Below are 53615 nucleotides of genomic sequence, written 5' to 3'. Positions count from 1 at the left end.
CGTCCTAGTGTTCGCTTCTAATAAAGAAGGCCAAGATTCGGGACGCAGTTCAATTTAAGTCTGTCCCCAATCAACATTGTGGCGCTCTAGTTGGCTAAAGCGTACAATAGCGCCTATGCGAAAGGGGAACAGATGATCAACGAAACTATGTATGCTCGCGGTGCGGAAAGCTCCATCATCCGTGAGATCTTTAGCTATGGCCTTGAGCGCAAGGCACAGATCGGCGCGGAGAACGTATTCGATTTTTCGCTGGGTAACCCGAGCGTTCCGGCACCTGCCGCCGTGGCTGAGTCCATTAAGAAGGCCTTGGAGCTGCCGAGCGACCAGCTGCATGGATACACGCCTGCGCCGGGTCTGCCGCAATGTCGAGCAGCCGTCGCCGACTCGCTCAACCGTCGCTTTGGCACGAGCTATGAGGGCAAGGACGTCTTTATGACGGTGGGTGCCGCGGCTTCGCTCACCTGCACGCTCAATGCCGTTACGAACCCGGGCGATGAGGTTGTTGTTATCGCCCCGTACTTTCCGGAGTATCGCGTGTGGATTGAGAAGGCCGGCTGCACGTGTGTTGAGGCGCTCGCCGATGAAGATACGTTCCAGCTGAGCGTGGATAACGTGCTCAAGGCGATTACCGATAAGACCGCTGCCGTCATTATCGACTCACCCAACAACCCGACCGGTGCAGTGTATACGCGCGATACACTGACGCGACTGGCCAATGTTTTACGCGAGGTCAACGCCAAGCGCGATTCCGAGAACCCAATCACGCTCATCTCTGATGAGCCGTACCGCGAGATCGTGTACGGTGCCGGGGTGCCTTGGGTGCCCTCGATCTACGAGAACACCGTGGTGTGCTACTCGTATTCCAAGTCGCTTTCGCTGCCGGGCGAGCGCGTGGGCTGGATTTTGGTTCCCAATACCAATCCGCAGGCTGCTCGCCTGATGCCGGCCGTTGCCGGTGCCGCCCGCACGCTGGGCTTCGTGTGCACACCGGCCCTCTTCCAGCGTGTAATCATCGACTGCATTGATGAACCGAGCGATGTCGAGGCCTATGCGCGCAACCGCACCGCGCTTACCGATGCACTAGCGGAGTACGGCTACACCTATGTTGAGCCGGATGGTGCATTCTACTTGTGGGTGAAGGCGCTGGAGCCCGATGCGAATGCGTTCTGCGAGTGCGCGAAGAAGTACGAACTGCTCGCGGTGCCTTCGGATAGTTTTGGCATGCCGGGCTGGTTCCGCCTTGGCTACTGTGTGAGCTACGAGACAATCGTCAACTCGCTGCCTGCCTGGAAGCAGCTGGCCGACGAATATCGTCGAAAGTAAAGCGCTCTGCTTACAATGTTTTACGTGAAACGGGGTTTGGTTTTAAGCCAGACCCCGTTGTCTATGCCGTTGTGTGATTGGGATGAAGCAGTTTTACGACTGCCGAAAGCTATGCGTACAATGAATATACGCGACGGCCATACTGGACAAGGAGACCCGATGCCCTACCTTCTTTCTTGTGATATTCATACTCATACGATGTTCTCTGCGCATGCGTACTCAACCATCGAGGAGAACATCTATTGGGCGGCAGAGCGCGGCCTTCAGGTGCTCGGTTCCGCCGATCATTTAAGCTCGATGGTTACGCCTTGTCCCAATGACCTGCGCAGTTTCCAATTCTTTATTAACCAGGATATCTGGCCGCGCATTTGGAGCGGCGTGCTGGTGCTGCGTGGTGCCGAGGCCGATATCGTTTCGCTGGATGGAGGCCTGTTTGGCGAGGACATTCCCGTTTCGCTCGATATTGCCGGCGATTCGTACAGTCACCAGCATTCGCTGTTCGATTTGGTGACGCGTAATTTGGATTATTTGGTGGCAAGCGTGCATAACCCGCAGTTTGCCGAAGGCGCGACGCTCGCCCAGACAACCGAGATGTACATCAATGCCCTGGATCACCCCAAGGTGTTCATGCTGGGGCATACGGGGCGCTCGGGCGTGCCGTTCGATATCGATGAGGTGCTGCTGGCGGCCAAGGCCAAGCACAAGATTATCGAGATCAACAACCATAGTCTTGAACACGGTGTCGACACTGAGCATTGGGCCGTATGCCGCAAGATCGCCGAGCGCTGCGCCGAGCTGGGCGTGGGTATTGGCGTGTCGACCGATGCCCACATTGGCATGGCCATTGGCAAACTCGATCACGCGCGCAAGATGCTTGACGAGATTCACTTCCCGCTGGATTTGATCGTGACGCGCGACCGCGAGACGCTGCTGCGCGAGATGGCGGCAGCCGGCGTGTGCGACCTGCGCAAGGGGATGTAACGAGACTCATATGCCCAACGAAAGGGGGCGGTTCAAACGGGCCGCCCCCTTCTTGTCCCAAAAATCTACCGGTGTTGGTTAGCGGCGCTCGAGGACCGCGACGGTCTCGGTGTGGTCGGTATGGGGGAACATGTCGACGGGCGTGATCTTGAGCAGGCGATAGCCTCCGTCGAGAAGCTGGTGCAGGTCGCGCTCTTGGGTCACGGGGTTGCAGCTGATATAGGTGATGCGGCGCGGCTTGAGTGCGCAGGCGGCTTCGAGGAACTCGGGGGTGGAGCCGGCGCGCGGCGGGTCGATGGAAAGGACATCGATCCGCTCGTTGTTGTCGGCGGCGTCCAGGATGTAATCGGTGGCGTCGTCGGCCATAAACCAAGCGCTGCGGGTGAGGCCGTTGAGCTCGGCATTGCGACGTGCGTCGGCAATGCCCGCCGGGTTGCGCTCCACGCCGAGCAGCATAATGCCGATGCCCTTGTCCTGGACATCCTTCGCGGCGCACAGGCCGATGGTTCCGCTGCCGCAGTAAGCGTCCATAAGAATGTCACCCTGCTGCAGGTCCATGCCGTCAATGGCAAGTCGATAGAGCAGCTCGGTTTGCTGCGGATTGGTCTGATAGAACGCGGTAGGGGAGATGTCGAATTCACAACCGAGCAGCTGGTCGCGCATGCATTCGGCGCCATAGACGATACGGGTCTCCTCGCTCAAGATGGCATTTCCGGGGCGACCGTTGATGTTCTGAGCGACGGTGACGATATGCGGATCAAGCGCCGCGACGGCTTCAAAGAACTCCTGCGCATGCGGCAGGTCGCGTTGAGCGGTCACGAGGGTGACCATAATCTGGTCGGTGCGCCAGCCGCAGCGAACGACGACATAGCGAAGCAGCCCCAGATGCTTGTCTTCGTTAAAGGCGGGAATATGCAGACGTTCGGCCTCGCGAGCGATGCCGTTGAGAATCTGACGAGCGCCCGGCGCCTCGACAGGGCATTCAGGAACAGCAACGATTCTGTGTGTCCCACGTTCAAAAAAGCCGCAGCGGACAGCGCCCCCTTTGCCGGGAGCAAACGGAGTGGCAGCCTTATGACGAAAACCACGCGGCGCAGGATATTTGCCCGGGTCTCCCAGGGTGACTCCCATACCGCGAATGGGGTCGACGCTAATGCCCTCGCGCTCGCAGAGCTCAGCAAACAGCTCCTCCATAGCAGCCTGTTTGGCCGCCAACTGCTTCTTATAAGGACGATTGAGCGCCGTGCACCCACCGCAAGCTTTCATGATCGAACAGGGAGACTTGGAGTCCACAACCTTACGCGCAGACGAAACCGGATCTTTATGCGAGCGCTTGGAGCGAGTCTGAGATGCCTTATCCTCGCTCCGACGAGAACTGGGGCGCTTGGCCTTAGCCTTGCCCTTGGCCGACTTACCCTTCGCATCCTGAGACGACTTGGATTTCGTAGAAGATTTTTTCTCCTCCGACCCCTCAGCCGCCTCGATCAAAGCACGACGAGCCTTACGCTCCGCACGAGATTCTGCCATCAATAACTCCACTAATTCATGAATTAAAAGCTGCAAGCATTGTACCGTGCCAAGCTAGTGGACGATATGCAAGCGGCCATTTCATGTCAGCGATAAGTCCAACGACGTTTGCCCGGCGCGGGCGGGGAGCGGCGCGGAATTAAGTTTATCGCGAGTTCCGCACGCAAAGGAAAGCACTTAATGTGCTTTCCGTCTTGCGCAGGACTGTAGAGCAGGAAACTTAATTCCGCGCCGCTCCCCGCCCGCGCCGGGCAGGCACTCCCTTGTACTCTATCCCACTAAAGTGTATGATTCTGAACGTTACATGACTCACTTTACCTAACTAAAGTGCTATCGAGGGGGAATACCATGAATACCGATATGTCTCGTCGTCAGTTTGTTGGTCTAGCCGGCTCGCTCGCCACGGTGCTTGGCCTTGGTCTTGTCGGCTGCGGCGGTGGTGCTGGCAAGGGCTCCGCTGCTGGTTCTGCCGCGGCCAAGGATGTGAAGGGCGCCGCGGAGTCCAAGAAGCTCGTGGTGGGCTTTGACAAGTCCTACCCTCCGTACGGCTTTGTGGGCGATGACGGCGAGTACACGGGCTTTGACCTTGACCTTGCCAAGGCCGTTGCCGATAAGCAGGGCTGGGATGTCGATTACGAGGCCATCGATTGGGATGCCAAGGACACGCTGCTCAACTCAGGCGCCATCAACTGCATCTGGAACGGCTTTACCATGGAGGGTCGCGAGGACGACTACACGTTCTCCGAGCCGTACATGCTCAATGAGCAGGTGCTCGTGGTCAAGAAGGACGCGGGTATCAAGAGCTGGGAGGATCTTGCCGGCAAGACCGTGATTACCCAGACTGATTCCGCTGCGCAGGATGTGCTCGAGGGCGACCAGAAGGATCTGGCCGCGACGTTTGCCACGCTCGATACCATCGGTGAGTACAACACGGCGTTTATGCAGCTCGAGAGTGGTGCGGTCGATGCCGTTGCCTGTGACCTCTCGATCGCTCAGTATCAGCTGGCCGCCAAGCCCGATGCCTATACGCAGCTCGACAAGCCGCTGTCCAGCGAGCACTACGCCGTCGGCTTTAAGAAGGGCGACACCAAGTCGGCCGATGCTGTAACCGAGTCACTCAAGGCGCTCTACGAGGGCGGCACGGTCAAGGACCTGTGCGATAAGTATGCAGATTACGGTCTATCCTTCGACAACTGGGTTCTCAAATAGCCACAGCACCCAACCTTGCGGCTCCAACCCTCCTCGCGTACCAAAGTACGCTTCGTCGGGCTTGTCGCTCGCAATCTTGGGCACTGTGCCTATTTGAGAGTAAAATCCGCTGTTCCGTTACTGTGAAAGAGAGCTTGGGTTGTCTATTCAGGTCATGATGCAGATGCTTGGCCAGGGATTCTTGGTCAGCTTGCAGCTGTTTGTGCTGACGCTGTTGGGGTCGATTCCGCTGGGAATTCCCGTGGCGTTTATGCGCATGAGCAAAATTGCGCCGCTTCGCTGGATCGCGCGCATCTATATTTCGGTCATGCGCGGCACGCCGCTCATGCTACAGATGTTTGCCATCTACTTCGCCCCGTACTACGTGTTCGGCATCTCGCTCACGCCCGATTCCAAGTGGACGGCGTGCGTCGTAGCGTTCATCATCAACTACGCCGGCTACTTTGCCGAGATCTATCGCTCGGGCTTGCAGTCCATTCCGCGCGGTCAATACGAGGCAGCCGAGGTGCTGGGCTATTCGCGCGTGCAGACGTTTCTGTATATCGTGATGCCGCAAGTTGCCAAACGCATTTTGCCGGCGATGGGCAACGAGATCATCACGCTGGTCAAGGACACATCGCTGGCGTTTGCCATCGGTGTGGGGGAGATGTTCTCGACGGCCAAGGCGCTGGTTGCCTCGCAAGTGAGCATGGTGCCGTTTGCGATCGCGGCGCTGATTTACTGGGTCTTTAATTTCGTCGTCGAGATGCTGCTGGGCGCCGCCGAGAAAAAATTGGATTACTACCATGATTAATTCGGTAATGAATATATCGAACGCGCGCAAGGCGTTTGGCGGCAATGAGGTGCTCAAGGATATCTCGCTCGAGGTCAAGCGTGGCGAGGTCGTGGCGATTATCGGGCCTTCGGGTGGCGGCAAGTCCACGCTGCTGCGGTGTGCCACGCTGCTCGAGACACTCGACGGAGGCTCGCTCTCGTTTGGTGACCTTGCCGTTGCGACGGATGCGGGTTCGGGCGCGGTCTATGCGAAGGGCGATGTGCCCAAACAAGCACGCTCGCGATTCGGCCTGGTGTTCCAAAATTACAATCTGTTTCCGCACTATACGGTGATGAAAAACATCACCGACGCTCCGGTTCGCGTACTCAAGCGTCCGCGCGAGCAGGCCGAAGCGCGTGCGCGTGAGTTGATCGCGCAGATGGGGCTTACGGGCAACGAGAACAAGGTGCCATGTGAGCTTTCGGGCGGTCAGCAACAGCGTGTGAGTATCGCCCGCGCCTTGGCGCTCGACCCGGAGATCTTGTTCTTTGACGAGCCGACTTCGGCACTCGATCCCGAGCTGACGGCCGAGGTACTGCGTGTCATTAAAGACCTTGCCGCGCAGAATATGACGATGGTGATTGTAACCCACGCAATGCAGTTTGCGCGCGATGTTGCCGACCGCGTGGTCTTTATGGATGGCGGCCGCATTGTCGAGGAGGGTCCTGCCGAGCAGGTCATCGACCATCCGCGTGAGCAGCGCACCCGTGAGTTCTTGAGCCGTATCGAGGGATAGGCTCAGGTATTTACTCAACTATTAATTGAGGCGAAGCCGCCGCAGGTCTTACGGTCTGTGGCGGCTTTTTGTTTGCATCGACGGGGTTTAATAATCGCCTCACAAGCTTGTCTCTTCCTCTCGCCGCCTGTATTCATACGTGCGCCGAAAGGTATGCATGGACAGCCGCCCGTGAGGGTAGGGTGGTGGCATAGGACATTTGGAGGGTGAGTCGGCTCGGCTGCCGACCATGCTGCTCCCGGGACGGCACCGACCGCGAACTCTCCCCGTTGGTCTCGCGCATTGCGCGCGGCCCTGCAAGGAGGTCATCATGGGTGCTCCCAAGACCGGTAACGTAAGGAACGTGGTGCTCGTAGGCCAAGGCGGGGTGGGCAAGACTTCACTCGCCGAAGCCATGCTCCACCTTTCCGGCAAGACCGCCCGCCTGGGCGGCCACGACGGCACCAAGCCCACGCTCGACTATGACCCCGAAGAGGTCAAGCGTGCGTTTTCCATCTCGACGACCATTGCGCCGATCGACTGGAAGGGCGCGCGCATCAATGTGCTCGATGCCCCGTGCTACCCCGATTTTATCGGCGACGCCTTTGCCGCGATGAGCGTCTGCGAGACGGCTCTGTTTGTGGTCGACGCCGAGTCCGGCCCGCAGCCTACGACGGTTAAGCTCTGGTATGCCGCCGAGGACCTGCGCCTGGCGCGTGCGGTGTTCGTAAACCGCCTGTCGCGCTCCGAGGCCAGCTTTGCGACCACGATGGACCTGCTGCAGGAGCGCTTTGGCACGCGCTTGGGCGCCGTGACCCTGGGCTGGGGCGAGGGCGAGGACTTTAACGGCATCATCGACCTGGTGCGTATGAAGGCGCGTCACTGCAACGGCACCGAAGCCGTTGAGTCGGAGATTCCCGAGGAGTATCGTGCCCAGGCCGAGGAGGCCCATGACCATCTGTGCGAGTTGGTGGCCGAGGCCGACGATGAGCTGATGATGAAATACCTGGAAGGCGAGGAGACGCTGACGCAGGAGGAGCTTGAAGGCCTGCTGTCGAAGGCGATCGCCGAGCGCATCTTTGTGCCGGTCTTTGCGGGCGATTGCATTAAGGAGCAGGGCGTCAACTCGCTGATGGACGACATCGCGACGTACTTCCCGGCGCCGACCGACTACGGCGAGATGCCGCTTATCGACGGCGATTCGCTCAAGATTTCGAGCGACGATGATCGTCCGGTGGCGTTTGTGTTTAAGACCCTGGCCGATCCGCAGCAGGGTCGCATCAGCTTTATCAAGGTGCTGACGGGCACGCTTGAGCCGGGCCTTGAGCTGGTCAACGCCCGCACGCGCAAGAGCGACCGTCTGGCTCACCTGTATGTGATGTGCGGCCGCGACATGACCGAGGTCGGGCACGCGTATGCTGGCGACATCATCGTGGCGCCCAAGCTGGCGGCCGAGACGGGCGATACGCTCTCGATTACCGGTAAGGTCGAGGCGGCGGCGTTTAAGTTCCCCAACTCGCAGTACCGCATCGCCATTGAGGCCGAGAATCGCGGCGACGAAGAGAAGCTCTACACGTTTATCGAGAAGGCCTGCAAGGCCGATCCGACCATGAGTATCGACCGCGACGAGGAGACCGGGCAGACCATCATCTCGGCGGTGGGCGAGGCGCAGGTTTCGGTGCTGCTCAACCGTTTGGAGGACCGTACCAAGGTTGTGGCAAAGAGCGTGCCGATCCGCATTCCGTATCGCGAGACCATCCGCCGCACGGCAAGTGCCCAGGGTCGTCATAAGAAGCAGACCGGTGGTGCCGGTCAGTATGGTGACTGCTGGCTGCGTGTGGGGCCGCTTATTGGGCCCGACGGCACGAGCGACGGCTACGAGTTTGTGGATGAGGTCGTGGGCGGCCGCATTCCGCGCTCGCTGATCCCCGCCGTGGACAAGGGCGTCCAGGAGACCATGAAGGACGGCATTATTGCCGGCTATCCGCTCACGGGCATTCGCGTCGCGGTGTACGACGGCTCGTATCACAGCGTCGACTCCAACGAGATGGCGTTCCGCGCGGCGGCCCGCATCGGCCTGCGCAAGGCGTGCGCCGATGCCGACCCGGTGGTGCTGGAGCCCATCGAGGAAATTACGGTGACGATCCCCGAGAGCTATGCCGGCGCCGTGATGGGCGACATCTCGGCCTCGCGCGGTCGCGTGACAGGCATGGAGACCGACGAGCGCGGAGACACCGTGGTCATTGCCCAGGCGCCGCTGGCCGAGCTGACGGATTATTCGACGCGCCTGCGCTCTATCACGCGCGGCACGGGCGACTTTACCATGAAGCCCGCAGGCTATGAGCAGGTGCCTTATGACGTTCAGGCCAAGCTGGTCGAGCGCTATGAGGAGGGCCGCGCCAAGTAGCGTGTGGCTTTGTCTGCAACATGCATGCCGATGCAAGGGCCGCTCTGGGTAATCCGGAGCGGCCCTTTTTGATCCCTGGGGGATGCAAATCGGTTCTTGTCGTGGTTAGGGCTAGTCCCCCGAGGCCTGGTTGCGGCCGGTGGCGTAGTCAATCTGCACATGCGGTTGCAGGTTGTAGCAGTACACGTGGAAGCACAGCGTTTTGCCGTGGTCCTCGACCGACTGTGCCTCAAGGCGCACGCCACGGCAGACAAGTTCCTCTTCGTTATACATGGGTGTGACGCGATAGAGCACGTGGTTGCCCGTGTCGTGGATGTAGCCGAGAATCTGCTCTTCGAAGGGCAACATGCCTGTCTCGTTGAGATAGCGAGTACCGGTGAGGAGATTTTTGCGGTTGGCGTTTTCGCCGCAGAGCGACCAGGCGATAAGGTGACAGCGGTTGTAGAGGCTCTGGCCTGGAATAAAGTCGTAGCGCTGCTGGTGCCAACCGGCGGGATGGATGCGCGAGATGTCGCCGCGCTTGCCTTGGCCGAGCGATTCGGGTCCTATGCAGGCGAGCGCTTTGCGGGTACGGCCCAGGCTGTCGAGTTTAGAGAACTTCTTAAAGCAGCCCTCTTCGGTGGCCCGTTCGTATTCATCGAGCGTGAACGACGGCGTGCCGAGCGGATGCGTGCCGTCGGCGCGGAGGGCAACGTAGGGGTTGCCGGCGTAGTCGGGAATGCTGCTGAGATATACGCCGCGGGCGCGGTTGAGGTCGGGGTTTTCCACTTCGTCGACGGGGGTGGCGTTCGAAGAGGCATCGTCAGCGGTGCCGGTCGTGGCGGATTCGGAGCCATCGCCGGAGTCCTCGGAGCTCGCTGTTCCCGATTCGAGCCGGGCGACCAAGTCCGCTTCGTCGTCGGTGCGGTTGGGGCTCTCGCTTTGCTTCTCGGCTAGAGCCGCCGCCTGCTCATCGCTTTGCGGCGAGAGCAGCTTGGGCGCCCCGTCGAGCGATCCCGTAAACAGCGCAAAGCCCAGCACCACGGCGGTGCCGATGGAAAGTACTTGCTTGTAGGCGGACTTGCGCGACATTGCGGCTCCTGGCTAGATGGTTGGGAATCTACCAGTCTAGCAGGTGCCGGCAGGGGCCGTTCTATCGAACAAATACTCAAGATTTGGGATAGACGTTACTGATTCATTTGCCTCATATGGAGCTGCGACGGTTGTGCATATGGAGCTATTCGGCGTTTCCCCAGATAAAACCTGCCAAAATAAACCTGGCCCTTTTCAGCAGGTTGTCGCGATATGATATATACGTTATATACAAGTTGCAAAGTGGGATGGGGTTGCGGTAACGCAAGCCGGCGAAGGGGGCCGATATGATCAAGGCTGTCATTTTTGACATGGACGGAACGCTGGTCGACACCGAGCGTTTGGACATGAGGGCATGGAAGGTGGGCGCTGCCGAGCTGGGGATCGCGATTGACGATGCGCTGGTCCATCAGTTTATCGGTCGCTCGATGCCCGATGTCAGGGACATCCTTGAGGAGCATTATGGCAGCCGCGAAATCGTCGAGACGGTCGAAGCCCGCTACAGGGATGCTCTCGACGAGATGGTCAAGACCGATCTTGAGCTTAAGGCTGGCGCTGCCGAGTGCCTGGACGAACTGCTGGCTGCGGGCTATCACGTGGGCCTTGCGACGTCGTCGCGTCGCGTTGCGGCCGAGCGCAACCTTAAGACGGTCGGCCTCTTTGACAAGTTTGAAACGGTGACCTGCAACGAGGATACTCTGAACGGCAAGCCCAATCCCGAGATCTACCTGCTCGCCTGCGAGCGCGCGGGCTTTGCTCCCGAGGAATGTGCCGTGGTCGAGGACTCACGCAATGGCTGCGTCTCAGGCATCACGGCCGGCTGCCATGTCTTTGCCGCGCCCGATATCTTGCCGCTGCCGCAGGACGTGGTAGATGGCTGCGAGGCCGTGCTCGACACGCTGTTCGATCTGCCGGCCGCGGTCAAGGCCGTGCGCTAAAGGTATGTGCCGAGGTCGATGACGGTAGCTTTGGCGTGGCTGCTTGCCCGGGTGCTGACGCGCTCGGCAATCTGGCTGCCGATGCCGTAGCCGTCGGATGCGGTATTCTACTCTCCGGCGCCAATGAACTCAATTTTAATATCGGGATACGGGGCGAGGGTCTTGTGGATGTCAGGTATGCGCAGAGCGAGCTGCATGAATGCCGCTCTGCCCACAACGGTGATATGGCGTGTCCCTCTTCGCGTTTTCCCCGATAAAAATCTGCCAAAATAAACCTGTCCCTTTTTTAGTAGGTTGCGGGGGCTCGGGTTTGCTTGTTTCGCGTGACGTTGCGTGGAATAATCGAGGCGAACCATCTTAACTAGAATTCATTGCGCTTGCCCTTCGGCTGCGCCTATTTTCGGAGGCATCATGAGGGTCGTTAAGCGCATTAATCACAATGCCGCCTTGCTTGTCAACGATAAGGGAACCGAGCTTGTGGCACTGGGGAAAGGCATTGGTTTTCCTGACGGCCCCGATGAGGTTTCGCTTGCGCAGATTGAGCGCACGTTTTACAACGTTGATGCGCGCTATCTGCCACTTCTTAACGAGATCGATCCCAAGGTAATGGAGTTTAGTGCGCAGATTGCCGATGTCGCGCGCACCAACATTTCGCGCGAGCTGTCGGCGAACCTTCCTTTTACGCTCGCCGACCACATTAGTTTTGCCATCAAGCGCTGCCGTGAGCACATGTTTGTTCAGATGCCGCTTTCTTGTGACGTTCAACAGCAATATCCCATTGAATTTAAGATCGCGATGCTTGCCCATGCTGGCATAGAGCGCGAATTCGGCATATCTATGCCACGCGGGGAGAGGGCGGGCATCGCACTCTGCATCGTTAACAGCGTTATGGCAAGTTCTAGTAAGGCGAAGTCAAACGACGTCCGCCGCGAGGAACGCCTGATCGAAAAGCTCGTAGCGATCATCGAGAAAGATCTTGCTATCGCCGTTGACCGCGATGCTTTTGACTATGCACGCTATGACACTCATGTACGCTACTTGTTAGAGCGCGTCCGCACCGGGGAGCCGCTTAATACCGATAATGCGGCGCTCTATCGTCCTCTCTGTGAGGAGCACCCGGCTATAGCGGCTTGTGTTGACAAAATGGCAGAAGTTATCGAGGAAACGTATCATGCCTCCATCGTGCCCGAGGAGAAGGTGTATCTCATGCTCCATGTTAATCGGGTCTATGCCGGCAACGTAACGGGCAAGGTGCCAGCCGACAAATAGGCGCTTTCTATGCCGTTCATCAAAGAAAGCGTACCGTTCGCAGACTTTTGGGCATCATGAGGCCGCCGTTCGCATGGTGAAGCTGATACCCTTAGCGCGACATAAGGTGTTATTCGAGAGCTGAGCTTCCGAAGCGTGACGTAAAGACAGAGCGACCTGTCGATGTCTCGTTTTGGAGCTTTTGTCTTTACGCCGTTTCCCTCAACAATCGAATACTTCCGTGCGGGCGACGGGCCACCGTCCGCTTTGTCTCCTCGCGCGCGCAGCGAGGGAGGAACCGGATCGTTCGAAAGGGAAGATGATATGGCTGACAATAAGAAGATCGCAGCCGATGTGCTCGAGGCGCTGGGTGGCAAAGACAACATCACCTTTGCAGCCCACTGCATGACGCGTCTGCGTTTTAACCTTAAGGATATGGAGTTGCCCGACATTAACGCTGTTAAAAAAATTAACGGCGTCATCGGCGCTCAAATATCTGGCGGGCAGTTCCAGGTGATTATTGGGCAAAACGTGCCTAAGGTATATGACGAGCTCATCAAGATGAGCGGCTTGGCCAAGCAGGAGAGCATCGACGAGAACCTCGACGCAAGTGGAGTCAAAACACCGCTTACCCCGGCAGCCGTTGGCAATGCGATTCTTAACTACCTCTCGGGCTCCATGGTTCCGATGATTCCATTGCTGCTCGCGTCGGGCATGTTCAAAACCGTTGCCGTCGTACTCGGGCCAACGATGCTCAATCTCATTGCGGATACGAGCGATCTTTATGTCCTGCTCAATATGCTCTACAACGTGACGTTCTATTTCATTCCGATCTTCTTGGGCTTTACGGCTGCCAAGAACATTGGCGCCACGCCCATGTACGGCGCTTTTATGGGCGGTGTGCTTATCGAACCGACGTTTATGCAAATGGCAGCCGAGGGAAAAGCCTTTAGCGTTTATGGCATCCCTTGCGTGCCTGCAAACTATGCGCAGACGGTTATTCCCATTCTGCTCACGGTTGCGTTGATGTCCGTGTTCGAGAAGTTCTTGCGCAAGCACATGCCCGATTCGCTCACCACGGTCTTTACGCCGCTTTGCACGCTTGCCCTGACTGTCCCCTTTGCGCTTTGCCTGCTTGCTCCTCTTGGTTCTTGGTGCGGTAACGGTTTGGCGGTTGTCTTTGAGTTCCTCGGTGCCGAGGGAGGTATCGTGGCGATTATTGGTGGCGGCTTGCTTGCAGCAATTTGGTTGCCCATGGTCATTACGGGCATGCATGTTGCGGTCATCATGATTGCCATTGCAAACTTTATGTTGACGGGCTCTGACAGCTTTATTCTGGTCGCCCCTACGGTTGCGCTGTGGGCTGCCTATGGAGCGGAGATTGCGACATGGCTCAAACTCCGTAACAAGGAGGAAAAGAGCCAATGTGCCGGGTATGTTGTCGCCCAGCTCATCGGAGGCGTCGGCGAGCCGTTCATCTATGGCATGATGTTCCGCTATCGTAAACTGTTCGTTGCCTGCATGGCGGGTTCGTTTGTCGCCGGTGCCGTGGCGCTCGCCTTGCATGTCAATGCTTACCTCGCCGGTGCTGCCTCCAACGTGCTCAATAATATGACGTTTGTTGGCGGCGGCAACGAGAACCTGATCAGTGCCGTCATCGCTTCGGCGGCTGGCTTTGTCGTAAGCTTTGCTGTGGCTTGGTTCTTTGGCTTTAGTGAGGATGAGCTCGAGAACGGTCCGATTTCCGAGCGCTAGAAAAGCGGTCGTAGACAGGCGGTCTAGTTCAAAATGTGCCGTCTAAAGATGATTCTGCAGGGCGGTATGTATGTTGCCCCCCGCACATTATGTCGAAGGGATTATTGTTACATATGCTTATCAGCGAGGCTATTCAAGCTATCCAGGACTACTGTGACGGCATTGATGCTTTTGCCGGGAAGCCCATCGAGCTTGCGACGACGCGCGATCAGGTGCTTTACGGCGACATCGATCAGCAATGTACCGGAATAGTTACATGCATTTGGGCTACGGCGGAGGTGATTCGTCGTGCCAAGGAGCTTGGCGCTAACCTGATTGTTCCTCACGAGGCACTGTTCTGGAACCACGGAGACCGCCGTGAAGTGGTTGCGGGGAACAAGACCTTTGAGGCAAAGTGCGCTTTGCTTGACGAATGGGGTGGCGCGGTCTGGCGTTGCCATGACTATATCCACTCGGGTGTGCCGCTCGCCTCGGACGGTTCGATGGTCGACGGCATCTTTTACGGATTCGCGGTCAAGATGGACTGGCTTGGCTCCGCGGTAGACGAGACATTCATGAGGTACCGCATTGAGCCAACGCCGGCCCGCGATCTTGCGCAGGCGCTCGTACACAAGCTTGGATTAAACGGGACGCGCTTGATCGGCGACGGTGACGCGCTCGTCCGCAATGTCGAGATTCCAATGCACATCATGGGGCGAGATAACGACGAGATTGCCCATATCGACTCCGAAGGCATCGATTGCATTTTGACCATGGAGTTTATCGACTTTACGGTGAGCGAGTACATCCGCGACGCCGCAATGCTCGGTCAGGGAAAATGCGCAATCCATATGGGTCACTTTAATGGCGAGGAGCCGGGCATGGAGTATATGGCGAAATGGCTGCCCGCCGCGCTCGGGGACGCTGGCGCAGGTCTGCTGGTTACTTTTGTCCCCATGGGAGATACGTATCAGTACGTGCTGGCATAAATAGAACAGGGCCGCGACGCCATATAGGTGTCGCGGCCTTGTCTGCGTTTCCCCAGATAAAACCTGCCAAAATAAACCTGTCCCTTTTTGGCAGGTTGGCGACAATTTATGTAGTTCAGGTTGAGCATAAGCGAGCGAGCAGGTTCCGGGTGCGGCAAGGTGGCGTGAAACAAGCGGGCGCTGACCTTTTGGTCGCGCCCGTGAAGTTGAACGTCAGTTTGCCGTGCCCGGGGCCTGCGCAGCGCCGAGCGGTTACGCCGTTTGTAAAACGGCGTAACCTAAAGGTTCATGTTGCCGTGGATGTAGGGGGTGACCTCGGGGGAGATATGGCCGCAGCCTAGGTTGTGCAGGGCAGATTCGATGGCGGCGGGAAGCGGGGCCTTGCCCCCGTCGTTGACCGCGGTGTTGCCGAGGGCGGCAATCTTGGCAACGTCTGCCGGCGCGGCCTCGATATGCATGCAGCCGCCGACCAAGCGCGCGCGGACCTGGTCCAGGCCAAGGTCGTGCAGGTAGTCCTCGCAGGCGCGAATCACATCGACCTTCTCGCGTGTGAGCTCCTCGCCCGTGGGGACGCGCGTGGCCAGACAGGCTCCTGCCGGCAGGTTCCAGACGGGATAGCCCCAGGCGCGCAGCAGCTCGCGCTCTTCGTCCTTGGTAAAGCCGACCTCCATAAGCGGCGAGCGCACGCCGAGCTCCTGGGCGGCGCGCATGCCGGGGCGGTAGTCGCTGCGGTCGCTTGCGTTGCTGCCGTCGATGACGGTGGGAAAGCCCAGCGACCTGGCGTGGTTGACGATGGCGGTAAAGCCGGCGCGCTTGCAGTGGTAGCAGCGGTCGGCGTCGTTGCAGGCTACCTGGGGGAGCTGCAGTTGATCGACCGAGAGGTTGAGCACGGGGAGCTTAAAATGCGGCCCCTCATCGGCCTGCCCGTCAATCGCCCGCTCAAACGAAGCCTGCTCGGGCGTGCCGATGAGCGGCGTGGTGAGGTGAACGAGAAGCGTGCTGGCGGGCATGATGCGGGCGCAGACTGCGGCCAAAAAGCTGCTGTCGACGCCACCGGAAAAGCCGATGGCGACGCGTCCGTATGCCAAAAGCAGCTGCTCGAGCGCTGTGAGTTTGTCCTGAAGCCCCTCTGCAGGTGCGGTGGTGTCTGAAAGCATGAATCGATCCTTGCCGTTGAGTACTCGGTCGAAAACTATAATCCTACCGAGCCGCTTGTCATAAGACTTCTATCTATGTAACGAAAGTGCAATATGCTATATACGTTATATACAAGTTTACAGGTGCGGTAAAGTTGCGGGAGTACAGCAGCGCGAAGAGATGGGGGACCGATATGATCAAGGCCGTTATTTTTGACATGGACGGAACGCTGGTCGACACCGAGCGTTTGGGTATCAAGGCGTGGAAGGCGGGCGCGGCCGAGCTGGGATTCGCGATTGATGATGCGCTGATCCATCAGTTTATCGGTCGTACGCTGCCCGATGTCATGCGCATCCTTGAGGAGCATTACGACAGCAGCGAAACCGCTGAGGCAATCTATCGTCGCCATAAGGAGATTCGCGACGAGATGGTCAAGACCGATCTGGAGCTTAAGGCTGGCGCTGCCGAGTGCCTAGGCGAGCTGCTGGCTGCGGGCTATCACGTGGGCCTCGCGACGTCGTCGCGCCACGTTACCGCCGAGCGCAACCTTAAGACGGTCGGCCTCTTTGACAAGTTTGAGACGGTGACCTGCGGCGAGGACGTCGCGCACGGCAAGCCCGACCCCGAGATGTACCTGCTCGCCTGCGAGCGCGCGGGCTTTGCTCCCGAGGAGTGCGCCGTGGTCGAGGATTCGCGCAACGGCTGCGTCTCGGGTATCACGGCCGGCTGCCACGTCTTTGCCGTTCCCGACATCGTGCCGCTGCCGCAGGACGTGGTGGATGGCTGCGAGGCTGTGCTCGATACGCTGTTCGATCTGACGGCGGCGGTCAAGGCCGTGTGTTAGCGTTCGCATGTGAATCATTTCAATAGCATTTTAAGGATGCGGCCAACCGCTAAGTGTGGGTGGCCGCATCCTTTTGTTTAGAAGAGTTTTTAACCCAAAAACTACCGCTTACCGATTGATAACAACCGCTCGCCGGACTAAAGTTGACTCATATTGAAATTGAAACGGTTCAAATAATAATGAAAACTGTAAATGAAGCGCTTCAATAAGGGGAGAGCACATGGAGAGTCGCATCGAGTCCAAGCAGTACGCAGCGGTCGATATCGGTGCCTCGAGCGGTCGCGTTCTTGCCGGCTGGATCGAGGACGGCAAGATGTCCTACCAGGAGGTCTACCGCTTCGATAACGAGCAAAAGCGCGTAGACGGCCACGACTGCTGGGACGTTGAGGCTCTGTTCGACCATGTTGTCGCAGGCCTGCGCGCCGTCAAGGATCAGACCGGACAGGCTCCGGCCACCATCGGAATCGATACCTGGGGTGTTGATTTCGTGCTGCTCGATGAGCACAACAAGATCGTCGGTGATACGGTCGCCTACCGCGATGCCCGCACTGACGGCATCTACGAAGTTGCCGACCAAATTATGGATCCGGCCGAGGTCTATGCCCGCACCGGCATTCAGCGTCAGCCTTTCAACACGCTCTATCAGCTGCTCGCCCTCAAGAACGAGCATCCCGAGCAGCTCGAGGCAGCTCGTACCTTCTTGATGATCCCCGACTATCTCAACTGGCGTCTGACCGGCATCAAGGCCAACGAGTACACCAACGCGAGCACTACCGGCATGCTCGACGCCGAGAAGTGCACGTGGGACACCGAGATCCTTTCGCGCTTTGGTATTCCCCAGAGCATCTTCCTGGATCCGACCATGCCCGGCGCCGTGCTCGGCGAGCTCACGGCCGACATCTCCGAGAAGATCGGTTACTCCGCGACCGTGGTGCTGCCTGCCACGCACGACACTGGCTCTGCCTTCCTGGCCGTTCCCGCCAAGGATGACAACGCCGTCTACATCTCGAGCGGAACGTGGAGCCTGCTGGGCGTTGAGAACCAGCACGCTATCACCAGCGAGTTCGCCCGCAAGCAGAACTTTACCAATGAGGGCGGCTACCTCAAGCGCTATCGCTTCCTCAAGAACATCATGGGCTTGTGGATGAACCAGTCCGTCCGTCGCGAGATCAACGGCGTAGACTATGTCGAGGGCAAGACCTCGCACAAGGCTCTCATGGATCATAAGGTTGGCTTTGACGAGCTCCGTACGCTCTGCCGCGAGGCTGAGCCCTTCGAGGCGTATGTCGATGTCGACGACGACCGTTTCCTGGCCCCCGACTCCATGATCCAGGAGATTAAGCAGGCCTGTGCCGAGGGCGGCGAGCCGATCCCGCACACCGTGGGCGAGATCATGCGTACCAACTACTGCAGCCTTTCGCGCTCGTATGCCAAGGCCATCGAGGGCTTGCGTGAGCTTTCGGGCCACGACTACACGAGCATCAACATCGTGGGCGGCGGCTGCCAGGATTACTACCTCAACCAGATGACGGCCGATACCTGCGGGCTCCCCGTGTTCGCCGGCCCCATCGAAGGTACCTGCATCGGCAACTTTATCGTTCAGATGATCGCCGGCGGCGATTTTGCCGACCTGGCCGATGCCCGTGCCTGCGTTGCCCGCTCCTTCAATGTCAAGCGCATCGACCCCAAGGGCACCCAGGCCTAAACGAGGGCAGGGCCTGCCCCGACTCACCTTTCAACTACCCCCAGCCCCGCGTGCGGCAAACGACTCCTGCCGGGCGCGAGCGGCTCTCTCCGATGACATACGGCGCGGAGGCCCTACACGAAACCATACTCCGCGCCGACGTCAATCGGCTTGCTACGTTTTTCAATTGGACCTGCGGGTCCCGGAGAGGAGACAAACAATGGCAATGGAAGATCTGGCGTTTATCAAGGGCTTCTGCCGCTTGTGCGATGACGGCTTTAAGCAGGGCTGGCATGAGCGCAACGGCGGCAACCTCACTTACCGTATGACCGACAAGGAGGTCGCCGAGGCCAAGCCGTTCTTTGAGGAGCCTCGCGAGTGGGTCAAGATGGGCGTGCGCGGTGAGAATCTTGCTGGCCAGTACTTTGTGAGCACCGGCTCGGGTAAGTACATGCGCAATGTTCTCGAGAGTCCGCATGCCAACATCGGCATCGTCGAGATCAACGAGACCGGTGACGCCTTCCGCATTGTGTGGGGCCTTGCCAACGGCGCCCGTCCGACCAGCGAGTTCGAGAGCCACTACATGAACCACTGTGTCGCCGCCGCCCGTACCGATGGCGCCGACCGCGTGATTTACCATGCCCACACCCCCGGCATCATCGAGATGTCCTTTGTGGTGCCGCTGGAGGACCGTGCCTTCACCCGCATCCTGTGGCAGATGATGACCGAGTGCGTCGTCGTCTTCCCGACCGGCGTGGGCGTGGTGCCCTGGATGGTCCCGGGTGGCCCGGCCATCGCCGAGGCGAGCTCCGAGCTCATGAAGACCTACGACACCATCGTCTGGGCCCACCACGGTCTGTTTGCCGCCGGCCCTGACTTCGATACGACCTTTGGCCTGGCGCACACCGTCGAGAAGGCCGCCGAGATTTACCTGGCCGCACGTGCTGCCAACGGTGGTTCGGATGACTTCCTCAACAAGATTTGCGACGAGGGCCTCAAGAACACCTGCCGCGACTTTGGTATCAAGATCAACGAAGCATTTGTTGACTAGCGCAAGAAAGGTGGATATAGATGCTCGTTAACACCAAGGCCAAGGTTGGCGTCTTTTCTATCACCCTCGGTGCCTATCTTCCGCAGTTTCCGCAGCTCGTTCCCAACTTCGAGCAGCAGTACGAGGACTTTAAGGCCACGCTGCCCACGACAGTCGAGCTTGTTGACGGCGGCATGGTGACCACCAAGGAGCAGGCCCAGGTCGCTGGCGACAAGTTCCGCGCCGAGGACGTCGACCTGGTCATCCTGCAGATGCTCACCTATGCCACGAGCTACAACGTGTTGCCGGTCGTGCGCGACCTGGATGTGCCCGTCGTCGTGGTCAATGTGCAGAAGAAGGCCCAGCCCGACTACGCTAACACCGACATCCCCACGTGGCTGGGCGACCTGTACGCCTGCGGCGCCCCCGGCGAGGTCGTGGCCGACCTTAACCGTGCCGGCAAGCGTCATGCTGTTGTGACCGGCGTTGTCGAGGGCGGCGACCCGGCTGTGGCCGAGCAGCTCGAGCAGTGGTGCCGCGCCGCCCAGGTGCGTCGTCGCCTGCGTCGCACCACCATCGCCCAGATCGGCCGTCCGTACCCGGGCATGATGGACCTCTACATCGACGAAACCAACCTCTACAACCGTCTGGGTCTCTACACCAAGCAGTTTGACTGGGAGAAGATGTGGGCCATCGCCGACAACATCGATGACCAGGCCGCCGTGGACGCCAAGGCTGCCGAGATTCTCGACACCTTCGACGTCGAGGGCGGCGCCAAGGTGAGCGACGAGCCCATCCAGGAGATGGCCAAGTACGTCGTTGCCTTTGAGCAGTGGGTCAAGGACGAGGAGATCGGTCTGGTCGCCAGCCACTACGATGGCTATGCCAAGGGTCAGGCCGGCGTGCTCGACTCCATGCTCATTCCGGCGTTCTCCATGCTCATCAAGCAGGGCACGAGCTGCGCGGTCGAGGGCGATATGAAGGTCGCCATCGCCATGAGCATCCTTAAGACCATCTCTGGCACCGGCCAGCTTTCCGAGATGTACTCCATCGACTTCCCCGAGGACATCGTCATCATCGGCCACTCCGGCTCTGGCGATGCCGACATCTCGACCGCCAAGAAGCCGACGCTCAAGGTCGTCCCCGTGTTCCACGGCAAGACCGGCGGCGGCTACCTCACCCAGTTCTATCCCGGCCACGGCACCATCACCTTCCTGGGCATCACGCAGGACGGCGACGGCAACTTCAAGTTTGTGGTTGCCGAGGGCGAGAACGTCGACGGCCCGATCTTTACCTTCGGTGACACCAACATGCGTATGAAGTTCTCGATCGGCGCCCGTGAGTTCATGGATCGCTGGAACGAGACGGGCCCGACTCACCACATGGCCGCCTGCCTGGGCAGCCAGACCGACACGATTCTTAAGGTCGCCAAGATTTTGAATGTGCCCGTCGAGATCGTCTGCCGCTAGATTAATAGCCACAGCTGGGTGGACCTCCCGCCTGTTTTGATGCGGGAGGTCCACTTGCGCACAGCAGCCTTAGCTGCCCAGCCAACAAAAATGGCCATTTTTGTCGTTAAGTAGGCCCAAAATGGCCTCTTATCAACAGAAATGGCCATTTTTTTTGAAGGGGAACGACGGGTTTCAACCGTTTGCCGCGTAAAAGCCACCGTTTGCCGGTACGTCATTTGAAACGTTTCATCGCAATGGCTATAGTGTAGCCAGAAAGAAAAGCTGCGCCGGAGACAAGGTGTCAGTGGGATTGTTATTCCATTTGGAAGCATGACCGGGTCAGAGGCTCTAGGAGTCCTCTGGCTCGGTCTTTTTTGTGCAGCTATTCTTGAGGTCGATGCAGTGCACGGCAGCGGCCCTATGGATTGGGACCTAAGGAGAGGCGGTTTGCGATGGATGTTCTCGAGACCATCAAAGCCCTGGTCGGCGGCGACACGAACGTGAGCTCGGTGATCGAGCTTGACGGCGGCGTGCAGATCAGGGTCAAAGACGCAAGCGCCGTGAAGCTCAGCGAGATCTGCGCCCTAGCGGGCGTGGAGAGCGCCAAGCTCACGTCCTCGGTCCTCAAATGTACGTTTATCCACGGAAAGGGTAAGCACATGGGTCAGTACCATGAACTCGCCGGCGAGATCCTCAAAGGGGTCGGCGGTATCGAAAATATCAAGAACGTGCGCCGCTGCATCACGAGGCTGCGTTTTACGCTCAAAGACGAGAAGATCGCCCAGGACGAGACGATCAGCAACCTTGACGGCGTCATCCAGGTCATGAAGGCCGGCGGCCAGTACCAGGTCGTTATCGGCGCTGCCGTGGACGATGTCTACGAGGAGCTCGTGAGCGAGTACAAGGTCCCGGGCGTGGGCACGGTCGCTGAGGACGATGCGGCCGAGGACGAGGACGAGAAGAGCCGCAACGTCTTTAACATGCTGATGGACACGGTGTCGGGCTGTATGGCGCCTACGCTTATGCCCCTCGCTGCCGCAGGTATGATCAAGGGCCTGCTCGCCCTCTGCATTGCCATGGGCTGGCTCACCGCCGATAGCGGTGCCTACATGATCTGGTACTCCATTGCCGACGGCTTCTTCTACTTCCTGCCCATCATCTTGGGCTACACTGCGGCCAAGAAGTTCGGCTGCAACGAGTTTCTGGGCATGGCGCTCGGCGCGGCGCTCGTGTATCCGGCCATGGTCAACCTGAGCTCCACGGCCGAGGTCGCAGGCACCATCCTCGAGGGCACCGCCTTCCAGATGAGCTACTACAACACCTTCTTCGGCATTCCCGTCATCTTCCCGGCGGCCGGCTACACTTCGAGCGCTATCCCCATCCTTATCGCCGTGTGGGCCGCCTCTAAGCTCGAGGGCGCGCTCAACAAGGCCGTCCCGCAGCTCATCCGCTCCATGGCCGTGCCGTTCCTCTGCTTTGCCATCATGGCTCCCGCGACCTACCTTGTGATCGGCCCCGTGGCCTCCATGATTTCGGGCGTCCTCACCCTCATCACCGAGACCCTCATCAACATCCCCGTCGTGGGCGGCGCTGTGGTCGGTCTCGTCGTGGGTGGTGCGTTCTCCACGCTCGTTATGTTCGGTCTGCACTGGGCCATCATCCCCATCATGCTCAACAACATCGCTATGCTCGGTTACGACCCGCTCATGGCAGCCGGTTCCATCGGCGGCTTCGTGGGCGTCTCCCAGGGCCTGGCCGTGATCCTGCGCACCAAGAGCGACAAGACCCGCAACGTTGCCATCCCGGCCACCATCTCGCAGTTCTTTGGCGTAGGCGAGCCGCTGCTCTACGGTATCCAGCTCCCCAGCAAGTTCCTCTTTATTCAGAACATCGTCTTCAGCGCAGCAGCCGGCCTGGTTATGGGTGCGCTTAACGTCCACGCCTTCAGCATGGGCAGCGCCGGTCTCTTCGGTATCCCCACCTTTATGGATCCCTCGGGCGCCGACACGAGCAATATCGTGTTCTACCTGGGCACCCTTGCCGTGATCATGGTCGTTGCCTTTGTCTTTACCATGGCGACCTATCACGACGACGGTAGCTACCTGGGCAAGAAGCGCGCCGACAAATAATCGTCGGTACAGATTACACCCCAGCCAGAATGGCGGTTCCACGTGGCGGGCCGCCATTCTGTTTATCTCTTGAGAGGTCAGGATGGAGCATACGTTATTGGACGGGGCGCGCTGGATCGCAGGCGCGCCGTTTTGCTACGAGCCCGAGTCGGCTTTTTTTGGCGAAACATATCGAAACCATGTGGTCATGGGGTCGTTTGAGCTTGAAAGCGTGCCCGCACGGGCCGAGCTCGAGCTGGCGGTGCTGGGCTATGCGCGCGTGCGCATCAACGGTAAGCGCGCGGATGGCTCCGAGCTTCTCGGATGGTGGACCAACTTTACCAAAAAGGTCTATGCGCACAAGGTCGACGTGGCGGGCCTTTTGCATGAGGGTGAAAACGAGATCCAGATCGAGCTCGGCAACGGATTTTTTAACCCCTCGCCCTTACGCCTGTTTGGCAAGTACAACCTGCGCGAGCGCCTGACCGAGGTCGGCACGCCCCGCGTGGCCGCACGGCTCGTCGACGGCGAGGGCAAGGTGCTCGTTGCCACCGATGCCTCGTGGAGTGTGCGCGAGGGCGACCTCCTGTTCAATAACGTGTATCTGGGCGAGGTGTTTGACCTGCGCGGGGGTGCTCCCGCGGCAGGCCCGTGCCCTGTGACGGTATATGACGATACTCGCTCGGTCGAGCTCACGCCGGTCGCCCCGTGCGTGCGCGCGGGAAGCATTGCGCCCGTGCGGATCTTTGAGCACGAGGGGGCGACGGTTGTCGACTTTGGCGAGGTCGTCGCCGGATTTTTGCGTATGCGCGTGGCGGCTCACGCGGGTGCGCGCATCGAGCTTCTCTATTCCGAGACCTGGCGCGATGGCGGCCCTTATACAGGGACGGCGGTTGCGGGCTATGCCGGCATGGAGACTCCGCGCGGCGTGTGTCCCGGCGGTCCCGACGCTCCCGAGCCGGCCGAGCAGCACGACTCGGTGCTCTGCCACGAGGGCGTCAACGAGTTTGAGAACCGCTTCTGCTGGCATTCGTTCCGATACGTGAGCGTGACGGGCGCGTCTGCTGCCGACATCGTCGAGGCGGTGGCGACCTATGTGCATACGGACCTTGCGCAGGTGGGTAAGCTTGAGCTGGGCTGCGAGCGCTTTGAGCGGCTGCACGAGGCTGCGATCCGCACCAAGCTCAACAACAACCACGGCCTGTTTGAGGACTGCGCGCGCGAGCGCTTTGGCTACGGCGGCGATATGGTGGCCCTCGCCGCGTCCCAGACGTTCTCGTTTAACGTCGCGGGCCTCATCGACAAGACGCTTGCGGATTTTGCACGCGATCAGACGGAGCGAGGCGGCCTTCCCGAGACGGCGCCGTTCATGGGTATCGGCTCCAACGGGCCCGCCTATGGCGAGGGGCCGCTTATATGGCAGATCGCCTACCCGTATCTGGCGCTTGTTGCAGATCGTGTCTGCGGGCGACGCGACCTGCTCGAGCGGGAGTGGGCGGGCATCGAGCGCTTTGGCGACTACCTGCTCGGCTTTGATGCGGCAGAGCTCGCTCCGCACTGCCTGGGCGACCACGGCAGCCTGATTGCGCAGGGCTTCTCGAGCGGCAGCCCCGACAAGGAGTTTGTGGGCTGGTGCGCAATCCTTTGGGCGCTCGGCCTTGTGTGCGAGGCGGGGGAGCGCTTAGGCTGCGATGTCGAGCGCTTTGCTGCGGCCGCCGCAGAGCTGCGGCCCCGGATCATCGATCGCTTTAAGCACGAGAACGGATCGTTTGGCGACGGGACCCAGACGTCTTGGGCGTTTGCCGCGGAGCTCGGCCTGGGCGACCAGTCGGAGCTGGTGGGCGCACTGGTGCGTGCGATCAAGGCCGAAGGTGGCGTGCTCACCACGGGCATCTTCGGTACCTCGTTTGCCTTTAGGCTGCTTGCGGAGTATGGCTACAGCGAGCTTCTTGAGCGCTGGCTGCTGCGCGAGGAGAACCCGAGCCTACTCGGAATGCTCGCCGACGGCAACGGGGCGCTTATCGAGATGTTCGACGATCCTTTGGCCTCGTGCGACCATGCCATGTTCTCGAGCTACGACCAGTGGTTCTACGAGGGTCTGGGTGGCCTTTTAGTTGCGCGCGACGCGCAGGGCTGCGACAAGCTCACGGTCAAGCCCTACCTTTCGCACGCCACGGACAGTTTTGCCTGTACGTGGAAGACCTGCAAGGGCGCGGCACGCGTGGAGTGGAAGCGCGCGGACGGCGCGGTCACGGTTGCCGTCGAGGTGCCCGAGGGCGTCGAGACGGCCATCGAGTCCCCCTGGGGCTCGGAGGTCCTCTCGTCAAAGACAGAGGGCACGCTTACCGTCATGGTCGTTTCTGAAGAGAAAGGGGGCTGCTAGATGAGCTACCCACATCTGTTTTCTCCCATTAAGCTGGGCGACACGCTTGTGCAGAACCGTATCGTCGCAAACCCCATGAGCGAGCATTACGAGGATCGCTGCCGCGGTGGCGCCGGTGTCGTGATCTGCGGGCACACCATTGTGGAGCCCGGGCGCTCGTCGTGGATGAGCGCCGATGAGCCGTATGCATTCTCCAAGTACGAGCGCGAGTCCACGGTGGCCCGCGCCCGCATGGCGCGCGCGGGTGGTGCGGCGGCAAGTATCGAGCTTGCGCATGCGGGTCAGTATGCGCGCACCGTGGACTACGCCATGGGACCAGACGGCTTTGTGCGCGCCGATGGCATCGAGGTGCGCGCCATGACGCCCGCCATGATGGAGCATACGGCCGCATGTTGGGTGCAGGCGTGCGTTGATGCGCGCCGCGCGGGCTTTGACATGGTGTTTTTGCACTTTGGGCACGGCTGGCTCATGGGGCAGTTTTTAAGCCCGCTGTTCAACCACCGCACGGATGGGTACGGCGGCTCCATCGAAAATCGCATGCGCTTTCCCTTGCAGGTGCTGAGCGCCTGCCGCGAGGCCGTGGGGCCGCGCTTCGCCATGGAGATGCGCATCTCGGCTGACGAGTGGATGCCGGGCGGCATAGAGCTTGACGACGTCATCGCGTTTTGCCGCGAGGCCCAGCGCTACGTGACAAGCATTCAGGTCTCCTGCGGGCTCGATATCGAGCACGAGGCCAACGTGCACACTTCGGCAACTAACCTCGACCCGCATCTGCTCAACCTGGAGCTCGCCCGTGCCGTCAAGGCGGCAGTCGATGTCCCCGTGACGCTCGTGGGCTCCGTCGAGACGCCCGAGGAGGCGGAGCGCGCCATCGCCGAGGGCGCCTGCGACATGGTGGCGCTCGCGCGCGCCCTGGCCGCCGACCCCCTGTGGCCCGCCAAGGCACGCGACGACCGTGCCGAGGATATCGTGCCGTGCCTGCGCTGTCTGCAGTGCTACCACATTTCGACGGACCGCTGGAACGTGGGCTGCAGCGTGAACCCGCGCTTTGCCAACGAGGATTTTGTTCCGCGCACGGTGGAGCCCGCGGAGGTTTCGAAGCGCGTACTCGTGGTGGGTGCCGGCCCTGCCGGCTGCATGGCGGCGATCACAGCCTGCGCGCGCGGTCACAAGGTGGTGCTCGCGGAGCGCGCCGATCGCGTGGGCGGCAATGTGAGGCTTATCGCCCAGGAATCCCACAAGGAGGATATCGCTCGCTACTTGCACTATCTCGAGCACAAGATTGCCGGGCTCGAGCGCGCGGGTGAGCTTGACGTGCGCTTTGGGTGCGAGGTGGACCGTGTCTTTGTGGAGGAGATGGCGCCCGATGCGCTCATCGTCGCCGTGGGCGCCGAGTCGTTTGTGCCTTCCGTTCCGGGTGTCGATGCGCCCGTCGTTATGGGGTTTGCCCAGGCTATCGAGCATGTGGAGGACCTCGGCTCGCGCGTGGTGGTCGTCGGCGGCGGCACGATCGGTGCCGAGCTGGCGCTCGAGCTTGCCGAGCAAGGGCACGAGGTCAAGGTGGTCGAGATGGGGTCTGCGCTCGCGGCGCAGGGCAACTCACTCTTTAGGATTGCGCTCCGCCAGATGTTTGACAGGCAGGGCAAGGCCATCGAGGTGCTGCTCAACACTTCTTGCACCTCGATCGGCGATGAGGGCGTGTGCGTGAGCGGGCCCGATGGGGCCGAGTGCGTGCTCGCCTGCGACAACGTGGTGATCGCTGCGGGCGTGCGGCCGCGCACCGCGCTTGCCGAGGGCCTTGCGGGCGTGGTGCCCCAAACGTATCTTGTGGGTGACTGCCGCCGGGCGCGCGTCATCAAGGATGCCGTGTTTGAAGGCTACTCTGCGGCGGCATCCATCTAGCACATGTGCTAGGTTGTACAGTGGGTCAGAAAGGAAGGATAGGCGATGTGGATCCTCAAGAAGATCAACAACAACTGCGCGCTTGCCCGCGATGACGACGGGCAGGACCTTGTTGTCTTTGGCAAGGGCATCGCCTACCGCAGGCCCCCTTATGAGCTTAAGGACCTTTCGATCGTCGAGCGCACGTTCTACGGCGTGGGCGGGGCGTCGGTTGCCGCGCTCAAGGATATTCCGTCCGATGTGCTGCTGCTTGCGGCCGATATCGTCGATTACGCGAGCGCCAAGCTCGACACGGAGTTCAACCCCAACGCGCCCGTGACGCTCGCCGACCATATCAATTTTGCCTGCCAGCGCGTGAGCCAGGGCGTGGTGATCGAGACGCCGCTTTCGTTTGACGTGATGCGTCTGTATCCGCGCGAGGTCGCCGTCGCCCGCCGTGCGCTCACGCTCGCAAAGAGCCGCCTGGGGGTTGCGCTTCCCGAGGCCGAGGTCACCAACATTGCTCTGCACCTGATCGACGGCGAGTCCGAGCAGAGCAACATGGAGGCTACGATCGAGGCGACGCGCGTGCTTGAGGACCTGACAGAGATCGTGGTGCGGCACATCGGAGCTCTCGATACCTCGTCTTTTACCTATGCGCGCTTTGCGATGCATGTGAGATTTTTGCTCGACCGTATCAAGCTGGGGGAGGACGCGGATGCCGGCTTTGGAACGATGCTTCCCGTTATGAAGGAGACGTATCCGGAGTCGTATGCCTGTACGGCAGATATTCTCGCCTACTTTATTTCCGAGCACGGCTGGGAATGCAGCGAGAACGAGACGCTCTACCTGCTGATGCATGTTCAGCGACTTAAGGCGAGTATCGAAGGATAAGGTCGTTTTATTTGGATGGGCCCCTCCCGGAAGGGACCCGGAGGGTGGCTAGGGTGGAATAAAAGGGGCTTTTTTGCTTTAAACGATCGAGGGTGCAGCCTTGGCAAGGGGTCGGCGGAGGGCTTTGGGCGCTATGAGTTACTCCAGGAGCCAGTCGATCACGTTGCGCTTGCGGACTCCTTCGTAGTTCGCGTCCGCAAACAGCGTGTCGAGCGTAAGAAGCGTCTTGGGGTAGTTGTCTCGGACTTTCTTAAAGGGGGCCAACTCTCGATTGAGGGTAGTTTCGTCGAGCGTTGTGGCTGAAACCTGAAAATAGGCTGTCTCGTCTGACTTTAGGGCAACAAAATCGATTTCCCCGCCGTCGATATCGCCCACGTAGACGTCGTATCCACGGCGTAGGAGCTCGAGATAAACAACATTTTCGAGGATATGACCGATATCGCTGCTTTGGGTTTTGACGAGAGCACCTCTAAGTCCAAGGTCAACGGCGTAGTATTTGCCGTTTGTTGAAAGAAGCTGCCGACCGCGCACGTTATAGCGCGGAGCAAAGTACAGCACAAGGCTGTCTGTTAAGCCTTTGAGGTATTTGGCTACGGTTTTCTGGTCGGTTTTGTTGCCGTTGGACGAGAGCGTGTCGGAGATTTTTTTAATCGAGATCCGGTTTCCAATGCTATGGAGTAGGAACTTGGTGATATCGCGCAGGGTCGGGACGTCCGAGACCTTCAGGCGTTCGATAACGTCGCGTATGACGATGGTATCGTAGAGGCTCATAAGATAATCGCGCGCCTGGGGTCCCTGAATACCCGTCTCGGCGATAAAGGGAAAAGAGCCCCGGGTGATGTACTCGTCAAACAACTGCGCGGGAGCCTTTCCGTCATTGGTTTTTGCCGAGCAAAACTCTTTAAAGGATAGGGGCAGCATCTTGAGCTCTACGTAGCGGCCGGAGAGCAAAGTTGCCAGCTCGCTCGAGAGCAGATAAGCGTTGGAACCGGTTATGTAGAGGTCGACATTGTCCTTGATAAAAAGACTGTCGACGGCTTTTTCGAAATGCTCGACGTGCTGTATCTCGTCCAGAAAAACGTAGTTCATCTTATCGGGGACGAGTCTGGCGGAAATGTAGTCGTAGAGTGCTCTATACGACGTAAGCGACTCGAACTCCAGGTCTTCAAAGTTGAGGGATATAACCTGGTCGCCTGTGATTCCATGATCGCGCAGGTAGCTACGGTAGATTTCGAATAGCTTTGATTTGCCGGACCTTCGCACGCCCGAAACGACCTTGATGACGTGCGAGTCTTTCCACGAAATGAGCCAGTCGAGGTACTGTTTGCGATCAATCAGATTCATGAAACCCCTTTCTTGGCGAGAAAAAACTGGAGCAAAATCAATACTTATAGGAAATATCTAAAAATATGGAATTGAGTCTATTTTAACAAAAAAGTTAATGAAAAATGGATTACATTCCGTAAATATCCGTAGCCGCAGGTCCGGCTAAACGGGGAGGGCACATGGGGCCAGTAAAAAACGCCGCAGCGGGCCTGTTTCCGTTGCGGCGTTTTTTTGTCACAAGTAGGCGCCTAGGTTGATGTCGGTTGTTGGGACCATGGGTTGGCCCGTCGGGTGCGGCTTGGCATTTTGGGTGCTTACGCGCTCGAGCAAGAAGGGACGCACGAGCTCCTGACGGTTAATGTCCTCGCTGGCCGTGACCGTGGTGACGGTGCGCGCGGCGGAGCCGATGCGGACTCGTTTGGTCTTGGCGGCAGGTTTATCCTCGATTTGCTCTATGAGCAATTGAACGCCCTTGCGGCCAATCTCGTAGCCCGGGGGCGCTACCGTAGTGAGCGGGACCGATCCGCTCCATGCAAGGGGGTTGCCGTCGCAGCCGGCCACGCGGACCTGCTCGGGGACGGAGATGCCTTTGTCGGTCAGCGCTGCGATAACGCCCGAGGCCAATACGTCGGTCAGGCCGATGACAAAATCGGGGCGCTTGTCATCAGGGCGCTCGGCAAGCTGGGCACCGATGCTGTAGCCGTCGGCAGCGGTATTCCATTCGCCGGCGTCGATGACTTCGATCTTGATATCGGGATGCAGGGCGAGGGCCTTGTGGATGCCAAGTACGCGCAAGGTGAGCTGCATAAATGCCGCTCTGCCCACAACGGTGATATGGCGTGCGCCACGGGCAACGGCGAGCTCGGCGATAATGCGGCCTTGTGCCTCGTTGTCGGCAGCCACGTAATAACCGGGCTCGGAGCAGTGGATGTCCAGATGGACGATCGGCACGGGCATCTTGGCCATGGCGGGGTGCCAGTCGGGGGACGCCATGGGCTGAACCATGACGCCGGACATCTGCGTGCCCATAAAATAGCGCAGGTAATGATCCTCGAGAATGTCGTCGTTATCGGCATTGGCGATGAGCAAGTCATAGCCGTGCTTGCGTGCCTCGTTGTGGGCACCGCTGGCAATCTGGAGCGAAAAGCCGTGGTCGAGACGGGGGAGGACAAGGCCAAAGGACTTAGTGGTGCCGCCGGCCAGCTGGCGAGCGCTTTGGTTGGGCAGGTAGCCAAGGCGATTGATGGTCTCGTTGATGAGCTTGAGGGTCTCGGGGCGCAGCTTTTCGGGGTGGTTGAGCGCGTTGGATACCGTGCCCAGCGAGACCCCCGCCTCGCGCGCGACGTCGCTGATTTTTACCTTTGCCATAGCGGCCCCTTTGATGCGTTTCAAGTACAAGGCAGATTGTAGCATCGCCCACCCCTAGGGTGTCAAAACCTGCCAATTAGGGACAGGTTTATTTTGGTAGGTTTTATCTGGGCAAACGCTGGAGCCCAAACCACCACAAAGGTGCCTGTCCCCATCGTGGTGGTTTGGGCATGTGTGCATCGAGTGGTATCTAAGTTGAGATACCACTTCTGGTATATCAGCTTGCGCTTGCGTGAGTACAATACTCGAACGTTATACGTCTCAGCGCCCCCTGTGCGTGGACGTCTTGCAGTCACGCGAACGAAGGGATTTATCCTATGTGCGGAATTGTCGGCTACACCGGCTCTGATATTGCAAAGAACATACTGGTCACAGGCCTTAAGCGCATGGAGTATCGCGGCTATGACTCCTCGGGCGTTGCGCTCGAGGTGGGCGAGGGCGCCGCGGCACACCTCGACGTCATCCGCCGCGTGGGCAAGGTTGCGGGCCTGGAGAGCGAGCTTTCCAACATCGACAGCGACGCTACCTGCGGTATCGGTCACACCCGTTGGGCCACCCACGGCAAGCCCTCCGTCGTTAACGCTCACCCCCACACCAGCTGCGACGGTCGTATCGCCATCGTCCACAACGGCATCATCGAGAACTTCGCCGAGCTGCGCGAAGAGCTGGAGGGCCGCGGCCACCACTTTAAGAGCGAGACCGATACCGAGGTCTTCGCGCATCTGATCGAAGAGGCTTATGCTGAGACGCACGACCTGATGGCCTCCGTGCGCGAGGCTTGCACCCACGTGGTCGGTGCCTATGGTCTGGCCGCCGTGTGCGCTGACGAGCCCGGCGTGATCGCCGTGGCCCGCAAGGATTCCCCGATCGTAGTCGGCGTGGGCGAAACCGGCTCCTATGTTGCTTCCGATGTCATCGCGCTCATCGACGCCACCCGCGATGTCGTGGTGCTCGAAGACGGTCAGTTTGCCAAGCTCACGCCCGCGGGCGTCGAGTACACCGACGAGGCCGGCAACGTTATCGAGCCCAAGGTCACCCACATCGACTGGGACCTAGACATGGCCGAAAAGGGTGGCTACCCCGACTTTATGCTCAAGGAGATCCACGAGCAGCCTCGCGTTGTGCGCGACACGCTGGTCGGTCGTATGACGCCGGCCGGCGAGCTCGACATCGACGAGCTGGGCCTTTCGCTCGAGGAGCTCAACGACATCGACCGCGTCTACGTGATCGCCTGCGGCACCAGCTACCACGCCGGACTCATCGCCAAGAACCTTATCGAGGGTTGGGCTCGCATCCCCACCGAGGTTGAGGCGGCCAGCGAGTTCCGTTACCGCAATCCCATCATTACGCCGACGACGCTCGTCGTTGCCGTGTCCCAGTCGGGCGAGACGGCCGATACCCTTGCCGCCATTCGCGACGCGCGCATCAAGGGCGCCAAGGTCTTCGGCATCACCAACGTGGTGGGCAGCCCGGTGGCGCGTGAGAGCGACGGCGTCATCTACACCAAGGCCAACAAGGAGATCGCGGTCGCCTCGACCAAGAGCTTTATCGGTCAGGTCGTGAGCCTTACGCTGCTGGCTCTGCTGCTGGCGCAGGTTAAGTACCGTCTGACCACCAAGCAGGCGCGCATGCTGTTCCGCGAGCTTTCCGATACGGCCGAGCAGATCCAGTGGATTTTGGATACCCAGACCGAGGCCGTTCATGAGGCCGCCCTGCTGTGCAAGGACGCGCAGTCGGCGCTGTTCGTGGGCCGTGGCATGGGTGCCGCTATTTCCTACGAGGGCGCACTCAAGCTCAAGGAGGTCAGCTACCTGCATGCCGAGGCCTACGCCGCTGGCGAGATGAAGCACGGCCCCATTGCCCTGATCGACCCGGGCTTCCCTGTCATCGCTGTGGCCACCAAGAGTGCCACCTACGACAAGACCGTGTCGAACCTCATGGAGTGCAAGGCGCGTGGCGCCAAGGTCATCGTCGTTGCCACCGAGGGTGACGAGGAGATCAACAAGATTGCCGATTGCATCATCCGCGTGCCGGCCGTCCGCGACGTGTTCAGCCCCATCACCGCGAGCGTCCCGCTGCAGCTGCTCGCCCGCGAGGTCGCCATCCTGCGCGGTTGCGACGTTGACCAACCTCGTAACCTGGCGAAAAGCGTTACTGTCGAGTAGTTGGTTCCGCCGTTCTAACGACCAAGGCCCGGCTCCGCGTCATCAGACGGAGCCGGGCCTTTTTGTACGGAGAAACCAGCACAAAGGTGCCTGTCCCCTTTGTGGTGGTTTTGGCAGGTTAGCGGAGCTTACTGGTCTCGAAGTACTCGGGGAACTGGTCCAGAACCTCGGTTTGGTTGCGGAACATCATGTGCAGGTGCTTGCTGACCAAAAAGCTCGCTTCGATGGGGTCGCGACCGGCGATAGCGCGGCGAATCTGCTTGTGCTCGTTCACGATGTCCTGATTGTCGAGAACCTGCGTGGCGGCGCGCAGCCAGCGGAAGCGCTCCAGGTCGGCATTGGTCTCTTCGAGCCACGACCACACGGTGCTGCGACATGCGATGCTAAAAATCATGTGATGCATGAGGTTGTCGCTCAAAAAGAAGCCGATGCGATCCTCTTCGGCCATGGCCTTTTCCTGCAGCACGATGGCGCGGTCGAGCTGCTCGATGCCGGCCGACGTGGCGCGCGCACAGCACTCCACAATCACCTGCTTTTCCAGATGCTCGCGGATGTAACAGGCACTCTCGGCAAGGGTGAGGTTGATGGGTGAGACGTAGGTGCCGCTCTGGGGCACGGTGCGCACCAGGCCTTCCTGCGCCAAGCGAACCAAAGCCTCGCGCACGGGCGTGCGCCCCATATCCAGGTCGTCGCAAAGTTGCTTGACGCCCAGCTTTTCGCCCGGCTTGTAGTCCAGGTAGACGATTTTGCGTCGAATGGTGTGGTAGGACTGGTCCTGTAGGCTCGTTTCCTGCTCGCCGACGTGCATCGATTCTTCCATAGCGCCTCGCAACTGTTCTATCAAACTCATATGTCAGTTGTTAATTATGCCGCGAATCAGCTTTCCGCGGTGGGTAATTCGGCTGTTGCCCAAGAACTATTGCGGCATCTTAGTCTTTGTTTACGCAAGGCTGCGCTCAATGTTGCCGTATCATAAGCCGTCGCAAACGTGAAAGAGAAAGAAGGAATCCCATATGCAACTGGCGAATATCGTACGCGAGCGCTGGAAGGGTGTCTTGTTCTGCCTGATCATCGCTATCCCCGCAACGCTGCTCGGCAAACAGATTGAGGTGGTCGGTGGGCCGGTATTCGCCATCCTCTTCGGCATGGTTCTGGCGCTCGTCTTTCCCAAGAATCGCCGCGAACAGCTCGCCGTCGGTGTCACCTATACGTCTAAAAAAGTCTTGCAGTACGCGGTTATCCTGCTTGGCTTTGGCATGAACCTCTCCCAGATTCTGTCCAAGGGCGCCCAGTCGCTACCGATTATCGTGGCGACAATCTCGACCTCGCTTGTCATCGCCTTTGTGCTCTGCCGCGTTATGAACGTGCCGAGCAAGATCGCGACGCTTGTGGGCGTGGGCTCGTCAATTTGCGGCGGTTCTGCCATCGCCGCGACCGCGCCCGTCATCGATGCCGACGATCGCGAGATTGCCCAGGCTATTTCGGTCATCTTCCTGTTTAACGTTATCGCGGCGCTCGTGTTTCCGACGCTCGGCGGTATGCTCGGGCTGACCAACGAGGGCTTTGGCCTGTTTGCCGGCACCGCCATCAACGACACCTCGTCCGTAACGGCTGCAGCGAGCGCTTGGGACAGCATGCATCCCGGCGCCAATGTGCTCGAGAGCGCCACGGTGGTCAAGCTCACCAGGACGCTGGCCATTATTCCCATCACGTTGGTCCTCGCATGCTGGCAGATGCATCTGGCGCGCAAGGCCGGCGGCGACGCCAAAAGCACGTTCTCGCTTAAACGCGCGTTTCCCATGTTTGTGCTGTTCTTTGTGCTGGCGAGCGTAATCACCACGGTGCTTCAGCTTCCCGTGTCCATCACGGCGCCCATCAAGGAGCTGTCGAAGTTCTTTATCGTGATGGCCATGGCGGCTATTGGCTTTAATACCGATATCGTCGAGCTGGTCAAAAAGGGCGGCAAGCCCATCGCGCTGGGCTTTTGCTGCTGGATTGGCATTGCGTGCATGAGTTTGGGAATGCAGCACGTGCTGGGAATCTGGTAGAGAAGTAGCTTATTCGCGTGCTGGTTGCTGGTTGCTGGTGAGCGCAAGCCTGCGGTGGAGCGATAGGAGCTCTTGCGGGTATGGCTTGTCCGCAGGTTTATAAGTCCCGAAGAGCTCTTATCGCCCCGCCAGGATGGCGATGCGGGGCAACACCTATACTCGCAGGACGGCGCTTTCTGCCCTATAGTGTTTGGTGAGCAATATCGTTCAATTTTGAAACACTCGGTCGTGCGACCGTCGGCGGTTGCACGTCGCCGCGGACAGGGGCAAATCATGGATAGCGATGCCAAGCTGAACATCTTGACCGAGGCCCTGGCTGCTGCCGGGGCCTCGGCATTGGCAATCGATGCGCGTGGGGATGTCGCGATTTCGACCATGAATGACGCGGCGCTTGAGCGGGATGTGGCGGCTTTTGTCGCTGAGCGCCTCGACCGTATAGGAGACGGCGCGCGTCTGGTTATGGGGCGTGCGGGTACGCGCCTGAGCCTGACCGTTCGCCCCACCGACAAAGAAGGCGGGGGCCTTTGGGTCGTCGTGGTCCGCGAGGTACGCGGCGCCGCGGCACATGCGGGCATCGAGTGGCTCAACGCCGACGAAGTTGAGGCCCGCTACGAATCGAGCGCGTACGGCATCGTTGAGGGGGCGGCCTCGGTAGCTGCGCCGGTCGCCGAGAGCTACGCGCGCGGTGTGCCCCTTATGCTCGAGGGCGAGCTGGGAGCGGGTCAGGTCGAGATAGCCAAGCGCCTCTATCTGGACGGTCCTTTTGCCGATCAACCCTTTGTTGCCGTTGCGCTCGATGAGCTTACCGATCGCGGTTGGCGCCACGTGCTCAAAAGCGCCGAATCGCCGTTGTTCCAAACGGGGCTGACACTTTGCATTGCGGGCTGGAATGCGGTTGGCCCCCAGCGCCTTCGCGAGCTCGTTTCCACGATGGCCGACACCGCGTTGGCGACGCGCTGCCATGTGGTGCTGACGGCGAATGACATGCCGGGCGGCAGCGAAAGTGATCAAGCCGCCTTTGTGACCGAGCGCTTCGCCTGTGCGGTGAGCGTGGCGCCGGCAATCGTCGAGCAGGGAGCCGCGTCGACGAAGGTTGCGCGCTATTTGGAATATCTCGCTGGTGCATTTGGGACGGCAGCGCCCACGCTGTCTGCCGCGGCGACGAAGGCGCTCGATGCTTACCGCTGGCCGCGCAACTATCTGCAGCTCCGCGAGGTCTCGGAACGACTGTATATATTGGTGGGGACGGGCACGGTGGATCGCGCTGTGGCGGAGGAAGTGCTAGCCCAAGAGGACGTGATTAAGACCGCAACCTTTGGCGCCCCGACACTCGAAAGCGACCTGTTTATCCTGCGACCGTTGGCCGATACCGAGCGAGATATCGCGCATCTGGTTGTAGATCATCTCCACGGCAACCGAACCCGTGCGGCGGAGGTGCTGGGCATAAGCCGAACAACGCTGTGGCGCTTGCTGAAGGACGATGACCGTTGAGCGAGGCGCCCGTGACCGCGCGCGACGCGTGTGCTACAGTCCAAAGCGTTATTGTTTCGATTTGGTTACGGCGTGCGGGGGCGTATGGCTGAGACTACAAAACCGAGCCGCAGAAGGCGGAGCGCCGCACCGGTCAACCGACGCACGACATCGGTGACGTGGGGCAAACACGCCTCGGGGTTTGATGGTTCGTTCAAGCGCACTAAATACGGCTATCCTTCGACAGGTGCCCGCTTGGCAATGCAGGCAGAGTCCTCGCTGTGGGACCGCAAACGCGTGGTGGGCTCAAAGCTCAAGCACGACGGCACGCTCGGCTACATCAGCCGCGGGGCGGCTCGTCGCAGCGGACTCAATCCGGCTGGTTGGCATCGTTATGTTCCGATCGCGGTCGTCGTTGCAGTGATCGTCATCGCACTCGCTGCGCTTGGCTACGCCGGCGGCGGCGCCAACTTGGACGCAGTGTTTAAATCGCCCGAGCTCGCGCATGCAGGCACAGAAATTGTCGAGGGCGCTCAGACCCAGACGAGCGTCGCGCCCCAGCGCGGTATCGTTGCGGCAGCCTCCACCATCGCCGACGCTCAAAAGGACGACGGCGAACAGGGCGACGGCGCCGAAACGACCCACACGAACGAAACGACGACAACTCCACCGGCAAGATAAGTTGCGAGCGGGTCCGCCGTTCGTTAGAACGGCGGGACTAATTACTTTACATACACCACGTTGTCGCGGCGGGGTTTGGGCTCGGGTAGCGTGTCTTCGGCATAGCCCAGAATGCAGTGACCGACACCGCGCAGGCTGCCGTCGGCGGGCAGGCCCCAGCTGGCCAGCAGCTCCAGGCCCTCGGGCGAGTCAAAGACCTCATGCGCGCGGTGAATCCAGCACGAATCGACATCCAGTGCATAGGCGGCGTTGAGCAAGTTGCCCATGGCGAGCGAGCCGTCTTCCAGATACGTGGGCACGCTGCGGTCAACCAGCACCACCACAACGGTCTTGGCGCCATAGAAGGGGTCGCTGTTGCTGCCCATGACCTGGGCGTTGAGCTGTGAGAGACGCTCGACGGTCGCGGGGTCGGTGACGGCGACAAACGTCACCGGTTGGCGGCCCATGCCGCTCGGTGCATATTGGCCGGCTTCGATAATACGTGCAAGCTTTTCGGCCTCGACGGGACGATCGCTGTATTTGCGGCAGCTGCGGCGATGGATGAGTGCTTCGATAGTCTCCATGGTGTCTCCTTGCGGTGGCGTTGCAGATGCCCCGTTCATACCCGTCGGGCTCAAACGATAGACGGTCAATTGCCCGGCCAAAAGGATAGATTCCAATTGGGAAAGTAGGTTTGCATAAAAGTACCTTCAGAATGTGACAAACAAATGGGATGGTTAAACGTTTTATCCCGTCTACCCTGCGGTTTTTTACCACTTGCCTAAATGACGAACGCATAACCTCTGATAAAGGTTTTACTAAAGGAGTACCAACGTTTATCAATGCGCCGTGGTGGCGCCGGGCCAGGAGGTAACATCATGTTCCAGGCTGGAGATGTCGTCGAGACCGACTTCGAAGGATTTCTGAAGCTGCTGCGTTCCAAGACGCGCGCTTTTGTGACGATTGACGATCACGAGTACTACATCACGCACACCGATGGCTATTGGCGTGTTCAGGATTGCGAGGCCCTCAACGACAAGGGCCACTTTACTGACTGCTCCGAGCTGGTCAACACGGTCTGCGAGGTCGTCGAGCTGCCGTGGATTGCCGGCAAGAGCCTGCATGACAGCTTCTCGGGCGCTACGGTCTATGAGGCCGTCGCCGCCTAGCAGCAAATAATCGATTTCCTCTCATGACCGCCGGCGCTGCCCCTGCGCCGGCGGTCTTTTTTGTCGATATGTTGTATAGCCTGTGCGCTGCGAACGAAGTCCTTGACGATAGTCAAAACTCGGACTAATCTGAAACTTCAATTAGTCAAAATTCGGACTATCGAATGGTGGGAGAGATGGATAGCGCGGTTACGTCGGTCGATTTTGACCGAATGCTCAACGGGCTCGACCGTATTTATTCAGAGTTCGCGCGTGCCTGCGGCCTTTCGGATTGCGCCCATTGGATGCTCGTCGATATCAGCACGGCGGACGAAGACGTTGCCGTGAGCCAGCTCACGAGCGAATGGTTCTATAGCAAGCAGACCATTAACTCGGCAATTAAAACCCTAACGGCGCGAGGGCTTGCGACGCTGGAATTTGCCGAAGGCAGTCGTAAGAACAAGGTCGTTTGTTTGACCGATGAAGGCCGGCGGTTCGCCGAGCAGTATGCGTTGCCGGCGGTTAAAGCCGAGCAGCGTGCCTTTGGCGCGCTCGAGCCCTGGGAACAGCGTGAGATTATGCGTTTGGTCGGCAAGTTTTCCCATGTGCTCAACGAGGAGTGCGAGGCGTTTAAACAGCAGATGGCCGCCGAGAGCCAAGCGGAAAATCAAGAAGAGGGGGAGACGTGCGACTCTTAATGAGGTTTATGAGGCCGTATCGCGGGCTGATTGCAGTGACACTGTTTGTGCTGCTGATAGATAACGTCGGCACACTGCTGGTACCTACGATGTTGGCGAATATGGTCAATACCGGCATCACGACGGGTGATGTCGACTACATCCTGCGCAACGGCCTGTACATGCTTATCGCGACCGGCATGGCCAGCGGTGGCGCGGTGCTGGGCTGTTATCTTTCGGCTCGCCTGGCGGCCAACGTGGCCTGTGACATTCGCAACGCCGTCTACGACAAGTCGCTCGAGCTGTCTGCCAGCGACTTTGAGCGCTTTGGCACCGGATCGATGATCACGCGCTCGCTCAACGACATCAACGTGATTCAGCAGGCGATTCTGCAGACCATTCAGCTGGTGCTGCCCGTGCCGTTTTTGGCCGTGGCGGGCATCATCTTCGCCTGGTTTATCGATCCTGCCATGGGCACGCTTCTGGGCGTCGTGGTTGCGATTGTGCTGGTGGCGGCGGTCTTTACGGTTGCCAACGCGGCTCCGATCTTTATGCGCTTGCAGAGCTTTATCGACCGCATGAACGTGGTGCTGCGCGAAAACATCGTGGGCGTGCGCGTCATCCGTGCGTTTAACAAGGAGCGTCACGAGGAGCGGCGCCTGGACGAGGTGTTCAGCGACTACGCCGCCAACGCCATCAAAGTCAACCACCTGTTTGTGGGCCTCGACAGCTCAAGCTTCTTTTTGATGAACATCGCCGAGGTAGCGGTGCTGTGGGTTGGCGGCAACCGCGTGGGCGCCCACGCCATGCAGATCGCGAGCATCTCGGCGGTGCTGGAATATGCGCTCCTGATCCTGTTCTTTGTGATGATGGCGCAGATGGTAGTGCTGACGCTGCCGCGCGCCGCGGCGTGCCTGAACCGTGCGCAGCAGGTGTTGGAGATTGAGCCGAGCATCGTGGACGGCGAGCGTACGCTGGGTGACGGGGCGCCTGCCTCCGGGGGCGATGCGGATGCGGTCGCTGAGTTCGATCACATGTCGTTTCGCTTTGACGATGCCGACGAGGACACCCTGTGCGACCTGAGCTTTGCCTGTCGTCGCGGTCAGACGACCGCGATTGTGGGCTCGACGGGCTCGGGCAAGTCGACGGTGGCAAAGCTTCTGCTGCGTTTTCACGATGCCACCAAGGGTGCCATTCGCCTGGACGGCGTCGACCTGCGCGAGCTTTCGCAAGACGAGATTCGCAGGCGCATTGCCTATGTGCCGCAGAAGGCGTGGCTGTTCTCGGGCACCGTGGCAAGCAATCTGCGCTTTGGCAACGAAGACGCGACCGAGGCCGATATGCTCCACGCGCTCCAGGTTGCCCAGAGCACCTTTGTGCTCGATCAGCCGCAGGGGCTCGATACCCCGGTGGCGCAGGGTGGCACGAACTTTTCGGGCGGTCAGCGCCAGCGCCTGGCCATTGCCCGCGCGCTCATGAAGCATGCCGATCTGTATATCTTCGATGACAGTTTTTCGGCCTTGGACTTTAAGACCGATGCAGCGCTGCGCCATGCGCTGCAGGAGGAGACGCGCGACGCTGCGGTGCTCATCATCGCGCAGCGCATCTCGACGATCTTGCATGCCGACCAGATCGTGGTGCTCAAGGACGGCGAGGTCGTGGGCCTGGGCACGCACGACGAGCTCATGGAAACCTGCGAGGTGTACCGCGCTATCGCGGAATCGCAGATGAAGGGAGGTGAGTAGCATGACCGAGGAGCTCAAGAAGTGCAGCGATGCTATCGATTCGAACGATTCGGACGCCGCTGAGAAAACGGTCGACCAGGCTGCCGCGGTGCTCGAGCTGGATGTCGCCATCAAGGCGGCCGAGCGCGAGGCTCGTCGCCAGGCGCTGTACGAGGAAAACGAGCGTGCCGAGGACGAACGTGCCCGTGCCGAGGCAGAACGTATGCGCGACGTGGACGACGAAGACGAGGACGAGACGCCCCGGGATACCTGGGCGACGGTGCGCCGCTTGTGGGGCGAGGCCGCCGGCGACCATTGGCGCTTTTACATCGTGTTTGCGAGCATCGTGTTCTACGTCATCTTTAACACCGCCGCGCCGGCGTACAGCGCTCACGTCATCGACGAGCTGTGGGGGCATATGCAGGTGGCGTTTGCCAACGGAACCACCTTCAACATCACCTGGGAGAACTGCGGCAAGACCATCTTCGTCTACTTTATGATCTGGACTGCCGCTGCCTCGTTCTATGCGCTCCAGAGCTTTTTGATGTCGAGCGTGGCCGAACGCCTCAACCTGCGTCTACGCAACCGCATCGCACAAAAGCTCAATCGTCTGCCGCTTGCCTTCTTTGACGCGCATCGTCCCGGTGAGGTCGTCAGCCGTGCGACCAACGACTTGGACAAGATGTCCGAGAGCATGCAGCGCGGATTGCTGCAGCTGCTTGTGTCGATCGGCACCGTGACGGGTGCCATCATCATGATGTTCGTCTATAGCGTTAAGCTCACGCTCGTCTTTTTGGGCTTCACGGCCCTGTCGCTGCTGGTGACCAAAGTGGTTTCGCGCCGCACGCATGATGTAACGGGCGAACGCCAGGAGTGGGTGTCCAAGATTACGAGCGCGGTCGAGGAGGGCTACTCGGGCCGTCTGGTGATTCGCGCGTTCAACCGCGAGCGCCAGAGTTCTGCCGAGGTACACGAGGCCTCGGGCGAGCTGGCGCGTGTGAGCGTCAAGGCCGACTTTATGATTAACGCTGTGGGCCCCGCGGTTCGCTTTATCGGTCGTCTGGCGCAGATCGTGATCGCGCTCGTGGGCTGCAACATGCTGGTGGCCGGTCAGATGACTGTCGGCGTGTTCCAGGCGTTCTTCCAGTTTATCTACGAGGCGTCCGAGCCCATGACGCAGCTCTCGTTTACCTTCAACTCGCTGCAGAGCGCGCTGGCGAGTGCGGAGCGCGTGTTCGACCTGCTCGATGAGCCCGAGATGGAGGCCGATCCGCAGCCGGGCGAGGCCGCCAAGCTGCCGGGTCGCGTGGAGGGCCGCGTCTCCTTTGAGCACGTGCGCTTTGGTTATTCGCCCGACAAGCCGCTCATGCGCGACGTGTCGTTTACCGCCGAGCCGGGCCAGAAGATTGCCGTGGTGGGAACCACGGGCGCAGGCAAGACGACGCTCATCAACCTGCTCATGCGCTTTTACGAGATCGACGGCGGCCGCATTACGCTTGACGGTGTGGATACGCGCCTCATGGATCGCGGCGAGCTACGGCAGCAGTTTGGCATGGTGCTACAGGACGCCTGGCTGTTCGACGGCACGATTGCCGAGAACATCGCCTACGGCTGCCCCGAGGCAACGCGCGAGGAGATTGTTGCGGCCGCTCGCGCCGCCCAGGTCGACTTCTTTGTGCGCACCATGCCTCAGGGCTACGACACGCGCGTAGCCAACGATGCCGAAAGCATCAGCCAGGGCCAGCGTCAGCTGCTAACCATCGCGCGCGTGCTGCTCAACAACCCGGCGATTCTCATCCTGGACGAGGCGACGTCGAGCGTGGATACGCGCACCGAGCTTGCCATCGGCCGCGCCATGGACGCACTTATGCGTGGGCGCACAAGTTTTGTGATCGCGCATCGCCTGTCGACGATCGTGGATGCCGACCTGATTCTGGTCATGGATCACGGCAATATCATCGAGCAGGGCACGCATAAGGAGCTGCTGGCAGTCGAGGGCGCCTACGCCGACCTCTATCTGAGCCAGTTCGCATAATGTGACAAAGGGACAGTCCCGCATGTCACATTGGAAACAAGGCGCGCCGGGGATTGATTCCCTGGCGCGCCTTTTGCGTCGGTGCCGATGTTGTTTTGTGCCGCTCGCGTTCCTAGTGCTCGTCCACGAGTTTGGCGACGAGGGCCTTAAGCTCGGCCACTTCTCGCTCGAGTTCCTTGACGCGACGGGCGTTTTCGGTGATGCCCTGGCGGTTGAGGGCGCTCTGCTCGGCGGCATCGTCGGGCATGTACTCGCGATGCTGCTTGGCGTCGAAGCTTTCCTCGAATACGCGGCAGCCGTTGCGCTTGATGATGCGGCCGGGCACGCCCACGACGGTGCAGTTGTCGGGCACGTCTTTGACGACAACCGAGTTGCCGCCGATTTTGACGTTGTTGCCGATGCGAATGTTGCCGAGCACCTTGGCGCCTGTGCCCACGGTGACGTTGTTGCCCAGGGTGGGGTGGCGCTTGCCGGTCTCGTTGCCGGTGCCGCCGAGCGTGACGCCCTGGTAGAGCACGCAGTTGTCGCCCACAATGGTGGTCTCGCCAATGACGACGCCCATGGCGTGGTCGATAAAGAAATGCTTGCCGATCTGTGCGGCAGGATGAATCTCGACGCCAGTGATATGGCGGGTGATTTGCGAGAGCACGCGGGCGAGCGAGCGATGTCCATGTTCCCACAGCCAGTGCTCGGGCACGTGGTTCCACTTGGCGTGCAGGCCGGGGTAAGAAAGGAAGATGACTAGGCCGTTTTGCGCGGCGGGGTCCTGTGCCTGGACGGTCTTGATGTCCTCGCGAATGGTATTGATAAAGCTCACCGGCCGCCCTCCCTTAGCGCCGCGACAATGCAATTCAATAAAGTATAGCGATTCGCTAGGGATTAGGAAGAGCAATCTTGCTCGGCTTTGCGCGACAGGTGTCAATTATGCAAACTTGCTGGTAATGAAGTCACGCTTTTGTAAGGTCGTGTGCGTTGCCGCGTCACAACCGTATACTGGTCAACTTGGACGTATCCGCGCCCACAACTGAGAGGTTTTACTTCATGGGTTTCATCAATTTTATCGCCGAGCTGCTCAAAGACCCGCGCACCGCGATCGCCAGCTGGATTGCCGCCGGCCCGCTTATGGCCTACGGCTGCGTGTTCCTCATTATCTTCATTGAGACAGGCGTGGTGTTCTTCCCGTTTCTCCCGGGCGATTCGCTGCTGTTTGCTTCGGGCTTCTTTGCTCATAACGGTGGCTTTAACATCGTGGCCCTGCTGGCCGTCGCATGGGCTGCTGCCATCCTGGGCGACCAGTGCAACTTTATGATCGGTCACTTCTTTGGCAAAAAGATCATCGCCTCGGGCAAGGTCAAGGCCATGACGCCCGAGCGCATCAAAAAGTCCGAGGACTTCTTGGACAAGTGGGGCCACCTGGCCATCTTCCTGGGCCGCTTCTTCCCGTTTATCCGCACCTTTGTGCCCTTTATCGCCGGCATGGGCGGCATGCATTGGCGCAACTTTGTCATCTTTAACGTGCTGGGCGGCATTACCTGGTCGACGGTCTTTACGCTGCTGGGCTACTTCTTTGGCGGCATTCCCTTTGTGCAGGAGCACTTTGAGCTGCTGATTATCGGCATCGTTGCCGTGTCGATCATCCCGACCGTGGTCGGTCTGGTTAAGGCTAAGCTGGGCAAATAGAACGCGTAGATCGAGCCGGCGCGCAAACCGTGCAGTTGAGGCCCGTCACCGCTTACGGTGGCGGGCCTTTTTGCTTCGGTCAAATGAAAATACTTTAGTTAGTTAAAGAAAAACGTTTTATCCGACGCGCGTGCGGAGTACAATCTCGTGCATGCGAATCGACGTGCCATCGGCTTCGATGCCGTTCGCGTGTCCCGTCCGGCTCTACGCTCCGGGCGTGCGACGTTGCGACGCGGTCGGCCCCGGTCCTTGCGTGCAGGTTCGCGAGTTTGCAACTGTGTATGTAAGGAGCGACACATGACTGTCGAGAAGAAGGATATCGATTGGGGTAGCCTCGGCTTTGGCTACATGAAGACCGATTACAGCTATGAGGCTCATTGGAAGGATGGCGAGTGGGACGAGGGCGGCCTGACCACCGACCACACCCTGCACGTCTCCGAGTGCGGCGGTATCTTCCACTACTGCCAGGAGGTCTTTGAGGGCCTGAAGGCCTACACCGCCGAGGACGGCAGCATCGTCTGCTTCCGTCCCGACATGAACGCCGAGCGCATGTATAACTCTGCCCAGCGCCTCGAGATGCCCCCGTTCCCCAAGGACAAGTTCGTTGAGGCCGTCAAGCAGGTCGTTTCTGCCAACGCTGCTTGGGTTCCGCCCTTCGGTTCCGGCGCGACCCTGTACGTGCGTCCGTTTATGATCGGTTCCGGTGACGTGATCGGCGTGGCTCCCGCTCCTGAGTACACGTTCCGCATTCTCGTGACCCCGGTCGGTCCGTACTTTAAGGGCGGCCTTAAGCCCGTCAAGCTGCGCGTTTCCGAGTACGACCGCGCCGCACCGCACGGCACCGGCAACATCAAGGCCGGCCTCAACTACGCCATGTCCCTGAAGCCCACGATGGAGGCTCACCGCGAGGGCTATGCCGAGAACCTGTATCTCGACTCCGAGTCCCGCACCTATGTCGAGGAGACCGGTGGCGCCAACGTCCTGTTCGTGAAGGAGGACGGCACCCTCGTCGTTCCCCAGTCGCACACCGACTCCATCCTGCCCTCCATCACCCGTCGTTCGCTCGTTCAGGTTGCTCAGGACCTGGGCATGACCGTCGACCAGCGTCCCGTCGAGTGGGCCGAGGTCAAGGCCGGCACCTTTGTTGAGTGCGGCCTGTGCGGCACCGCTGCCGTTATCTCCCCGGTCGGCGAGATCGACAACAAGGTCTACGGTGCCGACGAGACTGTGACCTTCCCGGCTGGCTACACCGAGATCGGCCCTGTGATGAAGAAGCTCCGCGAGACCCTGACGGGCATCCAGTCTGGTGCTGTTGAGGATAAGCACAACTGGGTTTACACCGTGGCGTAAGCTGCCATAGCTGTTCGGCCCGAGGGCAACCTTCCTTTCCGGCGCGTCCTCGGACATGAAAGAACCTCCGCTGCGCACTTCGTGCGGCGGAGGTTCTTTCGTCCTGCGGAATGCGCCGGAAAGGAAGGTCGCCCTCGGGCCTGCGTGAGCCCGGCACTTACGAGACGGGTAATGATGGGTCTGAATAAAAGATGGTGCGCGGCCTTTTGGCCGCGCTTTTTGTATATATGGGCCGTGCGCCCCGTTTTCTTTGCTGCTAAGGCTTTGCCGTAGTTGCGGCCGAAGATGAGGCCGGCTAGGAGTAGGGAGACTCCCAGGCCCATGTGGAAAACGGCGATGAAGCGGTCGGGGCGATGCCGCTCGAGCGCAGGGCGATGCCGCTGTCCATTATGAGTTCACTATAAGGCACTGGGTTTACCGCCGCTGCGTTAGCGCGCAACCCCGCGACCATGGCTCGTGCGGTAAATACAGTGCCATTTTGCGCATTACTACGTCTGATAAAATTGAGCCCACATACTGTATTGCATCATGCAAGCAAGGAGGAGCCGTGCGCTACGCAGACCTCATCGACGGGAACGTTACGGAAAGCGAGCTTAAGGCTTATTTGGTCGAGGGCGAAAACGTGGCGGTTACGGTTCGCATATCCAAGAACATGCGCGACGTGGCCAAACAGGCCGCCGAGCTTACGGGCGTGAGCTTCACCAAACTCATGTCCGGCGAGATCGAGGTCTAGCCATGCTGATGAACAACGAAGAGTACAAGGACGCTTTTAATCACATCGTCCTTATCGTCAATCAGGCACGCGCCAACGCTGTGCAAAAAGCATCCTCCGAAATGGTGCGTATGTACTGGCTTATCGGCAATGAGGTTGTCGCGCGTTCCGAATGGGGCAACAAATTCATCGACACTCTTTCGCAAGACATCCGCTCCGCTTTCCCCGGAATCAAGGGCTTTTCTGTCCGCAGCCTCAAGTACATGGCAAAGTTTGCGCGCGAGGTTGACTCAGAATTGTGCAATAGCTATTGCACAATTCCCTGGGGACACATCGTGAAGCTCCTGGACAAGACTGAACCGGGCGCCCGTCGCGAATGGTATAGGAATGCCATTGTCGAAAATGGATGGTCGCAAGCCGTTCTCGACCATCAGATCGATCTAAAGCTCTATGAGCGTCAGGCGCTCGCGGGCAAGGCCACCAATTTTACGCGCACTCTGCCCGCGCCTGAAAGTGAGCTTGCTCAACAAGTGCTCAAAGATCCGTACGTTTTTGACTTCATCACTGCTAAACAAGGGCTAAAGGAACACGACATCGAAGAGCAGATGGTTTCCAATGTGACCAAGCTCTTGTTGGAGTTGGGAACAGGCTTTGCGTTTATGGGGAGGCAGTATCACCTAACGGTCGGCCAAGAGGACTTCTACATAGACTTATTGTTCTACAACGTCAAACTGCGAAGCTATGTAGTCATTGAGTTAAAGAACGAGAAGTTCAAACCGGAGTTTACCGGACAATTGAGCTTCTATGTTGCTGCCGTGGATGGTGAGCTTGCTAACGAAGGGGACAACCCCACGATTGGCCTTTTGCTTTGTAAGGAAAAAGATAACGTGGTGGCTGAATACTCGCTCAGGGACATTGCGGCGCCCATAGGCGTGAGCGAGTATCGGCTTGGGGATGTGCTGCCGGAGCAATACCTCGAATACCTACCGACGCCAGAAGATCTGCAGACAAGAATCTAGGAACTTGTCATGTCCAAGAACCGTTATTCCGAAGAAGAGGCTGTGCAGAAACCAGCAGGCGAGCTGCTCGCGAAACTTGGATGGGACGTCCAGTACTGCTTCGATGAGGAAAAGCTTGGGCTGTATGGCACACTTGGGCGCGAGAGCTACCATGACGTGCTGCTTAGGCGCGATTTGGAAAGCGCACTGACCGAACTTAATGAATGGATGGATGAAGCCGACGTCGCTGAAGCGATCAAAACGCTCGAGCACACGTTTGTGGGCGATTCCCTGCTTCAGATCAACGAGGCCAAGTACAACATGCTGCGCGACGGCATTCCCGTACGCAAGCTAAACGCGGACGGCACACCCCGCACCGAGCTTGCGCAAATATTTCACTTCACAATCCCCTTCGTATCGTGTTCGTGTGTGCCATGTGGCTCACCGGCTTTGACGTGAAGCCCCTGTCGGTGATGTATTTCGACAAGCCCATGAAGGCACACGGCCTTATGCAGGCCATCGCGCGCCAATCGCGTGGCCGAGGGCAAGAGCAACGGCCTTATCGTGGACTACATGGGCGTGGTGAAGGCGCTGCGGCAGGCACTGGCCGACTACACGCGCGATTTAGGTGACGACCGCGATCCGGTCGATGTGGTGGTGGGCAAGGACGAACTTATCAGGCGTATTGGGGAGCTGACGGGGCAGATCACTTCTTTTATGAGCGATCGGGGCTTTGAGTTGGAAACACTTCTCGCCGCAGACGGCTTTGGAAAGCTCGAGGCAATACAAGACGCCGCCGATGCCATGTTCCCTCCCGGCGCGTCCTCGGACATGCAAGAAGCCCTCGCTGCGCACTTCGTGCGGCGAGGGCTTCTTGCGTCCTGCGGAGTGCGCCGGGAGGGATGGTGCGCGGCCTTTTGGCCGCGCGTTGTGCGGGGATACGAAAAGGGCCCAAGGTTTACGCCTTGGGCCCCAAAGGGTTGATGAACTGGCTTAAGACTCTGCCTTGTTGTTTAGAACTTGACGGTCGGGGCCTGACGGGCTGCTTCGGCGGCCTCGAAGCCCTGGCGCTCCTTAAACTGGAAGATGCCGGCAAAGATGACAGCCGGGAACGTCTGAATGGCGTTGTTGTAGCTGAGCACGCAATCGTTGTAGCTCTGGCGTGCATAGCTAATCTTGTTCTCGGTATCCTCGAGCGATGCCTGCAGCTGCGTAAAGTTGGTGTTTGCCTTAAGATCGGGGTAGGCCTCGGCCACGGCAAAGAGTTGGCGTAGCGCACCGGTCAGCACGTTGTCGGCTTCCATCTTGGCCTCGGGCGTGGTGGCCTTGACGGCGGTGTTGCGCGCGCTGATCACGGCGGAGAGCGTCTCTTGCTCGTGCTTGGCGTAGCCCTTGACGGTCTCGACCAGGTTGGGGATCAGGTCGTTGCGGCGCTGCAACTGCGTATCGATGTTCTGCCAGGCGTTATCGATGCGGTTACGCTTGGTGACCATGTTGTTGTAGATGCCGGCGATGGCGCAGACAATCACAATGACAACAACGATGCCGATGATGACGGTAATCATGATGTCTCCGTTTCGAATGGCCGCGGCGGCATGCGCCAGCTGCCGTTGGTATAACGCTACTAGTATACCCGCAACGTTTTGCCGTGCCGAACTTTCCGGTAAGCGTTATGTTTTCGGTGGGGTTGGCACTGGGGCAAAGCGCGCGAGGTACAGGTGTAAGATATGCGACAGATTGACGAGTGTTGTCTTTGCCCTGAGGATGGCGATACCAGTGGACCTTCGCATCAAGAAAACCTACCGTGCCCTGTTCGATGCCTTTACCGAGCTTCTCGAGGAGCATCGTTTTGAGGACCTGACGGTTGCCATGCTGTGCGACCGCGCCATGATTCGCCGCACGACGTTCTACAAGCACTTTCGCGACAAGAACGATTACTTTGCCTTTTATATCGATGAGCTTATGTCGGGTTTGCCGCAAAAGCGGGTTGGCGAGGCCGGCGCAGTGTCTGCCGAGGACGTGCGCGCGCTTCGACACGCGATTTTGGACGATGCCATGGATTTGATTTTGGCGCACGAGCAGCTCATGGATAACATTTTGGCAAGCAGCATGTCGGGCATGCTGACAAACGTTATTTGCGACCGCATTGCCCGCTCCATCCGCGAGCGTGTGATGAACGTGCTTGCCGAGGATGCCCTGGCCCCCGTGTCACTCGAGACGACGTCTGAGTTTGTCGCCGGCGGTATTATTCGACTTTTCACGATATGGTGGGAATCGGGCCACGATCTTGAGCGTCGACCTGAGATAGCCGACGTGGTCGATGCGCTGTTCGAGCGAACCATGACGCCGGTGCATCACTAAAAGTGGCGGAGAGAGGGGGATTCGAACCCCCGGAACGCTCTCGCGCTCAACGGTTTTCAAGACCGCCGCATTCAACCGCTCTGCCATCTCTCCGTGAGTCGTAATGATAGCATCGTTTTGAATTTGCAACAGGGAAGGCGAACGATGACGATCACCGAAATCGACGAGAAGTTCATGCGCGAGGCGTTGGCGGAGGCGCGAGCCGCCGCGGCGGTGGGCGAGGTGCCTATCGGAGCCGTAGTGGTGCGCGACGGCGAGATCGTCGCGAGGGCGCATAATCGTCGCGAGCTCGACCAGGACCCTTCGGCGCATGCAGAGTTCGCGGCCCTGTGCGCCGCTGCCCAGACGCTTGGCCGCTGGCGCCTTTCCGACTGTACGGTCTACGTGACGCTCGAACCCTGCTGCATGTGCGCGGGGCTTATGGTCAACGCGCGCGTGGGGCGCTGCGTGTATGGCGCGAGCGACGCCAAGGCGGGTGCGTTGGGATCCCTATACGATTTGAATGCCGACTCGCGCCTGAATCATCGGTTTAACGTGACGGCTGGCGTGCTGGCAGACGAGTGTCGTGAGGTGTTGAGCGGCTATTTTAGTGGGTTGCGTGGCACCGATGGTACTGGCTGCGGTTGCGGGGCCGATCTTGAGGCACATGCCGCCCATGCCGAGGCGCTTGCGTGTGCCGAAGAAATCGCCGTTGAGGTGGTCGATTTTGGTGCCGCGTGCCGCCGGCCCCGCCGTGTGCTGTTGGCGATCGACTCCTTTAAGGGTAGCGTTTCGAGCGCGCAGGCGGAGGCGGCGGTTGCCGAAGGCGTGCGCCGTGTGTGGTCCGATGCCCAGGTGGCCACGTTGCCGCTGGCAGATGGTGGTGAGGGAACGCTCGATGCCGTTGCCGCGTGCGGCGGTGAGATTGTGACCTGCGAGGTGGCAGGCCCCTTTGGCGACCGCGTGTCCGCCCGGATACTGGTGGACGGCGAGCACGAGTCGGCTGTTATTGAGATGGCCGAAGCCGCAGGCATCGGGTACTCGCCTTGCACGGAGTCGTCGGCGCTGGCCGCTACAACCTATGGCGTGGGCGAGCTCATGCTTCGCGCGGTTCGCACGGGCGCAAAGACTATCTATATTGGCTTGGGCGGCAGCGCCACCAACGACGGTGGCGCCGGCATGCTGCAGGCGCTGGGCGCGCGTGTGGTCGATGAGCACGGCCGCGATATCGCTCCCGGTCTCGCGGGTCTCGAACACGTGGTGAGTATCGATTTGGCGCCAGCGCTTCGGGCGCTGAACGGCGTGCGTGTCGTGGTGCTTTCCGATGTCGAGAACCCACTCGTGGGACGCCGAGGTGCCCTAGCGGTGTTCGGTGGGCAGAAGGGCCTGCCGACAGATGATACCGAGGCGCTACGCAGGTACGACAGTTGGATGGTCGGCTACGGTCGTTTGCTCGATGCGGCGATTGCCGGAGCTCGAGCCCAGGGGTTGATGCGCACACCCGAGGGCGCACGGACATTTGGCTCGGTGCTCGGCGTGCCCGGTGCCGGTGCTGCGGGCGGCCTAGGTGCTGCGCTGCTGGCGCTCGGTGCGGAGCTGCGCTCTGGCGTGGAGACGGTGCTCGATCTCGTGGGATTTGACGAGCGCGTGCGCGATGTCGACCTGGTCATAACGGGCGAGGGCAATATGGATGAGCAATCCGCTGCCGGCAAGGCGCCGGTGGGTGTGGCTCGTCGTGCGAAGCGATATGGCAAGCCGGTGGTCGCCGTCGTGGGCGGTCGCGCCGTCAACCTGGATGCGGTGTATGGGCAGGGCATCGACCTTGTACTGCCGATCTGTCGCAAGCCCATGCCCCTCGACCAGGCGCTCGGTGTGCAAGAGGCCACAACCAACCTCATCTGCGCCGGCGAGGCAGCCGCCCAAGCCTACGACCTCGCCCGCCTCTAAAACCCATCCCCTCGATAAGTTGCGGTGAAATACGGAGTGTTTTTGCCTTTAAGGCGCCAATTCAGTCCGTATTCCACCGCAACTTCGTGAATGGTCATCCGAGGCTGGCCGCCTTGGGCCTTGGGTCGGACCGTTTGCCACGAAATGCGGCCATCTACTACGTTTGACCGAGCTACCTCGACCATCCCGGATTTTGTGAAATTAAAACCGCAGGTAGAGAGCTTGCCGATTTCCGAAAAAGCCGGCTATGGTTGACCCCTGTGACCAAAACGTAGTAGATAGGCCCTTTTCGTGGTGCAGCGTCAGACCGGTCTTTTTGGGTCGGGGCTTTCTTGACTACTTTCGCCACTCTGATGCCCCCAGTCAAAAAGTAGTCAAAAAAGCCCCGTCCCAAATTAGCTGTCTTGCCCCATCGGGCGGGAGCAGGTAAGATATACCGAGCGCCTAGCGCGTTCGATGGGTTCGGATGACGACATGTTCCGAATCTGGTCAGGTCCGGAAGGAAGCAGCCATAAGGAGCCTCTGTCGGGCATCCGAATCCATCGAGTGCGCAGGCGCTTTTTGGTGCCGCGGCTACCCGCGAGTGCCGGCAGGGCGCTTGGTGTCTCGCTGGTCCTCGGCTTTGCCTGCGGGATCGCTCGACTACCAAGCGCCCTGCCGGCACTCGCGGGTAGCCGACCAAAACCACCTGAAGGGTCACATTTATCTGAATAATTTAATCCCGTGTCTTTTGCTGCTCGTTGGCGTTGTTTGGGCATTGATGGCTACGTGGTTCAAGAGGCGGCGGTGCTGTTGCTTGAATTTTTGTAGTTAAAGAGGCCCGTTTCCCTAGGTGGGGAAACAGGCCTCTTTTTGTCTCTGGGCTTGTGGATTGGCGAAGACAATAACCGCTGGCGGCTATTTTGAGTTCCTGATGCGGCGTGTGGCTGTGGCGGTTATTCCGAGGCCTGCGGCGGCGATTGCCGCGAGTGCGATTGCACTCGGCGCTGCATCTCCCGTGTTCGCGAGCTTGCCGGCGGTCGTATCTGCTTGCTTGGTGGAGCTCGATGGAGCGTATTTGCCGGTCGCGGGCGAGCCGGTGGGCTGCGTCGTCTCGGTCGGTTGCGTCGAGTTGGAGGGAGGCGTCGTCTCGGTCGGTTGCGTTATCTCGGGCGAGGCGGTCTTGTCCGCCGCGGCCTTTGCCTCTTCGTATGCCTTGCAGGCGTCGTCATAGGCCGTTTGCGCTCTTTTCAAATCGTCGAGGAGCACATCCCGCTTGGCTGTTTCTCCGTCGAGATGGGTTTTATTAAACTCCACTTCGCTTTCAAAGAAATAAATCAGGCTTTTATGACTTTCGAGGCGCATTCGGCAGTGCTCAAGCTCATCTTCACAGGAATTTTCTTGCATTATTGCCTCTGTGATCGCCTCTTGCAACTGCCGAATAGTTTCGGCAGGAGTCGTGTAGTCGATTTTATTTAATTCTGCCTCAAGGGCTCTTGTCCGGTTGTGGGCCTTATCGCATTCGGCTTGAGCTGCATCGACGTTCGCTTGCATGGTAGGAAGGGATTGGTAGCGCGCAGAGATGTGGTGTAAGAGGCGGGGCATGCCCCGCCTCCGCCC

General features: G+C 59.6%; 44 protein-coding genes, 1 tRNA gene and 1 other RNA gene. 35 read left to right on the top strand and 11 right to left on the bottom strand.

Going from position 1 to position 53615, the window contains the following annotated elements; translation table 11 throughout:
• Nucleotides 1–132 precede the first annotated feature (132 nt).
• A complete protein-coding gene (locus DW754_RS07635) occupies nucleotides 133–1323 on the top strand; it encodes a pyridoxal phosphate-dependent aminotransferase (protein WP_117759914.1) in 1191 nt (396 codons plus the stop codon).
• 159 nt (nucleotides 1324–1482) lie between these two features.
• Nucleotides 1483–2304: a phosphatase gene (locus DW754_RS07630; protein WP_117646330.1), complete on the top strand. Its 822-nt coding sequence runs from the start codon at nucleotides 1483–1485 to the stop codon at nucleotides 2302–2304.
• Between the two features lie 78 nt (nucleotides 2305–2382).
• Here DW754_RS07630 and rlmD read toward each other — a convergent pair whose 3' ends face one another.
• Nucleotides 2383–3831 carry a 23S rRNA (uracil(1939)-C(5))-methyltransferase RlmD gene (rlmD, locus tag DW754_RS07625; protein WP_117759912.1) on the bottom strand — a complete coding sequence of 483 codons (1449 nt, stop codon included), beginning with the start codon at nucleotides 3829–3831 and terminating at the stop codon, nucleotides 2383–2385.
• 348 nt (nucleotides 3832–4179) lie between these two features.
• Here rlmD and DW754_RS07620 point away from each other — a divergent pair, with 348 nt between their 5' ends.
• The 4 genes from DW754_RS07620 to DW754_RS07605 all read left to right on the top strand — a co-directional run bounded on the left by DW754_RS07620 (nucleotide 4180) and on the right by DW754_RS07605 (nucleotide 8976).
• Complete coding sequence (locus DW754_RS07620) at nucleotides 4180–5040, top strand: transporter substrate-binding domain-containing protein (protein WP_117759219.1); 861 nt, start codon at nucleotides 4180–4182, stop codon at nucleotides 5038–5040.
• A gap of 139 nt (nucleotides 5041–5179) precedes the next feature.
• Nucleotides 5180–5833 carry an amino acid ABC transporter permease gene (locus DW754_RS07615; protein ID WP_006235606.1) on the top strand — a complete coding sequence of 218 codons (654 nt, stop codon included), beginning with the start codon at nucleotides 5180–5182 and terminating at the stop codon, nucleotides 5831–5833.
• The gene (locus tag DW754_RS07610) at nucleotides 5826–6590 is read left to right on the top strand and encodes an amino acid ABC transporter ATP-binding protein (protein WP_117759221.1); all 765 of its coding nucleotides are present in this window, start codon (nucleotides 5826–5828) and stop codon (nucleotides 6588–6590) included. The genes DW754_RS07615 and DW754_RS07610 overlap by 8 nt, the downstream gene beginning before the upstream one ends.
• Before the next feature lie 310 nt (nucleotides 6591–6900).
• The gene (locus DW754_RS07605) at nucleotides 6901–8976 is read left to right on the top strand and encodes a translation factor GTPase family protein (RefSeq protein ID WP_117759223.1); all 2076 of its coding nucleotides are present in this window, start codon (nucleotides 6901–6903) and stop codon (nucleotides 8974–8976) included.
• Between the two features lie 111 nt (nucleotides 8977–9087).
• Here DW754_RS07605 and DW754_RS07600 read toward each other — a convergent pair whose 3' ends face one another.
• Nucleotides 9088–10047 carry a DNA/RNA non-specific endonuclease gene (locus DW754_RS07600; RefSeq protein ID WP_117759225.1) on the bottom strand — a complete coding sequence of 320 codons (960 nt, stop codon included), beginning with the start codon at nucleotides 10045–10047 and terminating at the stop codon, nucleotides 9088–9090.
• A gap of 287 nt (nucleotides 10048–10334) precedes the next feature.
• Between DW754_RS07600 and DW754_RS07595 the strand changes: the two genes are divergently transcribed.
• From DW754_RS07595 to DW754_RS07575, 4 genes are all read left to right on the top strand, one after another.
• Nucleotides 10335–10985: an HAD family phosphatase gene (locus tag DW754_RS07595; RefSeq protein ID WP_117759226.1), complete on the top strand. Its 651-nt coding sequence runs from the start codon at nucleotides 10335–10337 to the stop codon at nucleotides 10983–10985.
• A 411-nt stretch (nucleotides 10986–11396) separates the two neighbouring features.
• A complete protein-coding gene (locus DW754_RS07585; RefSeq protein WP_117759227.1) occupies nucleotides 11397–12254 on the top strand; it encodes a PRD domain-containing protein in 858 nt (285 codons plus the stop codon).
• A gap of 303 nt (nucleotides 12255–12557) precedes the next feature.
• Nucleotides 12558–13988 (top strand): PTS transporter subunit EIIC, encoded by a 1431-nt coding sequence (locus tag DW754_RS07580; RefSeq protein ID WP_158561642.1) that lies wholly within the window; start codon nucleotides 12558–12560, stop codon nucleotides 13986–13988.
• A 113-nt stretch (nucleotides 13989–14101) separates the two neighbouring features.
• The gene (locus tag DW754_RS07575; RefSeq protein ID WP_117759229.1) at nucleotides 14102–14956 is read left to right on the top strand and encodes a Nif3-like dinuclear metal center hexameric protein; all 855 of its coding nucleotides are present in this window, start codon (nucleotides 14102–14104) and stop codon (nucleotides 14954–14956) included.
• Between the two features lie 278 nt (nucleotides 14957–15234).
• Here the strand turns inward: DW754_RS07575 and DW754_RS07570 are convergent, their stop codons facing one another.
• The gene (locus tag DW754_RS07570) at nucleotides 15235–16113 is read right to left on the bottom strand and encodes an ATP-dependent sacrificial sulfur transferase LarE (RefSeq protein ID WP_117759231.1); all 879 of its coding nucleotides are present in this window, start codon (nucleotides 16111–16113) and stop codon (nucleotides 15235–15237) included.
• A 173-nt stretch (nucleotides 16114–16286) separates the two neighbouring features.
• Between DW754_RS07570 and DW754_RS07565 the strand changes: the two genes are divergently transcribed.
• From DW754_RS07565 to DW754_RS07525, 8 genes are all read left to right on the top strand, one after another.
• Nucleotides 16287–16937: an HAD family phosphatase gene (locus tag DW754_RS07565; RefSeq protein WP_117759233.1), complete on the top strand. Its 651-nt coding sequence runs from the start codon at nucleotides 16287–16289 to the stop codon at nucleotides 16935–16937.
• 220 nt (nucleotides 16938–17157) lie between these two features.
• On the top strand, nucleotides 17158–18642 hold the full coding sequence (locus tag DW754_RS07560; RefSeq protein WP_117759235.1) for a rhamnulokinase family protein: 1485 nt from the start codon (nucleotides 17158–17160) through the stop codon (nucleotides 18640–18642).
• Between the two features lie 199 nt (nucleotides 18643–18841).
• Nucleotides 18842–19672: a rhamnulose-1-phosphate aldolase gene (rhaD, locus tag DW754_RS07555; RefSeq protein ID WP_117759237.1), complete on the top strand. Its 831-nt coding sequence runs from the start codon at nucleotides 18842–18844 to the stop codon at nucleotides 19670–19672.
• 20 nt (nucleotides 19673–19692) lie between these two features.
• Nucleotides 19693–21120 (top strand): arabinose isomerase, encoded by a 1428-nt coding sequence (locus tag DW754_RS07550; protein ID WP_117759238.1) that lies wholly within the window; start codon nucleotides 19693–19695, stop codon nucleotides 21118–21120.
• Between the two features lie 434 nt (nucleotides 21121–21554).
• Entirely contained in the window at nucleotides 21555–23231 is a 1677-nt protein-coding gene (locus DW754_RS07540; protein WP_118072020.1) for a PTS transporter subunit EIIC, read from the top strand.
• A gap of 82 nt (nucleotides 23232–23313) precedes the next feature.
• A complete protein-coding gene (locus DW754_RS07535) occupies nucleotides 23314–25593 on the top strand; it encodes a family 78 glycoside hydrolase catalytic domain (RefSeq protein ID WP_117759242.1) in 2280 nt (759 codons plus the stop codon).
• Entirely contained in the window at nucleotides 25594–27495 is a 1902-nt protein-coding gene (locus DW754_RS07530; RefSeq protein ID WP_117759244.1) for an FAD-dependent oxidoreductase, read from the top strand.
• Between the two features lie 45 nt (nucleotides 27496–27540).
• Nucleotides 27541–28368 carry a PRD domain-containing protein gene (locus DW754_RS07525; RefSeq protein ID WP_117759246.1) on the top strand — a complete coding sequence of 276 codons (828 nt, stop codon included), beginning with the start codon at nucleotides 27541–27543 and terminating at the stop codon, nucleotides 28366–28368.
• A 138-nt stretch (nucleotides 28369–28506) separates the two neighbouring features.
• Here the strand turns inward: DW754_RS07525 and DW754_RS07520 are convergent, their stop codons facing one another.
• Together DW754_RS07520 and DW754_RS07515 are read right to left on the bottom strand one after the other, a co-directional pair.
• Nucleotides 28507–29712, bottom strand: coding sequence for an ATP-binding protein (locus DW754_RS07520; protein WP_117759248.1), 1206 nt, complete (start codon nucleotides 29710–29712; stop codon nucleotides 28507–28509).
• Between the two features lie 216 nt (nucleotides 29713–29928).
• Nucleotides 29929–31062, bottom strand: a complete 1134-nt coding sequence (locus DW754_RS07515; protein ID WP_233508907.1) for a LacI family DNA-binding transcriptional regulator — start codon at nucleotides 31060–31062, stop codon at nucleotides 29929–29931.
• A 317-nt stretch (nucleotides 31063–31379) separates the two neighbouring features.
• Between DW754_RS07515 and glmS the strand changes: the two genes are divergently transcribed.
• Nucleotides 31380–33227, top strand: a complete 1848-nt coding sequence (glmS, locus tag DW754_RS07510) for a glutamine--fructose-6-phosphate transaminase (isomerizing) (RefSeq protein WP_117582939.1) — start codon at nucleotides 31380–31382, stop codon at nucleotides 33225–33227.
• A gap of 118 nt (nucleotides 33228–33345) precedes the next feature.
• Here the strand turns inward: glmS and DW754_RS07505 are convergent, their stop codons facing one another.
• Complete coding sequence (locus DW754_RS07505) at nucleotides 33346–34047, bottom strand: GntR family transcriptional regulator (RefSeq protein WP_050766156.1); 702 nt, start codon at nucleotides 34045–34047, stop codon at nucleotides 33346–33348.
• Between the two features lie 193 nt (nucleotides 34048–34240).
• Here DW754_RS07505 and DW754_RS07500 point away from each other — a divergent pair, with 193 nt between their 5' ends.
• The 3 genes from DW754_RS07500 (at nucleotide 34241) to DW754_RS07490 (ending at nucleotide 37426) form a co-directional block, all read left to right on the top strand.
• Nucleotides 34241–35275, top strand: a complete 1035-nt coding sequence (locus DW754_RS07500; RefSeq protein ID WP_117759250.1) for a YeiH family protein — start codon at nucleotides 34241–34243, stop codon at nucleotides 35273–35275.
• A gap of 273 nt (nucleotides 35276–35548) precedes the next feature.
• Entirely contained in the window at nucleotides 35549–36766 is a 1218-nt protein-coding gene (locus DW754_RS07495; protein WP_117759252.1) for a helix-turn-helix domain-containing protein, read from the top strand.
• An 84-nt stretch (nucleotides 36767–36850) separates the two neighbouring features.
• Nucleotides 36851–37426, top strand: a complete 576-nt coding sequence (locus tag DW754_RS07490) for a hypothetical protein (protein WP_147336389.1) — start codon at nucleotides 36851–36853, stop codon at nucleotides 37424–37426.
• Nucleotides 37427–37467: 41 nt separating this feature from the next.
• Here the strand turns inward: DW754_RS07490 and DW754_RS07485 are convergent, their stop codons facing one another.
• A complete protein-coding gene (locus tag DW754_RS07485; protein WP_117759256.1) occupies nucleotides 37468–37989 on the bottom strand; it encodes a nitroreductase in 522 nt (173 codons plus the stop codon).
• Between the two features lie 294 nt (nucleotides 37990–38283).
• Between DW754_RS07485 and DW754_RS07480 the strand changes: the two genes are divergently transcribed.
• The 4 genes from DW754_RS07480 (at nucleotide 38284) to DW754_RS07465 (ending at nucleotide 42989) form a co-directional block, all read left to right on the top strand.
• Nucleotides 38284–38574, top strand: a complete 291-nt coding sequence (locus DW754_RS07480; protein WP_055251737.1) for a hypothetical protein — start codon at nucleotides 38284–38286, stop codon at nucleotides 38572–38574.
• Nucleotides 38575–38750: 176 nt separating this feature from the next.
• On the top strand, nucleotides 38751–39251 hold the full coding sequence (locus tag DW754_RS07475; RefSeq protein WP_117759258.1) for a MarR family winged helix-turn-helix transcriptional regulator: 501 nt from the start codon (nucleotides 38751–38753) through the stop codon (nucleotides 39249–39251).
• Nucleotides 39251–40975: an ABC transporter ATP-binding protein gene (locus DW754_RS07470; RefSeq protein WP_117759260.1), complete on the top strand. Its 1725-nt coding sequence runs from the start codon at nucleotides 39251–39253 to the stop codon at nucleotides 40973–40975. The genes DW754_RS07475 and DW754_RS07470 overlap by 1 nt, the downstream gene beginning before the upstream one ends.
• Before the next feature lies 1 nt (nucleotide 40976).
• A complete protein-coding gene (locus DW754_RS07465) occupies nucleotides 40977–42989 on the top strand; it encodes an ABC transporter ATP-binding protein (RefSeq protein WP_199411471.1) in 2013 nt (670 codons plus the stop codon).
• Nucleotides 42990–43101: 112 nt separating this feature from the next.
• On the opposite strand, the gene cysE is transcribed toward DW754_RS07465, so the two are convergent.
• Nucleotides 43102–43806 carry a serine O-acetyltransferase gene (gene cysE / locus DW754_RS07460; protein ID WP_117759262.1) on the bottom strand — a complete coding sequence of 235 codons (705 nt, stop codon included), beginning with the start codon at nucleotides 43804–43806 and terminating at the stop codon, nucleotides 43102–43104.
• Between the two features lie 224 nt (nucleotides 43807–44030).
• Between cysE and DW754_RS07455 the strand changes: the two genes are divergently transcribed.
• The 6 genes from DW754_RS07455 to DW754_RS11080 all read left to right on the top strand — a co-directional run bounded on the left by DW754_RS07455 (nucleotide 44031) and on the right by DW754_RS11080 (nucleotide 48713).
• A complete protein-coding gene (locus tag DW754_RS07455; protein WP_117759264.1) occupies nucleotides 44031–44669 on the top strand; it encodes a VTT domain-containing protein in 639 nt (212 codons plus the stop codon).
• Nucleotides 44670–44966: 297 nt separating this feature from the next.
• A complete protein-coding gene (locus DW754_RS07450) occupies nucleotides 44967–46019 on the top strand; it encodes a branched-chain amino acid aminotransferase (RefSeq protein WP_035138743.1) in 1053 nt (350 codons plus the stop codon).
• Nucleotides 46020–46566: 547 nt separating this feature from the next.
• Entirely contained in the window at nucleotides 46567–46752 is a 186-nt protein-coding gene (locus tag DW754_RS07445; protein WP_117759266.1) for a hypothetical protein, read from the top strand.
• A 2-nt stretch (nucleotides 46753–46754) separates the two neighbouring features.
• Nucleotides 46755–47750, top strand: coding sequence for a YhcG family protein (locus DW754_RS07440; RefSeq protein ID WP_117759268.1), 996 nt, complete (start codon nucleotides 46755–46757; stop codon nucleotides 47748–47750).
• Between the two features lie 9 nt (nucleotides 47751–47759).
• Nucleotides 47760–48188 carry a type I restriction endonuclease gene (locus DW754_RS07435; RefSeq protein WP_117759270.1) on the top strand — a complete coding sequence of 143 codons (429 nt, stop codon included), beginning with the start codon at nucleotides 47760–47762 and terminating at the stop codon, nucleotides 48186–48188.
• 75 nt (nucleotides 48189–48263) lie between these two features.
• The gene (locus DW754_RS11080) at nucleotides 48264–48713 is read left to right on the top strand and encodes a hypothetical protein (RefSeq protein ID WP_199411472.1); all 450 of its coding nucleotides are present in this window, start codon (nucleotides 48264–48266) and stop codon (nucleotides 48711–48713) included.
• Between the two features lie 29 nt (nucleotides 48714–48742).
• Here DW754_RS11080 and DW754_RS07425 read toward each other — a convergent pair whose 3' ends face one another.
• Nucleotides 48743–49294 carry a LemA family protein gene (locus DW754_RS07425; protein ID WP_082421874.1) on the bottom strand — a complete coding sequence of 184 codons (552 nt, stop codon included), beginning with the start codon at nucleotides 49292–49294 and terminating at the stop codon, nucleotides 48743–48745.
• Between the two features lie 211 nt (nucleotides 49295–49505).
• Here DW754_RS07425 and DW754_RS07420 point away from each other — a divergent pair, with 211 nt between their 5' ends.
• Nucleotides 49506–50090 (top strand): TetR/AcrR family transcriptional regulator, encoded by a 585-nt coding sequence (locus DW754_RS07420; RefSeq protein ID WP_158561641.1) that lies wholly within the window; start codon nucleotides 49506–49508, stop codon nucleotides 50088–50090.
• Between the two features lie 3 nt (nucleotides 50091–50093).
• Here the strand turns inward: DW754_RS07420 and DW754_RS07415 are convergent.
• Nucleotides 50094–50183: transfer RNA gene (locus tag DW754_RS07415), tRNA-Ser, on the bottom strand.
• Nucleotides 50184–50234: 51 nt separating this feature from the next.
• Here DW754_RS07415 and tadA point away from each other — a divergent pair.
• Both tadA and ffs read left to right on the top strand, forming a co-directional pair.
• The gene (gene tadA, locus DW754_RS07410) at nucleotides 50235–52016 is read left to right on the top strand and encodes a tRNA adenosine(34) deaminase TadA (RefSeq protein WP_117759272.1); all 1782 of its coding nucleotides are present in this window, start codon (nucleotides 50235–50237) and stop codon (nucleotides 52014–52016) included.
• A gap of 453 nt (nucleotides 52017–52469) precedes the next feature.
• Nucleotides 52470–52565, top strand: an RNA gene (gene ffs, locus DW754_RS07405) — signal recognition particle sRNA small type.
• Nucleotides 52566–52913: 348 nt separating this feature from the next.
• On the opposite strand, the gene DW754_RS07400 is transcribed toward ffs, so the two are convergent.
• A partial coding sequence (locus tag DW754_RS07400) for a hypothetical protein (protein ID WP_233508949.1) occupies nucleotides 52914–53615 on the bottom strand: 702 nt, incomplete at its 5' end.

The organism is Collinsella sp. AM29-10AC, assembly GCF_003469085.1.
Lineage (GTDB): Bacteria > Actinomycetota > Coriobacteriia > Coriobacteriales > Coriobacteriaceae > Collinsella.
The sequence above is the reverse complement of the archived record's forward strand: the minus strand, read 5'-3'. Positions and strand labels throughout refer to the sequence as shown.

Coding starts and splice junctions, on each gene's coding strand:
- DW754_RS07475 (WP_117759258.1), top strand. CDS start 38,751: ATGGATAGCGCGGTTACGTCGGTCGATTTTGACCGAATGCTCAACGGG.
- DW754_RS07530 (WP_117759244.1), top strand. CDS start 25,594: ATGAGCTACCCACATCTGTTTTCTCCCATTAAGCTGGGCGACACGCTT.
- glmS (WP_117582939.1), top strand. CDS start 31,380: ATGTGCGGAATTGTCGGCTACACCGGCTCTGATATTGCAAAGAACATA.
- rhaD (WP_117759237.1), top strand. CDS start 18,842: ATGGCAATGGAAGATCTGGCGTTTATCAAGGGCTTCTGCCGCTTGTGC.
- DW754_RS07560 (WP_117759235.1), top strand. CDS start 17,158: ATGGAGAGTCGCATCGAGTCCAAGCAGTACGCAGCGGTCGATATCGGT.
- DW754_RS07595 (WP_117759226.1), top strand. CDS start 10,335: ATGATCAAGGCTGTCATTTTTGACATGGACGGAACGCTGGTCGACACC.
- DW754_RS07465 (WP_199411471.1), top strand. CDS start 40,977: ATGACCGAGGAGCTCAAGAAGTGCAGCGATGCTATCGATTCGAACGAT.
- DW754_RS07485 (WP_117759256.1), bottom strand. CDS start 37,989: ATGGAGACTATCGAAGCACTCATCCATCGCCGCAGCTGCCGCAAATAC.
- DW754_RS07575 (WP_117759229.1), top strand. CDS start 14,102: ATGCTTATCAGCGAGGCTATTCAAGCTATCCAGGACTACTGTGACGGC.
- DW754_RS07480 (WP_055251737.1), top strand. CDS start 38,284: ATGTTCCAGGCTGGAGATGTCGTCGAGACCGACTTCGAAGGATTTCTG.
- DW754_RS07600 (WP_117759225.1), bottom strand. CDS start 10,047: ATGTCGCGCAAGTCCGCCTACAAGCAAGTACTTTCCATCGGCACCGCC.
- DW754_RS07425 (WP_082421874.1), bottom strand. CDS start 49,294: ATGATTACCGTCATCATCGGCATCGTTGTTGTCATTGTGATTGTCTGC.
- DW754_RS07470 (WP_117759260.1), top strand. CDS start 39,251: ATGAGGTTTATGAGGCCGTATCGCGGGCTGATTGCAGTGACACTGTTT.
- DW754_RS07630 (WP_117646330.1), top strand. CDS start 1,483: ATGCCCTACCTTCTTTCTTGTGATATTCATACTCATACGATGTTCTCT.
- DW754_RS07610 (WP_117759221.1), top strand. CDS start 5,826: ATGATTAATTCGGTAATGAATATATCGAACGCGCGCAAGGCGTTTGGC.
- DW754_RS07565 (WP_117759233.1), top strand. CDS start 16,287: ATGATCAAGGCCGTTATTTTTGACATGGACGGAACGCTGGTCGACACC.
- DW754_RS07570 (WP_117759231.1), bottom strand. CDS start 16,113: ATGCTTTCAGACACCACCGCACCTGCAGAGGGGCTTCAGGACAAACTC.
- DW754_RS07505 (WP_050766156.1), bottom strand. CDS start 34,047: ATGGAAGAATCGATGCACGTCGGCGAGCAGGAAACGAGCCTACAGGAC.
- DW754_RS07580 (WP_158561642.1), top strand. CDS start 12,558: ATGGCTGACAATAAGAAGATCGCAGCCGATGTGCTCGAGGCGCTGGGT.
- DW754_RS07455 (WP_117759264.1), top strand. CDS start 44,031: ATGGGTTTCATCAATTTTATCGCCGAGCTGCTCAAAGACCCGCGCACC.
- DW754_RS07500 (WP_117759250.1), top strand. CDS start 34,241: ATGCAACTGGCGAATATCGTACGCGAGCGCTGGAAGGGTGTCTTGTTC.
- DW754_RS07635 (WP_117759914.1), top strand. CDS start 133: ATGATCAACGAAACTATGTATGCTCGCGGTGCGGAAAGCTCCATCATC.
- DW754_RS07525 (WP_117759246.1), top strand. CDS start 27,541: ATGTGGATCCTCAAGAAGATCAACAACAACTGCGCGCTTGCCCGCGAT.
- DW754_RS07585 (WP_117759227.1), top strand. CDS start 11,397: ATGAGGGTCGTTAAGCGCATTAATCACAATGCCGCCTTGCTTGTCAAC.
- DW754_RS07540 (WP_118072020.1), top strand. CDS start 21,555: ATGGATGTTCTCGAGACCATCAAAGCCCTGGTCGGCGGCGACACGAAC.
- DW754_RS07515 (WP_233508907.1), bottom strand. CDS start 31,062: ATGGCAAAGGTAAAAATCAGCGACGTCGCGCGCGAGGCGGGGGTCTCG.
- DW754_RS07605 (WP_117759223.1), top strand. CDS start 6,901: ATGGGTGCTCCCAAGACCGGTAACGTAAGGAACGTGGTGCTCGTAGGC.
- DW754_RS07550 (WP_117759238.1), top strand. CDS start 19,693: ATGCTCGTTAACACCAAGGCCAAGGTTGGCGTCTTTTCTATCACCCTC.
- tadA (WP_117759272.1), top strand. CDS start 50,235: ATGACGATCACCGAAATCGACGAGAAGTTCATGCGCGAGGCGTTGGCG.
- DW754_RS07535 (WP_117759242.1), top strand. CDS start 23,314: ATGGAGCATACGTTATTGGACGGGGCGCGCTGGATCGCAGGCGCGCCG.
- rlmD (WP_117759912.1), bottom strand. CDS start 3,831: ATGGCAGAATCTCGTGCGGAGCGTAAGGCTCGTCGTGCTTTGATCGAG.
- DW754_RS07520 (WP_117759248.1), bottom strand. CDS start 29,712: ATGAATCTGATTGATCGCAAACAGTACCTCGACTGGCTCATTTCGTGG.
- DW754_RS07440 (WP_117759268.1), top strand. CDS start 46,755: ATGCTGATGAACAACGAAGAGTACAAGGACGCTTTTAATCACATCGTC.
- DW754_RS07620 (WP_117759219.1), top strand. CDS start 4,180: ATGAATACCGATATGTCTCGTCGTCAGTTTGTTGGTCTAGCCGGCTCG.
- DW754_RS07495 (WP_117759252.1), top strand. CDS start 35,549: ATGGATAGCGATGCCAAGCTGAACATCTTGACCGAGGCCCTGGCTGCT.
- DW754_RS07450 (WP_035138743.1), top strand. CDS start 44,967: ATGACTGTCGAGAAGAAGGATATCGATTGGGGTAGCCTCGGCTTTGGC.
- DW754_RS07435 (WP_117759270.1), top strand. CDS start 47,760: ATGTCCAAGAACCGTTATTCCGAAGAAGAGGCTGTGCAGAAACCAGCA.
- DW754_RS07490 (WP_147336389.1), top strand. CDS start 36,851: ATGGCTGAGACTACAAAACCGAGCCGCAGAAGGCGGAGCGCCGCACCG.